This window comes from Mesorhizobium sp. M1E.F.Ca.ET.045.02.1.1 (assembly GCF_003952485.1).
Taxonomy (GTDB): Bacteria; Pseudomonadota; Alphaproteobacteria; order Rhizobiales; family Rhizobiaceae; genus Mesorhizobium.
Genome location: NZ_CP034447.1, coordinates 1,656,604 through 1,712,359, shown reverse-complemented (window position 1 = coordinate 1,712,359; position 55,756 = coordinate 1,656,604). Strand labels below are relative to the sequence as shown.

Here is a 55,756-nt window from a genome sequence, read left to right as displayed (position 1 = left end):
GGTTGAGGATGCGCCGGGCATAGACCGCATAGGGGTCGCGGCGCAGCGTCTCGATCTCGGTGACCGAGAAATGCTGCGGCCTGAGCCGCAGCGGCGGCTTTGGCTGCGGGCGGGCCGCGAACTCCTGTTTCTCGCCGGCGTCGAGCGTGCGGGCCCAGGTCAGCAGCACATCGCCGCGCCGGCCAAGCGCCGCCGCCTGATCCTCGCCGATGAAGGTAAGGATGCGCTGCAGCCAGCGCGACGGCACCGCCGGTGCGTCACCCGATCGCGCCGAGCGCGTCAGCACTACCGTTTCAGCACCCATCGCCATCTGGAAATCATGTGCCGCAAGGCCGATGCGCCGCTCCGGCGGCTCGAGGTCGATACCGGTTTTCATAAGCCGCGACATGAAGCGGTCGCTCTCCGGCTTGCGCGGCCACACGCCTTCGTTGAGCCCGCCGATGACGAGCGTGTCGACGCTCTGCAGGCGGGCCTCCAGCGCGCCCCAGATGGCGATGTTGCGGTCGGTGCCTTGCGCCGGCTTGACCGTTTCCGGCGCGATCAGCGCTTCCATCACGTCCGGCCATTCGCCCGCGGCGAAGGTGAAGGGCGAGGAGGCGGCGACCAGCCCGCGCAACAGTTCCGCAAGTTTCTCGCCGGCATCACCGGCATAGAGTTCGCTCACGCTGCCGTCGGCCGCGCGGCCCAGGCCTTCAAGCGCCACGACGCTCGCCCGTGTCAGTGTTGCGATGTCCGCATCCTTCCCGCCGCGCATTGCCGTGAGCGGGGAGAGCGCGTCGGTAAGACGGCTAAGCATACCCCGTGCCTGCTCGATGCCGCGCACGGTGAGGCGCGGAAACCAGAAAGGGTGACGACGTTCGCCGCCGAGCCCAGCGAGCCGCGCCTCGAAGAGTTCGTCGAGTGTGACGACGTCAGGTCGGCCTGTCCCCCCGCGCAGCGCCACCAGTTCGACGAGCTCGGCTGCCCTGCGCACGGCCTGGCGTTCGAGGCCGAGGCCGAGCAGCGGATGCTTGAGCAGCGACAACAGGCCCACCGGATCGCCCGGCCGGAACGCGGCTTGCAGCGCGAGCCTGAGCAAGCTTGCCGCCGGCGTGTTGGCTAGTGGCATGCCGCCGGAATCGTCGGCGACGACGCCGAAGCGCAGAAGCTCGGCCGAGACCCGCCGCGCCAGCGCGCGGTCGCCGGTGACAAGCGCCGCGCGCTTGCCCGGCACGTCCACGGCTCGCTTCAGCGCGATCGCGATCGCCGCCGCTTCGTCGCGCTCGTTTGCCGCTTCCACCAGCGTGACGCCGCCCAGCGCCTGCTCGACATCGTTTGCCGCAAAACGTGGCCGCGTTTCCGTCCAGCGCTCGGTGGTTTCGGCCGGCCGCAGCGCTTCGCCGACAAGCGCGGCACGCAGCGAAAGGGCCCTCGTCGCCGTGCCGATTTCCTCGGCGTCACGGCGTTGGACGCCAATGCCGCGGATCAGCTTGGCGAGACCATATTGCGGGTGGCCGAGCGTCGCCGGACGCGCGCCGGGGGCCGTTATCGCGGCGAAGGACGCGTCGTCCAACTCGCGGTCGAGACCTGGCAACACAACGGCGCCGTTGGGCAGCCCTGCGATCACGGCGAGCAGTTCGGCGGTGGCCGGAATGGAGCCGGTCGAGCCGGCGGCGACCACCGGCCCGGCCGGCGGATTGCGCTTCAGCCGCGCCGCCTCCAGCCGGATCAGCGCGCTGCGGTGCGCGGCGGGATTGGAGCGGTTGCGTTCCTTGAGGAACTCCGGCCAGTTGTCGGTGACGATGCCGAGGAAGTCGAGCGTCACCTGCCACCAGCCGGCGAGGTTGCCGGTGACCAGCGTCGCAAGCTTGGCCCAGTCCGTGCCCTCGGTTTCGATCTCGTCCATCAGCCGTGCGAGGTCGCGCGCCAGCCAGATGGCGTCGGCGGCCGAGGTCGGCACGACGAATTCCTCGTTGAACCGCTCCCTGACATGCCCCGGCAGGCTTTCCTTCCAGGCGCGCACCAGCGGTGCCAGCAAAAGCAACCGCTCCTGCGCGGCGATCGGCGGCGCGAGGTCTACTGCCGGCGCTGCCTCGGCCTCGAAGGCGGCCTCGTCCTCGTCGAATTCGCCGAGCGGACGGACGGTCGGCAAAATGGCCGAGCGCCTGCCGAGCACGTCGACAAAGGCGCCGCGCAACGCGCGCGCCGCGCGCCGCGTCGGCACATAGATGGTGGCGTCGGCCAGCGCCAGCGGGTCGCCGTCGAAACGGAAACCGGGGATCAGGCGGCCGTCGAGCAACGCCTCCGCGAGCGTCGGCAGGAACGGCGCTCCGGGCGGGATGGAGAGGACGCGGCGCGAGCCGCTCATACCGCTTTCGCTAGCGCGCCGGCGACGGCCGCCTCGGCGGCCGGAATGGCGTCGGGCGTGCCGACGGTGATCCAACGGCCTCTCATCGCCATTCCGAACAGCCGGCCGGCGGCGATCGCCTTGTCGAAATAGACATTGAGAGAATGTGAGCCCGTCGGGGCGTCCTTGAAAATGCGCGGATGGATGATCGCCGCGCCGGCATAGATCAGGCCGGCCGGATCGCCCTTCGAGCGCCGCAAGGCACCGTCGGGCGCCACCAGAAAATCGGTGCCGACACAGTGTCCTGTCGCTGAGTCGAGATCGGTGAGCATCAGCAGAATATCCATTCTGGCAGCGTCCCATGCAAGGGCTAGGCGCTCGAGGCTGGGCTCGCCGCTGTCGATCCAGAAGGTGTCGGCATTGATGATGTAGAAGGGCTCGCTGCCCAGCAACGGTAACGCCTTGACGATGCCGCCCGCCGATTCCAGCAGGGCTTCGCGCTCGTCGGAAATGACGATCTTCGGTGCGCGCCTATGGGCGACATGGGCGATGATCTGCTCGGGCAGATAATGCACGTTGACGACGGCCTTGCCGACGCCGGCGGCTTCCAGGCTGTCCAGCCCCCAGTCGAGCAAGGTCTTGCCGGCGATCGTCACCAGCGGCTTCGGCATCGTGTCGGTGATCGGCCGCATGCGCTTGCCGAGCCCGGCGGCAAGCACCATCGCGGTCTTCGGCTTCATGGCGAGCGTTCCTCCAGCAGGCCGTGGGTCCTATAGAATTCCTTCAGGCTGCCGAGCGCCGGATGCGCCAGCGCCCGCCTCAGATAGTCGCGGATGCGCGGCAGGTGTTTTAGATAGTAAGGCTTGCCGTCGCGCTTTTCGAGCCGCACGAAAATGCCGAGGATCTTCGAATTGCGCTGCGCCGCCATGATCGCATAGGCCTCGGCGAACCCGGCTTCGTCGAACGGACCCGAGGCGCGCCGCGCGGCAACATAGGCCTCGACGGTCCGCCGCTCGATCGCGGGCGAGACGGTGACGCGCGCGTCCATGGCTAAAGAGGCGACGTCATAGGCGGCCGGACCGATCAGCGCGTCCTGGACGTCGACGATGCCGAGCCGGTCGAGGCCAGAGCGCTCTGCGCGCCAGATGATGTTGGGCGAATGGAAGTCGCGCAGCATCAGCGTATATTCTTGGCCCTCGAGCCGGTCGAGCAAGACGTTCCATTCCTTGTGATAGCCGGCTCGCAAGGCGTCGCTTGCCGGCTTGCCGGTAATCCACGGCACATACCAGTCGACCAAGAGGTCCGCCTCGATCAGCATGGCGTCGCGGTCGAAGGGCGGCACGTCGTGGAACACGCCGGGCGCGGCCTCCATGCGGTCTGGCCAGGCCTTGCCGTGCATCATGGCGAGCAGCTTTCCCGCTGCTTCGTAGCGTTCGGCGATGGGCTGGCCGTCGCTGCCGAGAAAACCTTCCGAGCCGAGATGCTCGATCAGCAAAAAGCCCTGGTCGAGGTCCTGCGCGTGGATCACCGGCACGCTGACGCCGCCGGCAAGCAGCGCCCGGTCGATGGCGACGAAGGCGGTGACGGATTGCGCCGTGTGGGCGATCACCGCATAGGGCTTGCCGTCGCGCACCGGCGGGCCGAGCACCAGCCGCGGCGAATTCATCAGCACGCGGGGCGCCTGACCGGGAAGCGAGACGATCTCGTAGGAGCGGGCGGAAGCGTCGCCGACGAAATGGCGGCGGCTCGCCTCACCCCATCCGGCGGCGGCCAGAAAATCGCGCATCGCGAGCGATCTCGCCACGCGCTCGAATGCGGGTCCCTGCCCGGAGATCCTTGCCGAGCGGCCAGTGCCTTTCTCGGCAAGCTCGACCTGGAGCGCGTTTGCCGGCAGCCGGTCTTCGGCCCGCTCCGGCCATTCGACCAGTGCAGCGCCTTGCGCCAGCGCGTCATCGAGGCCGAGCTCATCGAGCTCGTCCGGCGAGGAGAGGCGGTAAAGGTCGAAATGGTGCACGGGTATCCGCGTCTCGTAGCTCTGCACCAGCGTGAAGGTCGGGCTCGGCACTTCGAGGGCGGCATCGTCGGCAAGCGCCCGGATCAGGGCACGGGCCAGCGTCGACTTGCCGGCGCCGAGATCGCCCTTCAGCGCGATCGCGTCACCGGCGCGCAGCGCCATGGCGAGGTCTTCGCCAAGCCTTGCCGTCGCCGCCTCGTCGGCGAGAAAACGTTCCAGCGCAGTCTCTGCCAAAGCTTGCTACTCGGCCGCTTCACGGATGCCGCCCGACGGCGTGTCGGGGAAGGTGCAGATGACCGTGGTGCCCTTGTCCATGCCGGTCTCGATGCGCACGGTTCCGCCATGCAATTCGACAAAGCTCTTGACGATCGACAGTCCGAGCCCGGCGCCGCGCCGGCGGCCGCCATTGGCGCGCGGCTCGAAGCGGCGGAAGACCGATTCCAGCACGTCCGGCGGCATTCCGGGCCCGTCATCATGCACGGAGAATTCCACGCCTTCGGCGAGCTGGCGGCAGGTCAGCGTGATCGTGCTCGCCTCCGGCGCATAGTTCGCCGCATTGCTCAAGAGATTATAGAGGATCTGGCGGACACGGATCTCGTCGCCATGGAAGCTCTTCGGCGCCGATGCCGCGTCGACCCTGAGCTTGATCGAGTGCTCTTCCAGCCGGTCGGCGACCAGCTCGGCGGCCGCCGCGATGGTCCTGTCGATGCTCATTTCGGAAATGTCGAGCTGCATGATGCCGGCATCGACCGTCGCCAGGTCCAGTATGTCGTTGACGATGGTGAGCAGCACCGAGGACGACGAGCCGACATGCTCGACATATTCGCGCTGCTTCGGCGTCAGCGGTCCGGTCGAAGGCAGCGACAAGAGCTCGGTGAAGCCGATGATGTTGGTCAGCGGCGAGCGCAACTCGTAGGAGACATGCTGCACGAACTCGTTCTTCAACTGGTCCGATCTCTCCAGCGCCTCGTTCCTGTCCTTCAGCGCTCGCTCGACATTGACGGTGTCGGTGACGTCGACGAAGGTCATCATCACCTGCCCGTTGGGCAGATGGATCACGGCGTAGCTCAACACCGTGCCGTCGACAAGTTCGGTCTGACCATGGCGATCGCGGCGCTCGTCGTCGAAGCCGGTGATGGCGGCCACGAAACCGCCCCACGGACTGTCGGCCGCCCGCTGGTCGCAAAGGTCGCGGATCGCCGAGACATGCACGTTCGGCTTGATCGCGTCCGGCGCCAGCCCCCACAACGCGATGAAGGCGGGGTTGGACAGGCGAAGCCGGCCGTCCGGTCCGAACACCGCCACGCCCTCGGCGAGATTATCCAGCGTCTCGCCCTGCACCCGCACGGCGGTCCGGTAGCGGCTTTCGAGATCGATCTTCTCTGTCAGGTTCTCGAACACCCAGGTCACGCCGCCCTTGGGCTGCGGGTTGGCCACCACGCGGATCGTCTTGCCGTCCGGCAGGTGCCACCAATGCTCCTGCGATTCGACGGCGCGGTAGGCGCCGAGCAGGTTCTCCTTCCAGCGCCGCCATTCCGGCTGCTCGGCGATCTTGCCTTCGCTGCGCAGCCGGTCGAGCAGCAGGGCGTTGTCGGGGGCGCTGTGCAGGAAACCGCTGTCCAGGTTCCAGAGTTTCTGGAACGCCTGGTTGAAGAAGCGCAGCTTCTCGTCCGTGTCGAAGATCGCCACGGCCGTGTTGAGCTGGTCGAGCGTGTCGGCATGGCTGCGCACGGTCCGCTCATATTCGGCGCGGATCGTCTCGATGGCGCTGATGTCGCAGGCAAGGCCCGCCGAGCCGTCGGCGTCGGCGAAGTCGGTCACCGCGAACATGCGGCGGTCGCCCTCGATCACCGTCGACAAAGTCTGCTCGAAGACGGGGCGCGACTTGTGCTGCTCGGCTATCTGCTCGCGCGCCTGGCCGCCGAGAAATTCCTTGGCTTCGCGGACGGCAGCCTCGACGCTTCCCGCCTCCACCGCTTCGGCGTAGGCGCGGTTCACCCATTTCAGCCGCCCGTCGGCCGCGCGCAGCCATGCCGGCATCTTGAGCGCATCGAGCAGGCCGAGCATGGTGTCGTAGTCGGTGCCGAGCCGCTGGTTCTCGATCTTCAGCCGGGCCTGGTTGCGCAGCGTTTCCGACAGCGAGATGAAGCGTACCAGCACATGCGCGGCGCTCTTGCGGCCGTGCACTTCGAGCGGCATGCCCGCCTGCGTCTCGATGACGAGGTCGAAGGCCTTCGATCCGTCGCGCAGGGCGGCTATGGCATTCTCCAGCGCCGCGGCCGAACGCGGCATCAGCCAGCGGCCGAAGGCGAGGAAGGCGGACCTCTCATCGGGTGCGCCGCTTTCCAGCGGCAGGCTGCCGATGAGCTCCGGCTTCTTGTTCTCCGAGGTCCAGACGACGACGCGCTGGTCGCGCAGATTGAGCAGCGCGTCCGAGCGCTGAAGAGCCGCGTTCACGTCGGCGATCCGGGCTCTGAGCTCGACGTTTTGCGCCGCGGTGCGCGCCCGTTCGCGGATCAGGAAGATGGCGGAGACAAGTGCCGCGCCCATGACGCCGACGAACATGGCAAGCTGCATCACCTCGACGGTGCTGACCGCCGGTGCCGTCTTCTGCGCGATGCCTGTCTCGGCATGCGCCGCAAGGCCAAGCAGCGGGCCGGCAAGCGTGGAGGCGGCAAGAAGCGTGCCCAGGCGCGCGCCGGCGCGCCATCGAAAGCCTCCGCCTGACGCGGCGGAGCCGGTCTTGATCGAATCCTCGTGGCCGCCGGAAACGGCCGTTCCCGCGCGTGGCGGGTATTCCCCCGGCATGTCTTGGTCCTCTTCGCCGCTTGAATGCAAGACCGCCCTGAATGCGTCCCCGGCCCATCTGTCCCCGGACCGCGAATCACAACAATAACGCCTGCCGGAATCGGCGTGAAGAATCATGGGCGCAAAAAATGAAGCCGGGCGGAAAGTCAACACCCGGCTTCAATATATTGTAGATATTTTCGCTTTGGTTAATAGCGGTAGTGTTCCGGCTTGTATGGCCCCTGCGGCGTCACGCCGATATAGGCGGCCTGTTCGCCCGACAGCTCCGTGAGCTTGGCGCCGAGCTTGTCGAGATGCAGCCGCGCCACCTTCTCGTCGAGGTGCTTGGGCAGCACATAGACCTGGTTCTGATACTGGCCGTGCTTGGTGAAGAGTTCGATCTGCGCCAGCACCTGGTTGGTGAACGAGGCCGACATGACGAAGCTCGGATGGCCGGTGGCGTTGCCGAGGTTGAGCAGGCGGCCTTCCGACAGAAGGATCATCCGCTTGCCGTCCGGGAAGGTGATCAGGTCCACCTGCGGCTTGACGTTGGTCCATTTCAGGTTGCGCAACGACGCCACCTGGATCTCGTTGTCGAAGTGGCCGATGTTGCCGACGATCACCATGTCCTTCATCGCCCGCATATGGTCGAGCGTGACGACGTCCTTGTTGCCGGTGGTGGTGATGACGATGTCGGCGGTGGGCGCCGCGTCTTCCAGCGTGACGACCTCGAAGCCATCCATCGCCGCCTGCAGCGCGCAGATCGGGTCGACCTCGGTCACCTTGACTCGGGCGCCGGCGCCGCGCAGCGAGGCCGACGAGCCCTTGCCGACGTCGCCATAGCCGCAGACCACGGCGACCTTGCCGGCCATCATCGTGTCGGTGCCGCGCCGGATGCCGTCGACCAGCGATTCCTTGCAGCCGTACTTGTTGTCGAACTTCGACTTGGTGACGGAATCGTTGACGTTGATCGCCGGAAAGGGCAGCAGACCCTTCTTCTGCAACTGATAGAGACGGTTGACGCCGGTGGTCGTCTCCTCGGTGACGCCGCGGATCGCTTCCCTTTGTTTGGCGAAGAAGCCCGGCGAGGCTTTCATGCGCTTCTTGATCTGGGCAAACAGGATCTCTTCCTCTTCGCTGCCCGGATTGGACAGCACGTCCTCGCCCGCTTCGGCGCGGGCGCCGAGCAGGATGTACATCGTGGCGTCGCCGCCATCGTCGAGGATCATGTTGGAGGTACCGCCGTCGGCCCACTGGAAGATCCGGTCGGTGTAGTTCCAATAGTCCTCGAGCGATTCGCCCTTGATGGCGAAGACCGGAATGCCGGCCTCGGCGATCGCCGCCGCGGCATGGTCCTGGGTCGAGAAGATGTTGCAGGAGGCCCAGCGGATATCGGCGCCCAGCGCCTTCAGCGTCTCGATCAGCACCGCCGTCTGGATCGTCATGTGCAGCGAGCCGGTGATGCGCGCGCCCTTCAGCGGCTTCTTGTCGCCGAACTCCTCGCGGCAGGCCATCAGGCCCGGCATTTCGGTTTCGGCGATCTCGATCTCCTTGCGGCCCCAGCCGGCAAGCGAGATATCGGCGACCACATAGTCCTTGCTACCCGTCATGGCAGTGCTCCGGTGTGATTGTCTTCAAAAGCGCGCCGGCGCCGGGACGGCGCATGGAGGGGCGCGGATTGCCGGCCTGACTAGCAGATCGGCCGCCAAACGACAATGGGATATAAAGAAATCTTTATTCGTGCATGTCTTCAGGAAGCGCGAGATGGGAGGCCAGGGAACTAGTTCCCCCGACCAGGGATTTTGAAAGGTTGCCGTTCCGTGAAATCGGCGCAAACGCCGGGGATTGGTTGAAGACGCCCCGACGGGGTGGGCGTTTCGGCCAATCTCCAAGGCATGCCACCTGCCAACGCAAACAGAGCCGACCGGTCAAAATCCCTGTGCTGAGGAACTAGATTTCCTCGCCGAAGCGCGAGGCGACCAACTGCTCCAGCGCGTCCAGGGCCGGGCCGGCTTGCGGGCCGATGGCGGTGACGCGGATGGAATAGCCAGGGCTTGCCGCCAGCATCATGAGGCCCATGATCGACGTTCCGCCGACTTTCACCCCATCCTTCTCGACATGGATGGTGGCATCGAAGCCGCTGGCGACCTGGACGAATTTGGCCGAAGCGCGGGCATGCAGGCCGCGCTGGTTGACGATCGGGAACTCCCGCACCACCTCGTCCCTTTCCGGCGCCTGGGCATTCATTTGCTGCTCAGAAGCTGGCTGGCGACGTTGATGTACTTGCGCCCCGCGGCCTGCGCCTCGTCGAGCGCGGCGGTCATGTTGTCGCCCTTGCGGACCGAGGACAGCTTGATCAGCATCGGCAGGTTCATGCCGGCGATCACCTCGGTGCGGCCGGATTCCATCACCGAGATCGCGAGGTTCGATGGTGTGCCGCCGAACATGTCGGTGAGCACGATGACGCCGGCCCCGGTATCGACGCGCGCGACCGCGTCGACGATGTCGGCCCGGCGCCTCTCCATGTCGTCATCGGCGCCGATCGCCACGGTCTCGAAATTGTCTTGTGGCCCCACCACATGTTCTACGGCATGCCGGAACTCGGTGGCGAGTTGACCGTGCGTCACGAGCACGAGTCCGATCATTCGTTGGTGGCTCCCGTCATCGCCGCTTCACAGGCGTATCTTATGTTCGCCAACCATTCCAGGCGGCGGGAGCGCTATCTTGTCGACGTGCGGCCGGTTGACAAGCCCAAAATTGCTCCGGCCTGGGCCATTTTGACGCATTGCAGCAAAAAACCCGGAACCGGATCACGAAAAAGGCAGGATCGACAGCCGCGCCATCACCGCCGGCAAAGCCGTGGCGGCGTTGCGCTCGGCAAGATCGACGCGCGGCACCGGACAGCCCGCGACCGGCTCGCTGATCTCTTCCTGGAAACGGGCCATCTCCGGCTTCGGCACCAGCCGGATATGGAGGTCGATCACGCCGCCCGGCTCAAAGGGCAGCGGGCTCGGAATGAAGCCCGGCACCTCGGCGAGGCCGGCGATGGCGGCGGGCGCCCGGCAGACCAGCCGCCCGTGGTGTGAGGCGGCAAGCAGCCTGTCGTCACTGATCAGCCGCGAAAACAGCCCGCGCGCCCGGCAATGGTCGATAAGCGTCAGCGCCAGCGTCGTCTTGCCGACGCCGGACGGCCCGGTGATGAGGACGCCGCGGTCGCCGATGAGGATCGCCGTTCCGTGGATGTTTTCAGGCTTCACCGCAGGGTCGGGCATGAGCGTGTCTCGAGCCGGTGATCAACCTTCGGCCGGCAGCGTCACCACGAAGCGCGCGCCCTTGATCTCGCCGGGCTTGGTGCCGGGGATGTTTTCCGCCGTCAGCGTGCCGCCATGCGCCTCGACGATCTGGCGGCTGATCGACAGGCCGAGGCCGGAATTCTGGCCGAAGGCCTCGCCGGCGGGCCGGTCGGTGTAGAAGCGCTCGAAAATGCGGTCGATCTTTTCGGCCCTGATGCCCGGACCGTTGTCGTCGACGGTGACGATGTTGAACTTGCCGGCGCGCGCCAGCGAGATGGTGATGTGGCCGTGTTCCTCGGGAACGAAGGAGCGGGCGTTCTCGATCAGGTTGGTGATGACCTGGCCGATCCTCAGATCGTGGCCGGCGACGACATAGCCTTTGACGCCCTGCGGCAGCTTGGCGACCTTGAGCTCGATCTCGACCGCCTTCTTGTTGCGCGTCGTCTCGCGCGAGACCGCGATGAGGTCGGTGACGAATTTCTTCAGATCGACGGTTCCCGCGTCTTCCCGCGCGAGTTCGGCATCGAGCCTTGATGCGTCGGAAATATCGGTGATCAGCCGGTCGAGCCGCCTCACATCGTGCTGGATTATCTCCATCAGCCGGGCGCGGGAGGTGTCGTTCTTGGCCAGCGGCAGTGTTTCGACCGCGCTGCGCAGCGAGGTCAGCGGGTTCTTGAGCTCGTGCGAGACGTCGGCGGCGAAGCTCTCGATGGCCTCGATGCGCGCGTAGAGCGCATTGGTCATGTCGCGCACCGCGATCGACAAATTGCCGATCTCGTCCTGCCGGTCGGAGAAGTCCGGGATTTCCTCGCGGCTCTTGACGCCGCGCCGCACCCTGACGGCGGCGGCGGAAAGCCGCCGCAGCGGATTGGCGATGGTGGAGGCCAAAAGCATCGAGAGGATGGCGGTGACGAGTGCCGCGATGCCGAACACGCGCAGGATCGCCTTGCGTTCGGCCGCGACGATCTTGTCGATATCGCCGCCTTCGGTGGACAGCATCAGCACGCCGAGCACGGCGCGGAAGCGCTGGATCGGCACCGCGACCGAGACGATCTGCTCGCCCTGCTCGCTCACCCGCACGATCGTCGAGGGGCCGCCGGTCAGCGCCTTCACCACTTCGGGGAAGGCCGCGCCATTGCCGCCGGGCTGCTCGTGATAGACGGGCAGGTCCTTGTTGCGGAAAAAGTCGAAGACGAATTTTTCGACGCGCTCCAGAAGGTCCGGCTGTTCGTCGTCGACCGGCGGCAGGTCGTAGCGCAGGATCTGGCCGCGCGAATAGAGATGGCGCGAATCGAGCAAAAGGTTCGCGTCGCGGTCATAGATGCGGGCGCGCGTGCGCGTCGGCGAGATCAGGCGTCTCAGCACCGGCGCCACGCGCTCGGGATTGATCGGGAAGTCGAGATTGTCGAGCTGGTCGGAACCCGGCCCAAGGCTTTCGCCGGCCTGCAGTTCGAGAAGCTTTTCCGGATCGATGCTGATCGAGTCGGTCTCGACCGTCGCCGAGGCCGCGATCGCGCCGGCGATGATCTCGCCTTGCGTCATCAGGCTTTCGACGCGGGCGTCGATCAGGCCGTCGCGGAAGGTGTTGAGGTAGAGGATGCCGGTGACCAGCACCGCAAGGCCGGCCAGGTTGAGGAACAGGATGCGCCGCGTCAGGCTGGAGAAGATGTGATGGCCGAGAAAACGGCGCATCGGCACCGTGATCTTCGACACGAATGCGGGCACGATCCGCGACGGGCGCCTCGCCGCGCCCGCCCGCCTGCCTCGCTCTACGTCCACTGCCATCAACTAGCAGTCCCTGCTCAAATTAGTGAGTAGTGAGTAGGCAGTAGGGAATAGAGAAATGGTTGGCTGACCGTGGCGATGCATGAGTGGCCGCTCGCACCATTCAAAACTGACTACCGACTATTCCCTACTGCCTACTACCTATTCATGCCTCGCGGAACCGGTATCCGACTCCGTACAGGGTTTCGATCATCTCGAAGTCGTCGTCGACGGCCTTGAACTTCTTGCGCAGCCGCTTGATGTGGCTGTCGATGGTGCGGTCGTCGACATAGACCTGCTCATCATAGGCCGAATCCATCAGCGCATCACGGCTTTTTACCACGCCCGGGCGCTGCGCCAGCGAATGCAGGATCAGGAATTCGGTCACCGTCAGCGTCACCGGCTCGCCCTTCCAGGTGCAGGTGTGCCGCTCCTGGTCCATCACCAACTGGCCGCGTTCGAGCGAGCGGGCCTGCTGGCTGGGCGCCTTGGCGGCCGCCTCGCGGGCGCTGGTGCGGCGCAGCACCGCGCGTACCCGCTCGACCAGCAGGCGCTGCGAGAACGGTTTGCGGATGAAGTCGTCGGCGCCCATCTTGAGTCCGAACAACTCGTCGATCTCGTCGTCCTTTGAGGTCAGGAAGATCACCGGCAGGTCTGATTTCTGCCGCATCCGGCGCAACAGCTCCATGCCGTCCATGCGCGGCATCTTGATGTCGAGGATGGCGAGGTTCGGCGGCCGCGCCGCCAGGCCTTCCAGCGCCGAGGCGCCATCGGTATAGGTTTCGACGCGGTAGCCCTCGGATTCGAGCGCGATCGACACCGAAGTCAGAATGTTGCGGTCGTCATCGACAAGCGCGATAGTTGCCATTTCAAGCGGCTCCCTCATGAGCTGTCCCTTCTGTCGTCGAGAAGGGGCTTTTGCAGGACAAATTGGGTACAAAATGTGGCATGGGCTCCGCTCGAAGTCACGGGCGGCCTGCCGCTACACACGATCGCACCCTTGACGGGATTGGACGAACGAAGCCTGCCAATCCTTTGGGCAACCTCTGTGACTTTTTGCACATTTAAACGATTTAAACAACTTTCAAATTTTTTAAATCGATTAATGATTTGATATCATTTGCCTTTTCTGGTTCTGAGCCTATCTGCCTTCAGCGCAGGCCCCGGAAATCCACCGGCCAGATGCGGCCAAATCCAGAGAGGAAATTTGATGTCGGAAGTCGGCAAACGCAATCCCGATTGCGCCATTGACGCCATTGGCCTGAAGACGACCGGCACGGTGCGTTACAATCTGGGTGCCGCCGAACTCTATGAGGAAGCGATCCGCCGCGGCGAGGCGAAACTGACGGCGCAGGGCGCGCTGGTTGCCGAGACCGGCCAGCACACCGGCCGCTCGCCCAAGGACAAGTTCGTCGTGCGCGACGAGAGCACCGGGCCGCACGTCTGGTGGGACAACAACAAGGCGATCTCGCAGGCTGAGTTCGAGGCGCTGCTTGCCGATTTCCGAGCCCATGCGATGGCCAAGGATCTCTATGTGCAGGACCTCGTCGGCGGCGCCGACGCCGAGCTCCAGTTGCCGGTTCGGGTCGTCACCGAATTCGCCTGGCATTCGCTGTTCATCCGCAATCTCTTGATCCGCCCGCAGGCGGCCGAGTTGGACCGTTTCGTGCCGGAGATGACGATCATCGACCTGCCGTCCTTCCGCGCCGACCCGGCGCGCCACGGCACCCGCACCGAAACGGTGATCGCGGTCGATCTGACCCGCAAGATCGTGCTGATCGGCGGCACCTCCTACGCCGGCGAGATGAAGAAGTCGGTGTTCACCGTGCTGAACTACCTGTTGCCGGAAAAGGGCGTCATGCCGATGCATTGCTCGGCCAATGAAGGGCCCGCCGGCGACGCGGCCGTCTTCTTCGGCCTGTCCGGCACCGGCAAGACGACGCTGTCGGCCGACCCGTCGCGCACGCTGATCGGCGACGACGAGCATGGCTGGGGGCCGCATGGCATCTTCAACTTCGAGGGCGGCTGCTATGCCAAGACGATCAGGCTGTCGGCCGAGGCCGAGCCGGAGATCTTCGCCACAACGCAGCGTTTCGGCACGGTGCTGGAGAATGTGGTTCTGGACGCCGGCCGCGTGCCCGATTTCGATGACGGCAGCCTCACTGAAAACACGCGCTGCGCCTATCCTCTGGATTACATCCCCAATGCCTCGAGGACCGGCCGCGCCGGCCACCCGAAGAACGTCATCATGCTGACCGCCGATGCCTTCGGCGTCATGCCGCCGATCGCCAGGCTGACGCCGGCCCAGGCCATGTACCACTTCCTCTCCGGCTACACCGCGAAGGTCGCCGGGACCGAGAAGGGCGTCATCGAGCCCGAGGCGACGTTCTCGACCTGCTTCGGCGCGCCCTTCATGCCGCGCCATCCGTCCGAATACGGCAATCTGCTGCGCGAGCTGATCGCCAGCCATGGCGTCGATTGCTGGCTGGTCAACACCGGTTGGACCGGCGGCGCTTACGGCACCGGCCGCCGCATGCCGATCAAGGTGACGCGCACGCTGCTCGGCGCCGCGCTCGACGGCTCGCTCAATGCCGCCGAATTCCGCACCGACGCCAATTTCGGCTTCGAGGTGCCGGTGGCGGTTCCGGGCGTCGACGGCGCCGTTCTCGATCCGCGCTCGACCTGGGCCGACAAGGCGGCCTATGACCGCCAGGCAGCGAAGCTGGTCAATATGTTCGCCGTCAACTTCGAGAAATTCGAGCAGCATGTCGATGCGGCCATCATCGGCGCCGCGCCGCGGCTGCAGGAAGCGGCGGAATAACCGCCAGAGGGATTGCTAAGGCCCGGCCCAGGCCGGGCCTTTTCTTTTCGCGCCTGTCGCGTCATGACTGCGGCATGAGTGCCGACGACAGGATCATCATCGCCAGTGACGCGGTCATCCACCCGGGTGACCTGCATGAGGATTTCATCCGCTCGTCCGGTCCGGGCGGGCAGAACGTCAACAAGGTGGCGACGGCCGTGCAGCTTCGCTTCGACGCTGCAAATGCATCCGGCCTGTCGGAGCGGGTGCGGGAACGCGCCATCAGGCTCGCCGGCCAGCGTGCCACCAAGGACGGCGTCATCGTCATCGAGGCCGGCCGCTTCCGCACCCAGGAGCAGAACCGCGCCGACGCGCGGGCCAGGCTGACTGCACTGGTCGCCAAGGCCGCCGAGCCGCCGCCGCCGCCGCGCAAGAAGACCAAGCCCTCGAAGGGCGCCGTGGAGCGGCGCCTCAAGACCAAAGCCGGGCGATCCACCGTGAAGAAGCTGCGCGGCCGGGTCGAGAGCGACTAGGCGATGCAACGCCCGCGCGCATAAAACGCTTTCCATTTGGCATGACAGGTGCAAGGTTCGGCCGTTGCTACAGCTAAGGAGGCCAGCAATGGGTATGTTCGATTTCGTCAAGAGTGTCGGCAAGAAACTGGGCATTGGCGGGGACGAGGCGGCGCCCTCCGCCGACACGCTCAAGAAGGAGCTCGATTCGCACAAACTGGGCACAGACGGTGTCGAAGTCGCCGTCCAGGGCGACACCGCCGTGCTGAAGGGCATGGTCAAGGATCAGTCGGTCTTCGAGAAGGCCGTCATTGCCGTCGGCAACACGCTTGGCGTTTCCAAGGTGCAGGCCGACGAATTGCAGGTCGCGCCTGAAGCCGGCAAGGCGGCAAGCCCGGCCAAGGAACCGACCTTCTACACCGTCCAGAAGGGCGATAACCTCTGGAAGATCGCCGAAAAGAACTACGGCAAGGGCGAGGGCGCCAAGAACAACATCATCTTCGAGGCAAACAAGCCGATGCTGGCCCATCCCGACAAGATCTATCCCGGCCATCCTCATCCCGATCGCCTGACCGGTGATCGATAGGCAATGACGGAACGGCGGCTTTCGGGTCGCCGTTTTCCTTTGTCGGTGGCATGCTGGGCCGCATCAACCGAAGAGGCGCATATCCCATGCTTGTTCTGCCCAAGGGCGTCCGTCACATGCCGGGGTATCTTTCGCGCCCCGCGCAGGAAGCGCTTGTCGAGGAGATCAGGCGCGTGGTGCAGGCGGCGCCGCTCTATGTGCCGGCCATGCCGCGCACCGGCAAGGAGATGAGCGTGCGCATGACCAATTGCGGCACGCTCGGCTGGGTCACCGACAAGGATCGAGGCTATCGCTACCAGCCGACGCATCCGGTGACGGGGGAGCCGTGGCCGCCGATCCCCGAAGCCTTGCTGCAATTGTGGCGCGAGGTCTCGGCCTATGCGCATCCGCCGGAAGCCTGCCTCGTCAATTTCTATTCGGGCGACGCCAGGATGGGTCTGCACCAGGACCGCGACGAGCAGGATTTCGCAGCGCCCGTCGTGTCGGTGTCGCTCGGCGACGACTGTCTGTTCCGCGTCGGCCAGACCACGCGCGAGGGCGGCACGAAATCGTTCAGGCTGAAGAGCGGCGATGTCGTCGTGCTCGGCGGCGAGGGCCGCCTCTGCTTTCACGGCGTCGACCGCATCTACTCCGCGACCTCGGCGCTCTTGAGGAATGGCGGCCGTATCAATTTGACGCTTCGGCGGGTGACCCTGCCTGGCTGATGCCGGCGTTGCGCAGCATCACTTGCACGCCATCATCCTCGGCGATCTGCCGGTAATCCCGCATGAAGCCGACATAGTCCTGCCGTCGGGAAAGCTCGGCGTTCAAGCCTCTGTCGGTCTTCTGAACGATGATCACCGCGGGCCGCTTCGCTTCGAGTTCAGCGAGCTTGCCGTCGATGTAGCGGTCGGCGACCTGCCGGTAGTGGTTCGCGGCCATCTGATTGCCGGTCTGCGTCTCGATTGCCGAGAGATAAAGGGCAAACCCGCCGAGCCAGTCGCTGCAATAGCTCGAGATCCACTTTCCACCGAGCATGCGCGCCAATGGATGACCGGCCGCGATGTCGGAGCCGACAAGCGCGATCGTCGGCTGTTGAACCGCAGCCTCGACCCTGGCGACCAACTCGGCGCCCGGCTTCTGCGTTTGCATGAATGGCATGGCGGCGGCAGCGATGACGGCGGCCAGCAGCACCTTGCGCCCCGGTTCCATCGCCGTGCGCGGCGACGAACGAGGCGTCGGGTCGATTTGCGCCGTCCTCAACAGCAGCGCTCCGAGCATCAGGCTGAATGCCGGAAAGGCGTGATAGGGCCAGCCCTTGGCCTGGTAGATCAGCGGCACCGTCGCCGCCAGCGAAGCGAGCGTGAAGATGGCAACCAACGGCGACATGGGCAATCCTGGTCGAAGAAAGCGCAGCATCAAGAGCGAGACCAGATAGATCGGCCCATAGCCTATCAGCGCCTGCACGTTGTGCACCCGCATGTAGGTGTCGGCCAGCATCGGGTAGATGACGTGGAGGAATTCCGGATAGAAATGCTGCACGGCAACGACATAGGCGACGCAGACCAGGCCGATCACCCAGTATTCAAACGCGAAAAGCGGCCGGATCGACCGGCGGCGCCAGGCCGCATAAAGAGCCGGAACGAGCACCACCAGCGCGTAGTAGGGCTTCACCAGCACCAGTATGCTGCCGCTGAGCCCTGCAATTGCCGCCATGGGCAGGCTGGGCCTTCGCCCCTCGATCGGCGCCGCACGCCAGGCTGTCAGCACCAGCAAGGGCAGAAGCAGCGCGATCCCCAGATGCTCACGCTGGGTGAAGGCATTACCGGGAAAGATGACCAGCAGGGCCAGGAACAGGGGCAGCAGCGAAAACAGTGTGCGGTTCTCGGCAAAGCCGGCCTGCCTGGCGATCAGCGCGGCGAGGCCCAATCCGGCCAGGCAGATCGCATAGGCGTAGACATGGACAGCGATCTCTGGCGACACGCCGAGTTGATGCGCGAGCGCCACGGCCGGCATGATCATCCATGGCGTGAACGGCGGATTGGTTTCGATCAGATCGACATACAGCCGGTCGCCGCCGAGCATCCGCTCGCACATGGTGATTATCCAGCTGGTGTCGGATATGACGCCCCACCGGGCTTGCCAGGGAACGGCAGCCGCCAGCACCAGTAGGCTGAACGCCACGGTCCACAGTTGCGCGGTCTGCGCGACAAAGCCGGGCGCATCCAATTCCGAGTCATGCTGGACGGCGCTCATCGCGCAAGTCCTTGAACATAGGTGGCGGCCTGCACCCATCGGATCGCCTTCGAGAACCGCAAATCGTGCATCTTTCTCGCCTTAGGCATCACGGAAGACCCAGCGACCAAGCATGATGTAGTTGACCAGCGGCACGGCGACGCATGTCAGCAGGACAGGAACCGCTGCCGGCATTCCAAGTCGTCCTGTAAGCAGTCCCGGCAACGCGGCGGCAATGGCCAGTCCCGTTGCGTTGAGCAGCAGAAAACGCGGCAACTCGAACCTGTGGGCTCCGGCCGAGACGAAGGTGAAATATTTGTGCCCCGCATAGGAAAACGCCCCGGCGATGGCATAAGCGATGATGGATGCCGATGTCGTCGACAGCGGCGCCCAGTCCGCGAGAAGCAGCGCGCAGAGAGCATAGATCAGCGTGGCTGCGCCGCCGATGGCGGCAAAGCGCGAGAGCCTGTATTGACGAATTAAGGTCAACATGCCGCTGTCAGGCAGCCAGCCTGGCTTCGCACACCATGTCCTTACCGAACACCGCAAGCAGCGAGACGCCGAATGGCAGCCCGGAATTCGGCAAAATCCAGCTTTCAGCCGAAAACAACGCTTTCATTGCGGCGTTGATCGGCCTTGGCGGCATCACCTGCCCGGAGGCGGTGTTCGAACGGCGCAACCGGTCGGCCAGCCGCGCGGCAGCCGCCACCGGGAACAGCGCCGCGTTGGTATAGCTAAGCTTCTCGATGCGATAGCCCGCCCGCTCGATGCGCGTTTTCAGCAAATTGCGCGAGTAGCGCCGCATATGATGCAATCCGACATCATGCGTGCTCCAGAGCCATTGATGCGCGGGCACGGTGAGAACGACCCTGCCGCCCGGCTTCAGCATCTGTCGGATCGCCGCCAGCGACGCCTCATCTTCCGCGACATGCTCGAGCACGTCGAACAGACAAACTAGGTCGAAGCTCGCGGGCTCCACCGGCATGTTGTCGGGGAGATGGCCGGCAAGGAAGTCGCGGCCGGTCTTCTCGCGCGCGATCTGCCGTGCGAGATCGCTCATTTCCACCGCAGTGACCGCGCCGAACTGTTCCAGCATGGCAATATTGCCGCCGGTGCCGGCGCCGATCTCGAGAATTTGCGCGCGGGCGGGCAGCGCAAGTCCGCGGATGACCGCCTCTGCGATTGCGCGGCGGCCGCAGAACCACCAGTGCCTGTCCTCGGTTGCCGCCATATTGCGATAGGCATCGAGTTCCATCAGTTCCCACCCCCGAACACACGGCGCACGATATAGATTGGGCGCTGCTTGATCTCCGCATAAACCCTGCCGAGATATTGCCCGATGATGCCGATGCCCAGCAGTTGGATCCCGCCGAGGAAAAGCACGCTGACCAGCAGCGAGGCATAACCGGGCACATCGATGCCGAAGAGCAGCGTCTTGGCGATGATCACCAGCCCGTAGAGAAACGAAAGGGCCGAAATCGCCGCGCCGACATAGGTCCAGATCTCGAGCGGAGCGGTGGAGAAGCTGGTGATGCCTTCGAGCGCAAAGTTCCACAGTCTCCATCCGGAGAATTTGGACTGACCAGCGATGCGCTGGTCGCGCACATATTCGACCGTCGCGGTGCGAAAGCCGACCCAGGCGAACAGCCCTTTCATGAAACGCCGGCGCTCCGGCAGAGAACGCAGCGCGTCGATCACTTGGCGGTCGATCAGTCGGAAGTCGCCGACATCGTCCGGAATCTTCTGCTGCGCGATCCAGTTATGCACGCGATAGAACAGCGAGGCGGAGCGCTGTTTGAGGAAACTGTCGCTCGACCGGTCCGCGCGCTTGGCAAGGACAACCTCATATCCTTCGCGCCACTTGTCGACCAGCAACGGGATGACGTCTGGCGGGTCTTGCAGATCGACGTCGATCGGAATCGCCGCATCCGCATCGCAGGCGTCGAGGCCGGCGGTCAGCGCCGCTTCCTTGCCGAAGTTACGCGAAAGGTCGATCACATTGATGCGTGGGTCGGCACGCTGTGCCTCGATCAGCCGGTCCAGTGTCGCGTCGTTGCTGCCGTCGTTGACGAAAATGAACTCGAAAGCGGCACGCTCGCGCAGCGGGTCGATGGCCTCGCGCACGGCCTTCAGGAATGGCGCGATCGCGGCTTCCTCATTGTGAACCGGTATGATCAACGTGATCGTCGCCAACCCGTTCTTCGGGCGGGCGAGGCGGTCCGGCGTCGTGCGATCGATGTGAAGAAATGGCGCGTTCATAGTCTGCCCAAGCCCGCCGATTGGGCACGACAATAGAAAGGCCGGGGTTAAGATGGCTTTAAGTTATGCGTTGAATTTCAAAGCTTCCGCAGTGCCACCTCTTCGACCAGGTGGTTGGCGCCCTTGCGCAGGATGAGGTCGGCCCGCGCCCGCGTCGGCAGGATGTTCTCGCGCAGGTTCTTCAGGTTGATGTTGGTCCACAGGCCCTCGGCGATGGCGCGAGCGGCGTCCTGCGAAAGCTGCGAATAGCGGTGGAAGAAGGAGTCCGGGTTGCGGAAGGCGGTCTCGCGCAGCCGCATGAAGCGCTGGATATACCACTGGTGGATCAGCTTCTCGTCGGCATCGATATAGATGGCGAAGTCGAAGAAGTCCGACAGGAACGGCACGATCTTGCCGTCCTTGGGCAGCTTCCCCGGCTGCAGCACGTTGATGCCTTCGAAGATCAATATGTCCGGCCTGTCGATTGTGACGAATTCGCCGGGAATGACGTCGTAGGTCAAGTGCGAATAGACGGGGGCGCGGACATTGCGCTGCGCCGACTTGATGCCCGAAAGGAACCTGAGCAGCGCGCCGACGTCGTAGCTGTCGGGGAAGCCCTTGCGCTCCATCAGATTGTCGCGGCGCAGGATCTCGTTGGGCAAAAGGAAGCCGTCGGTGGTGATGAGATCGACCTTCGGGCTCGACGGCCAGCGCGCCAGCAATTCCTTCAACACGCGGGCCGTGGTCGATTTGCCGACCGCGACCGAGCCGGCGATGCCGATGATGAACGGCGTCTTGACGATGTCCTGCGCGTTGAAAAAGGCCTGGCGCTGCCGAAACAGAAGCTGGCTCGCCTCGACATGCGCCGAAAGCAGGCGGGACAGCGACAGATAGATGCGCTTGACCTCTTCGAGGTCGACCGGGTCGTTGAGCGAGCGCAGCCGGTCGATCTCGTCCTCGGTAAGCGTGAGCGGCGTGTCGGCGCGGAATTGCGACCATTGCTCGGCCGAGAAGAAGCGATAGGGGGAATATTTCTCGGTAGGAGCAAGCTGGTCCATCGAGTCTCCTGCCCTCCTAGAGCATGATGCCGAAAAGTGCGAAGCGGTTTTCGGGCGACATCATGCTCTATCCGTCTCTTGCGATCAGTCCCGGGGCCGGGACGCCTTCTCGGCGATGCCCGAGCGGCCGGTTCGGCCCTCGAGCTCCTTCAGCACGTCGTCCAGCGGGACGCCCGCAATGCCAAGGACGACAAGCCAATGATATATAAGATCCGCGCTTTCCGAAACGAGGGCCTGCCTGTCGCCGCGAATGGCGGCGATCACGGTCTCGACCGCTTCCTCGCCGAGCTTCTGCGCCGCCTTGTCCATGCCCTTGGCGAAGAGTTTCGCCGTCCATGACTCGGTGTCGCCGGAATGGGCGCGCTGATGGATGATCGATTCCAGCTCGGCGAGCGAAAATTGAGCCATAGCAGTCATCTATCTGTTTGTTTAAGCATGATCTTTTCCGAAAACCGGTTCCCACTTTTCGGGATCATGCTTTAAGTCCGATGGACGGCCGAGTCCAGCCGCATAGGAATGCCGGCTTTAGCCATATGCGCCTTGGCTTCGGCGATGCTGTAGGTGCCGAAATGGAAGATCGAGGCGGCAAGCACGGCACCGGCATGGCCGTCGCGGATGCCTTCGACCAGGTGATCAAGCGTGCCGACACCGCCCGAAGCGATGACCGGCACGCGCACGGCGTCGGCGATGGCGCGGGTGAGCGCGATGTCGTAGCCGGCCTTGGTGCCGTCGCGGTCCATCGAGGTAAGCAGGATCTCGCCGGCGCCGCGATCGACCATTCGTCTGGCGAATTCGACCGCGTCGATGCCGGTCTTCTCGCGCCCGCCATGGGTGAAGATCTCCCAGCGGTCGGCCTCGCCGGCCGCCGACACCTTCTTGGCGTCGATGGCGACGACGATACACTGGTTGCCGAACTTGTCGGCGGCTTTCGCGACGAAGTCCGGGTTCTTCACAGCCGCCGTGTTGATCGACACCTTGTCGGCCCCGGCCAGAAGCAGCTTGCGGATGTCGGCCACCTGGCGCACGCCGCCGCCGACGGTGAGCGGCATGAAACATTGTTCGGCCGTGCGGGCGACGACATCGAAGATCGTCTCGCGATCGTCGGACGAGGCGGTGATGTCGAGGAAGCAGAGCTCGTCGGCGCCCGCCGCGTCATAGGCCTTGGCGGCCTCCACCGGATCGCCGGCGTCGATCAGGTCGACGAAGTTGACGCCCTTCACCACGCGGCCGTTCTTGACGTCGAGGCAGGGAATGACGCGGGCCTTCAGCATCAGCGGCCCTCCATGGTGGAAAGCAGATCGACCACCAGCTCGCCGACCAGCGGCGGCACCTCGCCCTTGGCGTCGAATGCCGGATCGTAAGCGGAGATGGTGAGGCCGGCGATGCTCAGAGGGCCGGCGAGGCCGCACATCGCGGTGCGAACCTCATCGGGCGCCGGACCGCCTGGCGTGGTGTAGCGATTGGCCTGCAGCTCCTCGGGGTCATGAACGTCGAGATCGATATGCATGTGGACCCGCTCGGCTCCGGTGGCCTTCAACTTCTGCGCGGCGCCTGACCAGTCCGGGCACTCGGTGCGGCTGATCGGCAGCGTCTCCAGCAATTCACTCTCCGCCGGGTCGAGGTCGCGGGCGTTGACCAGCACGCAGCGGACCGGATCGATCGGCTTGAACCCCGGAATCTGCGCCGCCATCCGCCGCCAGCACAGGCCGAGCACGGTCGCCAGCGCCATGCCGTCGAGAAAGCCGGAGGTGGACGTATCGGGCGTGTTGAGGTCGCCATGCTGGTCGGCCCAGATGATGGCGTCCGCGCCTTCACCGGCCACCGCACCCGCACTGGTCAGGCAATTGCCGGCGAGCACGATCGGAAACCGGCCCTTGTCCAGCGCTATGCGGACCTCGCCCGACACGGCGTTGCAGACGGCAAACCCCGTTGCGATCTCGCGCTCCTGCTCATCCTCGACCAACTGGCCGATCTCTTGAACTTCGACGTCGTGGCCGGCGAGCTTCAGCGCCTCGGCCAGCCCGCCGGAGATCAAGGCGTCGGGACCCTGGCCGCAGCCGCCGTGATAGTGGCCGCTGTCATAGGACGCCAGGATGATGGAGATGTTCACTATTCTGCCTCCGTCCCCTCGCCGCGCAGGATCGCCAGTGCCTCCGCCGGGTCGACGCGCCCGTCATAGAGCGCGCGGCCGGAGATCGCGCCTTCGAGCCTCTTGGCATCGGGCATGGTCATGCGCACGATGTCGGCGATCGAGGCCAGTCCGCCGGAGGCGATCACCGGGATCGACACCGCCTCGGCGAGGCTGATCGTCGAATCCCAGTTGATGCCGGAGAGCACGCCGTCGCGGTCGATGTCGGTGTAGATGATGGCGGCCACACCCGCGCCCTCGAATTTCTTCGCCAGTTCGATGACGCCAAGCTCAGAGGCTTCCGCCCAGCCCTCGACGGCGACCTTGCCGCCCTTGGCGTCGATGCCCACCGCTATTCTGCCGGGAAAGGCCTTGCAGGCCTCCTTCACTAGCTCGGGCTCGCGTACGGCCACCGTGCCCAGGATGACGCGCGCCAGGCCGCGGTCCAGCCAGTCCTCGATCTGCGCCAGCGTGCGGATGCCGCCGCCAAGCTGCACCGGGTTCTTCGTCGCCTTGAGGATGGCGCCGACCGCCGCGGAGTTGACGCTCTGGCCTTTGAAGGCGCCGTTGAGGTCGACGACGTGCAGCCACTCGAAACCCTGTTCCTCGAAGGCCCTCGCCTGGGCTGCCGGATCGTCGTTGTAGATCGTGGCGGTCGCCATGTCGCCGTGCTTCAGGCGCACGCATTTGCCGTCCTTGAGGTCTATTGCCGGAAACAGGATCACGGTCAGGCGCCCTCGACGATGACGAAATGGCCGGTCGACGCCGCCAGCCGGAATTTCAAGGCTTCCTGGTACTCCGGCGAGTGATAGCAGGCGAGCGCCGTCTCATAGGAGTCGAACTCCACCACCACATGGCGGTTCCCCGTTGGCCCCTCCGGATTTGTGTAGCGTCCGGCCCGGACCGGAAACTTGGCGCCATATTTGGCGAAGGCCTTTGCGTTGGCCTCGATGTAGTTCTTGTAGGCGCCCGGGTCGCGGACGTCGATCATGGCGATCCAATAGCCCTTCTTGCTCATCTCTAGGGCCTCCATTTCAGGAAATTGGTGATCAGCGCCAGGCCGAGCGCCTGGCTCTTTTCGGGATGGAACTGCGTGCCGGCGAGGTTGTCGCGCGCAACCGCCGCCGTCACCGGCCCGCCATAGTCGGCGACGGCCAGCACCTCGTCAGGGTTCTTCGCTTCAAGATGATAGGAATGGACGAAATAGGCATGCAGCCCTTTCGGGCCGGTCTCGATGCCCGAAAACAGCGGATGCTTGCGCGTGACCTCGATCGTGTTCCAGCCGATCTGCGGAATCTTCAGCGCCGGATCCCTGGGCGTGATTTCCTTGACGTCGCCCGCGATCCAGCCGAGCCCCTTGGTGATCGTCTTCTCCAGGCCGCGTTCCGACATCAATTGCATGCCGACGCAGATGCCGAGGAACGGCCGCGCCTTGGCTATCGCCACCTCCTCCACCGCTTCCCACATCCCGGCAACGGCATGCAGGCCGGCGGCGCAGTCGGCATAGGCGCCGACGCCCGGCAGCACGATGCGGTCGGCGCTGCGCACCCGCTCAGCATCGGCCGTCAGATCGATGGTCGCGGCAATGCCGGCCTCGTGCGCGGCGCGCTCGAAGGCCTTGGTGGCCGAGCGCAGATTGCCCGAGCCGTAGTCGATGATCGCTACCCGCATGTCAGGGCCTTCCCGGCGTATGGGTCAGCCCCAGCGCCATACCTGTCTGCGCCGGACGCGCCTGGTTCGTATCGGGAACGATGCGCGGCATGGGCGCCGGCTCTTCCTCTTGCCCTTCGGCTTCCAGCACGTAGCGCGCCTCGGCGCCGCCAAGATTGCCGGCCTCGACCACGCCCCATTCCAGCCAGCCCCGGCGGCGGAGCGCCGATATCCGCAGGCCCTGTCCTTCGAGCCCGATATAAAGCGACACCAGGAGCGACAGGGCCGAGCCAGCCCATTCGAGGCCGAGCTTTTCGCCGAGCACCGACAGGATCGCCGCGACCGCGAAGGTGAGCAAGGCCTCGATCCACAACCGATGCCAGGCGAGCCAGACCGGCGAGAACAGGAACCCGAGCCAGGTGAAGCCATCGCGCACCAAGATCGCATCCTCGGCCTTGTTGCTCCCGGCCGGCCGCTCCATCACGACATAGATGGCCATAGGGCTATCCTTTCAGGGATCCCTTGGTGGAGGGCACCGCATCAAGCTGACGCGGGTCGGGCTCCAGCGCCGCGCGCAGCACCCGCGCCACCGCCTTGAAGCAGGTTTCCGCGATGTGATGATTGTTGGCGCCGTAGTGATTGGTCACATGCAGCGTGATGCCGGCATTCTGCGCCAGCGCCTGGAAGAATTCGCGCACCAGCTCGGTGTCGAAGGTGCCGATCTTCGGCGACGAGAAGGCGACGTTCCAGACCAGAAACGGCCTGCCGGATACATCGATCGCCGCCCGCGTCAGCGTCTCGTCCATGGCAAGGTCGATCGAGGCATAGCGCATGATGCCGCGCCGCTCGCCCAAGGCCTTGCTCAGCGCCTGGCCGATCGCGATGCCGGTATCCTCGACGGTGTGGTGATCGTCGATGTGCAGGTCGCCCTTGGCCTTCACCGTCATGTCGATCAGTGAATGGCGCGACAGCTGGTCGAGCATATGGTCGAAGAAGCCGACGCCCGTCGCAATGTCGGATTTGCCCTTGCCGTCGACATGAAGCGACACCGAAATCTCGGTTTCCTTGGTCTTGCGGCTGATTTCTGCGGAACGGGGCGGCATAACTTAAGTCCTTGCGGTCCTAGTCCCGTGGCACGGGCTTGAAAACGAGAGCCTTCTATCAGCATGATCCGGCGATTGCCAGTTGCCTTTCCGGACGGTATCGGCCTTGCTGCGGGGCGGTTTGCATTCACTCGCCTCATGCATACATATGGCAATCAAAAGTCACTCGTACCGCGCCGATCGCCTTTCAAAGGGATAGCGCGAATCGGAGCTGGAAATGTCGAATGAACTGACCATGCACGCCACGACCATCATCAGCGTGCGCAAGGGCAACAAGGTTGTGATCGCCGGCGACGGCCAGGTCAGCCTTGGCCAGACCATCATGAAAGGCAATGCCAAGAAAGTGCGCCGCATCGGCAAGGGGGGCAGCGTCATCGCCGGTTTCGCCGGCGCCACCGCCGACGCCTTCACCCTGCTTGAACGCCTCGAAGCCAAGCTCGAGCAATATCCCGACCAGTTGACGCGCGCCTGCGTCGAGCTCGCCAAGGACTGGCGCACCGACCGCTATCTGCGCCGCCTGGAAGCGATGATGCTGGTCGCCGACAAGTCGGTCTCGCTGGCGCTGACCGGCACCGGCGACGTGCTCGAGCCCGAGCATGGCGTCATGGCCATCGGCTCCGGCGGCAATTATGCGCTGGCCGCCGCCCGCGCGTTGATGGATACCGACAAGGACGCCGAGGAGATCGCCCGCAAGGCGATGCAGATCGCGGCCGACATCTGCGTCTACACGAACAGCAACTTCGTCGTCGAAACGCTCGATGCCGCCTGAGCCAGCCAGCCATGATCCCAAAAGGTGGGAACCGGTTTTTTGGAAAAGATCATGGTCAAACAGACAATTAGCTATGATTTCCGGCCGGTCACCGAAGCGGACCTGCCGATGATCGCCGGCTGGCTCGCCGAGCCGCATGTCGCCGAATGGTGGGACAATCCGGAAAAGGAGATCGCCGAGATCCGCGCGCATCTCTCCTCGGTTTCGGTGGAGCCGCTGATCGTCGAGCTCGACGGCAGGCCGGTCGCCTATCTGCAGAGCTACGATCCGCATCTGGAAGATGATCATCCTTATGCCGACCAGCCCTTCGGCACGCTGGGCATCGATCTGTCGATCGGCCCGCCGGAGCTGGTCGGCATCGGCCACGGCCCGGCGATCGTTCGCCAGTTCGTGGAAGAGCTTTTCGAGGAAGGCGCGCCGCGCGTCATCATCGATCCGCATCCGGACAACGGCCGCGCCATCCGCGCCTATGAAAAGGCCGGCTTCAGGCCGATCGGCCGCAGGCAATCGGAATATGGGGACGTCGTGCTGATGGCCGTCGATGCGGCCGAGACCGACACGGAGGAGGGGGACTGACCGCATGACCGCATCGGGGCAAGACAAGACGCTTTCCGCCTATGAAGACTCGTGGCGCATGGGCCTTCTGCTCGTGCTCGCTCTGGTGATTTTCCAAGCCGGCGTTCTCTATGGCATGGGTCACCCGCCGATCTGCACCTGCGGCTATGTCAAGCTCTGGCACGGCGTGGTGAACAGCTCGGAGAATTCACAGCACATCACCGACTGGTATACCTTTTCGCACATAATCCACGGCTTCCTGTTCTACGCGCTGGCCTGGTTCCTGTTCCCGCGCTCGCCGGTCGGGCTCAGGCTGGCCTTTGCCGTCCTCATCGAAGGCGGCTGGGAGATTTTGGAAAATAGCCCCTTCATCATTGACCGCTACCGCTCCGGCACCATCTCGCTCAACTATTACGGCGACAGCGTCATCAACTCGGTGTCCGACACGCTGTTCATGGTGTTGGGATTTGTGATGGCGCGAAAGCTTCCTATATGGGTGATCGTGGCCCTGGCGCTCATTTTCGAGTTCGGCACGGGCTACATCATCCGGGACAATCTGACGCTCAACGTGATCATGCTGCTGCATCCGTTCGAGTCCATCAAGCAGTGGCAAAGTGGAATTTGAGTAGTATGAGCACCTTCTCTCCCCGCGAAATCGTTTCGGAACTCGACCGCTTCATCATCGGCCAGAAGGACGCCAAGCGCGCCGTGGCCATTGCCTTGCGTAACCGCTGGCGCCGCCAGCAGCTCGAAGGCCAGATGCGCGAAGAGGTGATGCCGAAGAACATCCTGATGATCGGCCCGACCGGCGTCGGCAAGACCGAGATCTCGCGCCGCCTGGCGCGCCTCGCCGGCGCGCCCTTCGTCAAGGTCGAGGCCACCAAGTTCACCGAGGTCGGCTATGTCGGCCGCGACGTCGAGCAGATCGTGCGCGACCTCGTCGAGGTCGCCATCGGCCTGACGCGCGAGAAGATGCGCGAGGACGTCAGCGCGCGCGCCCAGGTCAACGCCGAGGAGCGCGTGCTGGAGGCGCTTGTCGGCAAGACGGCGAGCCCGACCACGCGCGACAGCTTCCGCAAGAAACTGCGCGACGGCGAGCTCGACGACAAGGAGATCGAGATCGAGGTGGCCGACACCGGCACCGGCGGCATGCCGGGCTTCGAGATTCCCGGCATGCCGGGCGGCAATATCGGCGTGCTCAACATCAACGACATGCTGTCGAAGGCGATGGGCGGCCGCAGGACCAAGATGCGCAAGACGACGGTGCGCGACTCCTATTCGCTGCTGGTCAATGACGAGTCCGACAAGCTGCTCGACCAGGACGAGGTGGTGCGCCGGGCGCTGGAATCGGCCGAGAATGACGGCATAGTCTTCATCGACGAGATCGACAAGATCGCCTCGCGCGAGGGCGGCGTCGGCGCCGGCGTTTCACGTGAAGGCGTGCAGCGCGATCTGCTGCCGCTGGTCGAAGGCACGACGGTTGCGACCAAATACGGGCCGATCAAGACGGATCATATCCTGTTCATCGCCTCGGGCGCGTTCCATGTCTCCAAGCCCTCGGACCTGCTGCCGGAGCTGCAGGGTCGCCTGCCGATCCGCGTCGAGCTGCGCGCGCTGGAGAAGGAGGACTTCGTCCGCATCCTCACCGAGACTGAGGCCAGCCTCATCAAGCAGTACATCGCGCTGATGAAGACCGAAGGCGTCGATCTCGTCTTCACCGACGATGCCATCGATTCGCTGGCCGGCATTGCCGTCGAGCTCAACGCCAGTGTCGAGAACATCGGCGCCAGACGCCTGCAGACGGTGATGGAGCGCGTCCTGGACGAGATTTCCTACGATGCGCCGGACCGCCACGGCACGGCGGTCACCATCGACGCCGGCTATGTGCAGAAACATGTCGGCGACCTGTCGCGCAACACCGATCTGTCGCGGTTCATCCTCTAACCGCGAAGCTTGGCGATGTGTGGCCAGATGGTACCATCTGGCCACCTTTCGTTCCGGCGGCAGCTTGCCTTGTCTCGACTCTCCCGGCCGCTTTACCTAGGTTGCCGCCGATTCCGAAAGCAATTTCAGGAAAAGTGCGCAGCGGTTTTCCATCCGAAATTGCATAAAAACAAATAGTTGGGGTGGACCGGCGGTAGCTGGGCCGCTCCAGGGCGGCGGCGCATGAAGAAACGCGTACTTATCTTCCTCGGCCTGGCATTGGCGGCGGCGGTGGCAACCGCCAACGCGGCGACCATGGTGCCGCCGGGCAACCGCAACGGCGTGCAGCCTGATATTCCCGGCGCCTCCAGCCGGCGCACCCAGGCCACCAGCACCACCTTCCAGGCCAAGTACCGCAAGGTCTATGCGCTGTTGCAGAACGATGCCGAGCTGCGCGCCAAGATCAGGAAGGCGGCGGCGGCCTACGGCATCGATCCGATGCATATCGTCGGCGCCATCGTCGGCGAGCACACCTACAATGTCGATGCCTACGACCGGCTGCAGACGTACTACGTCAAGGCGATGTCTTATCTGTCGAGCAAGCTCACCTTCGCCTATGAAGGCGAGGACGTCAGCGATTTCGTCCAGCGGCCGGAGTTCAAGAAATGCGCCGGCATCAGCGACAGCTATGACCTTTGGGAATGTCGCGAGCAGGTCTGGAACCATTCCTTCCGCGGCAAGACGGTCGACGGGACAAGCTTCCCCAACGACCGCTTCGGCGCCACCTTCTTCCAGCCCTACTATGCCGGCCAGACCTTCGGCCTCGGCCAGCTCAACCCGCTGACGGCCCTGCAGATGAGCGACCTCGTGCACAAGGTCTCCGGCCTGCCCGAGCTCGACGTCAACGATCCGAACACCGTCTACAAGACCATCATGGATCCGGACCTCACGCTGCCTTACGTCGCTGCGACCATCAGGAAGTCGATCGACGCCTACAGAACCATCGCCGGCTTCGACATCTCGCACAATCCGGGCCTGACCGCCACGCTCTACAATGTCGGCAATCCCGAGCAGCGCGCCTATGCGCTGAAGGAGGAGAACGAGAAGCGCCGCGCCGCGGGCGAGCCGGAAAAGCTGCCCGAGGAGAACTATTACGGCTGGCTGGTCAACGACAAGCTGGACGAGCTGAAGGCGCTGTTCTAGCGCTGAATTCAGGAGGGTTCAGTTACCTTCCGAGGCCAAAAACGCCTCGAACTTGCGCAATTCCTCCGGGTCAGCCTCGACCGTGTGGCGCGGCTCCGGATAGGCGCCGGACTGGATGTCTTCGGCATATTCGCGGAAGGCGGCGATGCGCTCGTTCTGCAGGCGATCGAATTCCGCCGCGAAGTCGCGGTAGCGCTTGGCGTGGCGCGGATAGCGGCCGCGATTGCTCCCGAGCACGTCTTCCGAGAACAGATATTGCGCGTCGCAGCCGGCGCCCGCGCCCATCGAGATCATGATCAGCGGCGTGCGCCGCGAGATGGCGCTTGCGACGCCGGCCGGCACCACCTCGATCTCGGCGGCGAAGGCGCCGGCCGCTTCGAGGTCCTTGACCTGCTTCCACACGAAGGCAGCGCTTTCGGCCGTCTTGCCGACCGCCTTGAAGCCGCCCGTCCAGGTCGCATGCGCGGGGATCAGGCCGACATGGCCGCAGACCGGAATGTACTCGTCGCGCAGGCGGCGGATGGTCTGCAGGCTGGCCGAGCAATACATGGCGTCGGCGCTGGCCGCGCGCAGCTTCACCGCCATGCGCAGGATCTCGTTTGTGGTGGCGCCCAGCTTTATGCGTTCGTCGCCGGGAATGGCGAAGCAGGTGGGCGCTGCGTCGCGAAATCGCGGATCGAGCATCACATCATAGGGAACCGAGATGAGGTCGATGCCGGCGCGCTCGGCGGCCTCGGCCTCCTCCAGCGAAAAGACGCGCAGCTTCGAAAGCTGGCGCTTGCCCTTCATCGACTGCAAATCGGCGACGGTCGGTCTGCTGCGTGCCATATCGCTAGATCCCTCAATGCCGGTTGGAGAGGTGGACTACGCCGCCAGCAGCGACTTCAGCTTGACCGTTTGCGAGCCGAGCGCCTCCGGCGCCGGGCTTGCCCCCTTCGCGATCAACATCTCCGCCAGGCGGATATCGCGCGCCACGGCATTGCCGGGACCGATGCCGCTGGCGGCGACCAGCCTGCCGTCTTCCGCCAGGTGGAACAGGATGAAGGCGCCGTCATCGAGGTCGCGTCGGACGGTGCTTTTGCCTTCGTCCGAAAGCCCGGCGATCTGCAGCGTGAGCCCGTACTGATCCGACCAGAACCATGGCACCGCGGCATGCGCCTCGTTGGCGCCCAGCATGTTCTTCGCGGCTAAAGCGCCCTGTTCCTGCGCATTGCGCCAGGCTTCCAGCCGCACGCGCCGCCCGCCATAGACGGCGAGCGGAAATGAGCAGCAGTCGCCTGCGGCGAAGATATCCGGATCCTCGCTGCGCAGCGTGTCGTCGACCGCGATGCCGTTGTCGATCGCCAGTCCCGCTTCGGCGGCGAGCGCCGTCACCGGCACGGCGCCGATGCCGATCACCGCGAGATCGGCGACAACCTCCTGCCCGTCTGCAAGCGCGATGCGAACCTCGGCGCCATTATCGGCAATGGCCGTGATGCCTTGACCGGTGAGGACCTTCACACCCTCGGCCTCGTGCGTCTTGTGGATGATTTCGGCGATCTCGCTAGGTACGCCGCGCATCAGGATGCGCGGCTGCGCTTCGAGCACCGTGACGGTGGCGCCGAGCTTGCGCGCCGAGGCGGCAAGCTCGAGGCCGATGAAGCCGCCACCGATGATGGCGACGCGATTTCCCGCGCTGAGATGGGCGCGGATCGCGAGCGCGTCGTTGAAGGTCCTTAGATAGACGCAGCGTCCGCCCAGGCCCGGCATCGGCAGCTTGCGCGGCACGGACCCGGTGGCGAGCAGCAGCTTGTCGTAGGGAAGCGAAGAGCCGTCCGAGAGCAGCACGACAAGCGCGGCGCGGTCGATTGCCACGGCCCGGACGGAATGGATGTGACGGATCGAGCGCTCGGCCAGAAGCTCGTCGCTGGCGATCGCCTTGATGACCGGCGCCTCGCCGGTCATCGCCTCCTTCGACAGCGGCGGCCGCTCATAGGGCAGATGCGGCTCGTCGCCGACCAGCGTCACCGGCCCTTCGAAACCGAGGTCGCGCAGGGCGAGCGCGGCGCGCCCGCCGCATTCGCCGGCGCCGATGATGACCATTCCTCCCGCCATCGCCGTCACCCGACCTGAATGAGGACTTTGCCCCCGTCGACCTTGACCGGATAGGTCTTGAGGTTGACGCACACCGGCGCGCCGCGCGCGTCGCCGGTCTTGTAGTTGAAGCGGCCATTGTGCTTCGGGCATTCGATGATGTCGTCCATCACCAGCCCGTCGGCGAGATGCACCTTCTCGTGCGAACAGAGGCCGTCGGTCGCGAAATACTCGTCGTCCGGGCTGCGATAGACCGCGTAGGTACGGCCGGCATGATCGAACCGCATCACATCCTCTTCGTCGATGTCTCCGGCCGCGCAGGCCTCGACCCAGTCGCTCATGTCGTCCTCCAGCGAAGATTTGATAGCCGGCTTGCGTCGGCACCGGTCATTCGGCCGCGGTCGCCGCCGGATTGTCGTTGTGCAGCTCTTCCCGATAGGGCTTCGCCGTCGGCGGCAGCTCGCGCTTGATGAAATAATCCTCGTTGCGCAACTGGCGCAGGAAGGCGGGGATCATCTCGCGATAACCGGCCAGGATCGACGGCGTCGGCGCCGGCAGGTCGTGCTTGATCAGCTCGTGCAGCTTGGGCAGCGCGTGATAGGGCACCATCGGGAACATGTGGTGCTCCACATGGTAGTTCATGTTCCAGTAGATGAACCGGCTGACCGGGTTCATGTAGACGGTGCGGCTGTTCAGGCGGTGGTCGATGACATTCTCGGCGAGACCGCCATGCTGCAGCAGTCCCGTCATCACATGGTGCCAGGCGCCATAGAGGCGGGGCAGGCCGACGAGCATCAGCGGCAGCCATGAATGAAGATAGAGCGCCAGCGCGATGGTGGCGACATAGATGGCGAGCCAAATGCGGGCGGCGCGGATGGCCTTCGGCTGTTCTTGTTCCGGAATGAAGGTCTTTTCCGAGGCGCTGATGACGCCGGCGGCGTTGCGCACCATGTCGGTCATCGCGTGCCAGACGTCGAGAATGCCGAAGAAGTTCAGGACCAGGCGCAAAAGGTCCGGCGGCCGCATGACGGCGATCTCCGGGTCGCGGCCGACGATGATGGTGTCGGTGTGGTGGCGCGTATGGCTCCAGCGCCAGGTCACCGGATTGCGCATGATCATGAAGCAGGCGATCTGGTAGACGGCGTCGTTCATCCACTGGGTGCGGAAGGCGGTGCCGTGGCCGCATTCGTGCCAGCGGGAATCCGTCGAGGAACCGTAGAGCGTGCCATAGACGAAGAAGAACGGCACGCACCACCACGTGCCCCAGAACCAGGCCCCGCCCGCGCCGCTGAGGATCAGCACGCCGAGCCAGATGACGGTGTCGTGGATCGCCGGCTGGTCGGAGCGCTGCATCAGCTCCTTCATCTGCTTGCGCGGGATCTCGGTGTGGTACCACTCGGCCGCCGAAAGCCCCTTCTCGACCGCGCGCTTGGCATCGCGGCCGGTCAGGCTGTAGTCGCGTCCGGACAGCGCCGGAGACGTGATTGCCGTCATTTCGGGTTCCTCCATCAGCACGTGGCGAATGGCTCTCTGCGGTGCCGGGTTCGCGCATGGCTGGCTTCGACTTCACCATAGCGCCAAGGCATGATAGTCTCAACATCACAAAGATAGTTTCTATCATTTCCTATCAAGATGAGTTATTCTGAATCGGTCAGAGAAGGAGCGATCATGGCAAGGCGGCCGACCATCACCGATCTCGCGCGCGTTTCCGGCGTCAGCGTCGCCACCGTCGACAGAGTGCTGAACAATCGCTTGCCGGTGCGCGAGGAAACCGCCCGCCGCGTCTACGAGGCCGCGACCGATATCGGCTATCACGCCGCCGGCTTGATCAAGCGGCGCATGCGCCAGGAAATGCCGGAATACCGCCTCGGCTTCCTGCTCCTGAGGGGCAACGATGTCTTCTACGGCGATTTCGCGCGGGAGCTCGAACTGGCGGTCTCGCAGTCGCAACGCTTCCGTGGTGTCGCGACCATCGATTTCGCCGGCTCGCTGGCGCCCGACGAGATTGCCGGCCAGATGCGCAGGCTGGCGGCGAAATCGAGAGCCATCGCCGTCGTCGGTCCGGACCATCCGACGCTGACGGCGGTGGTCGAGGCGTTGAAGGCGAGGGGGCAGCCGGTCTTCTCGCTGCTGTCCGACTTCGCCGCCGGCATCCGCGAGGGCTATGTCGGGCTCGACAACCGCAAGGTCGGGCGCACGGCGGCCTGGATGATCGCCAAGGCGGCGAAGAAGCCCGGCAAGGTCGCGCTCTTCGTCGGCAGCCACCGTTTCCACGGCCATGAATTGCGCGAGATCGGCTTCCGCTCCTATTTCCGCGAACACGCGCCGGACTTCACGGTGCTGGAGACGCTGGTCAATCTGGAAGCCAACCAGGTGACGCATGACGCGATGCTCGACCTTCTGGCCCGGCATCCGGATCTTGCCGGCTGCTACGTCGCCGGCGGCGGCATGGAAGGCGCGGTCTCGGCACTGAGGACGGCGAAGCCGGCAAGCATGCCGGTGGTCATCTGCAACGAGATCAATGCCGAATCGCGCGCAGCCCTTGCCGACAACATCCTCACCATGGTGATCTCGACGCCTCTGGCGGCGCTGTGCCGCGAGCTTGTCGGACTGATGGCGCATGCCATCGAGAGCGGCGCCGCCAATGCGCCGGGGCAGACTTTCCTGCCCTTCGACATCTATCTGCCCGAGAACATCTGAGCCGCGTCCTCCGGGTTGGTGATGTAATCCATCAGGCTGATAAGATTTTGTCACGGTTCTAACAGGCGGCAAAATCCGGTCCAAGGCCGGCGATCCTCGGGCCGAGCCTCCGCCTGGCGCCGTGCGGGAATGAAAATCCGGAGCCTTCATTCCGAATCGCCCTTGACGACTCCAGGCGAAATGGAATAAATATTTCACCAACTAGGCATTTTGGTTCTTTCGTTCCGGAACATCTGTTTCAAACAGAGGATCAGGCGTTCCACTGCGCAGTGAAAACGCCGTCGGAATGGACGCAGGGAGAGATTCCCCGGAGAGATCGGGGATTCCGGTTCAATCGGTGCAGCCGGACACCAAGTGGAGGAGAAATAAAATGAAGAAACTGCTTTTGGGCGTCGCGCTATCGGCGCTGATGAGTTCGTCCGCCTTCGCCGCCAAGATCGGCGTTTCGATGGCTCTTTTCGACGACAACTTCCTGACCGTGCTGCGCAACGGCATGATCGCGCAGGCCAAGGGCATGGATGGCGTCCAGCTGCAGGTCGAGGACGCGCAGAACGACGTCGCCAAGCAGCTCGACCAGATCAAGAACTTCGCCGCTTCGGGCGTCGACGCCATCATCGTCAACCCGGTCGACACTTCGGCCACGCAGGCGATGTCGGACGCGGCCGCCGCGGCCAAGATCCCGCTGGTCTATGTCAACCGCGAACCGGTCAATGTCGATGCGCTGCCCGACAACCAGGCCTTCGTCGCTTCGAACGAGGCTGAATCCGGCACGCTCGAGACCAAGGAAGCCTGCCGCCTGTTCAAGGAAGCCGGCAAGAAGGAAGCCAATGTCTATGTCATTATGGGCGAGCTTTCCAACCAGGCCGCGGTGCAGCGCACCAAGGATATCGATGAAGTGATCGCCACGCCGGACTGCAACTTCATCAAGATCATCGACAAGCAGACCTCGAACTGGAAGCGTGACGAGGCGCAGAACCTGATGACCAACTGGCTGTCGTCCGGTAAGCCGTTCGACGGCGTCATCGCCAACAACGACGAGAGCGCCATCGGCGCCATCCAGGCGATGAAGGCCGCCAACATCGACATGAAGTCGGTCGTGGTCGGCGGCGTCGACGCCACGCAGGACGCGCTGGCCGCGATGCAGGCGGGCGATCTCGACGTATCGGTCTTCCAGGACGCGGCCGGCCAGGGTGCCGGCGCCCTCGACGCGGCGCTGAAGCTCGCCAAGGGCGAGAAGGTGGAACACAAGGTCTATATCCCGTTCCAGCTCGTCACGCCGGCGAACATCGACAAGTTCCTGAAGAAGAACTGAGGCTGCGCCAGCGCAATTCCAGGAAAAGGTTTCCGTACGGAATTGCGTGAAGACAAACCCAGGAGCGGCGCTCCGACGCATCGGACTGGCTGAAATCGGCTGCTGACAAGCGGCGCCGCTCCCTTCCTTCTCCCACCCACCGGGCGGGAGAACGGGCGCGGTCATTCGGAGGAAGAAGACGTGTCACAGACATCGCATGGCATTGGCGGGTTGAGCTATGACGCCAAGAAGCGCCCCTGGCCTGCCGAGTTCAACGTGTTCCTGGCGCTGGTCATTCTGGTCGGCGCGTTCGAGCTTATCGGCCGCGTCTTCCTCGGCGACAGTTTCCTGTTCAACACCCGCGAGAACGTCGACGCGATCTTCAACGAGCAGCGCCTGCAGATCATCATCCTGCAGGTGTCGATCGTCGGCATCATCGCCATCGGCGTCACGCAGGTCATCATCTGCGGCGGCATCGACCTGTCATCGGGCTCGATCGTCGGCGCCACCGCCATGATCGCCATGAGTTTCGCGCAGGTTGCGACCGTCAACGGCAATCCCAACCCCAAGGCCATGTTCATCGCCTATGGCTGGACCGACTTGCCGGTCATCGTGCCGCTGCTGGTCGCGGTCGGCTGCGGCCTGATTGCCGGCCTGATCAACGGATCCCTGATCGCCTTCACCCGCATTCCGCCCTTCATCGCCACGCTCGGCATGATGGTCACGGCGCGCGGCATCGCCAAATGGTGGTCGAAGGGCCAGCCGATCTCGTTCCCGACCGACAGCTTCGCCGCCATCGGCAAGGGGCTGATGCCGGTCATCATCTTCATTTCGCTGGCGATCCTGTTCCAGCTTATCCTGAGCTATACCAGATACGGCAAGCACTGCTATGCCATCGGCTCCAACGAGGACGCCGCGCGCATGTCCGGCATCAAGATCGCCAACCACAAGGTGCTGGTCTATGTGATTGCGGGCATCCTCGCCTCGATCGCCGCGGTGGTGCTCTCCTCCAAGAACCTCACCGCCCAGGCCGGTATGGGCGTGATGTACGAACTCGACGCGATCGCCATGGCGGTCATCGGCGGCGTCTCGCTGTCGGGCGGCCGCGGGTCCATCATCGGCACCGTGATCGGCTCGCTGATCTTCGGCGTCATCATCTCCGGCTTCACCTTCCTGCGCCTCGACGCCTACTACCAGGAGATGGTCAAGGGCGTGATCATCGTCGGCGCAGTCGTTCTCGATCAATGGCGCCAGCGCCGCCGGGCGATAGGAGCTTGACCATGTCCGACATCGTTCTGAAGACCGAAAACCTCACCAAGCACTATGGCGGCGTGCACGCGCTGCAGGAGGCGAATTTCGAGCTGCGCAAGGGCGAGCATGTCGCCATCATGGGCGACAACGGCGCCGGCAAGTCGACCTTCGTGCGCCAGATCACCGGCGTCGAGCAGCGCACCGACGGCAAGATCTGGTTCGACGGCAAGGAAGTGAACTTCGCCGGCCCGATCGAGGCGCGCGAGGCCGGCATCGAGACGGTGTTCCAGAACCTCGCTTTGGCCGACGACCTCGACGTGCCGTCGAACCTGTTCCTCGGCCGCGAGAAGGTGCTGTTCAACCTCGGCCCCTTCTCGATCCTCGACCGCAAGGCGATGCGCAAGGCGACCGAGGCGGCGCTGGTGCGCACGGCGGTGAAGATCCCGAACCTCTCCAGCACCATCCGACACATGTCGGGCGGCCAGCGTCAGTGCGTGGCGATCGCCCGCACCGCGACCTTCGCCTCCAAGCTGATCATCATGGACGAGCCGACGGCGGCGCTTGGCGTGCAGGAGACCGCGCAGGTCGAAAATATCATCCGCACGCTGAAGGCCAATGGCGAGCCGCTGATCCTGATCAGCCACAACATGCGCCAGGTGTTCGACCTGGTCGACCGCATCGTCGTCTTCCGCCGCGGCCGCATCGTCGCCAATTTGCGCAAGCAGGACACCGACGGCAACGACATCGTCGCCTATATCACCGGCGCCAAGACCGGACAGGCGGAGCTTCAGGCCGCCTGACAGGGGCGCCACGACGGGATCACCAAATCGTCCGTGCCAAGAGGCGCGGACATGCCTTTAAAAACCACCCTCGAAGGACATTCCATGACTCTCCGCTTCGCTCTCCTCGGCGCCGGCCGCATCGGCAAGGTGCATGCCCGCGCCGTTGCCTCCAACCCGCAGGCCAAACTGGTGGCCGTAGCCGACGCCTTCGAGAAAGCGGCGACGGAGCTCGCCTCCGCTTACGGCGCCGAGGTGCGCACGATCGACGCCATCGAGAAGGCCAAGGACATCGACGCCGTCATCATCTGCACGCCGACCGACACTCATGCGGACCTGATCGAGCGCTTCGCCAAGGCAGGCAAGGCGATCTTTTGCGAGAAACCGATCGATCTCGACGCCAAGCGCGTCGAGCAGTGCCTGGCCGTGGTCGAGAAGGCCGGCGCCACGCTGATGGTCGGCTTCAACCGCCGCTTCGATCCGCATTTCGCCGCCGTCCGCAAGGCGATCGACGACGGCGCCATCGGCGATGTCGAGATGGTCACCATCACGTCGCGCGATCCGGGCGCCCCGCCGCTCGATTACATCGCCCGCTCGGGCGGCATTTTCCGCGACATGACCATCCACGACTTCGACATGGCGCGCTTCCTGCTCGGCGAGGAGCCGGTCGCCGTCAGCGCCCACGCCTCGGTGCTGGTCGACAAGAAGATCGGCGACGCGGGCGATTTCGACTCGGTCAGCGTCATCCTGGAAACCGCGTCCGGCAAGCAGGCGGTCATCTCCAACTCGCGCCGCGCCACCTATGGCTACGACCAGCGCATCGAGGTGCACGGCTCGAAAGGCATGGTCGCAGCCGAGAACCAGCGGCCGGTGTCGATCGAGCTCGCCAACGACAAGGGCTACACCCGCCCGCCGCTGCATGACTTCTTCATGACCCGCTACATCGACGCCTATGCCAACGAGATCGCGGCGTTCATTGCCGCGGCAACCGCGGGCAAGAAGGCGGCGCCGAGCGGCAAGGACGGGCTGATCGCGCTGAAGCTGGCCGACGCCGCCTTGCAGTCGGCCAAGACGGGCAAGACCGTCCGCGTCGATTGAACTGTTTGGATACTATTACAGGAGCAGAGCGATGAACGGTTTGGCCGGCCGCAATTCGGAAACGCGCGCTATCGTCACCGGCGGAGCGCAGGGCATCGGCTTCGCGGTTGCTGAAGCCTTGGTTGACGAGGGCTGCCGCGCGCTGGCGCTGGTCGGCCGCTCGCAGGAGAAGGGCGACAAAGCGGTCGCCGCCCTAAAGAAGAGCGGCGTCGACGCCATCTTCATCAGTGCCGACGTCGCCAACGTCGGCGATTGCAAGCGCGCAGTGGCTACCGCGCTCAGCCATTTCGGCACGCTCAACGCGCTGGTCAACGCCGCCGCCACCTCGGCGCGAGGATCGTTGATCGAAACCACCGAAGAGGTCTTCGACCAGATCTTCGACACCAATGTACGCGGCCCCTTCTTCCTGATGCAGGGTCTCGTCGCGCATCTTCTGGAGCGCAAGGCGCCGGGCTCGATCGTCAACGTGCTGTCGATGTCGGCGCATGCCGGCCAGTCCTTCCTGACGCCCTATTCGACCAGCAAGGGCGCGCTGATGACGCTGACCAAGAATGTCGCCAGTTCCTACCGGCAGAACCGCATCCGCTGCAACGCCGTCCTGCCCGGCTGGATGGACACCGAAGGCGAGGCGATCGTGCAGAAGAAGTGGCACGACGCGCCGGACGACTGGCTGGAAAAGGCCGAGGCCGCGCAGCCAATGGGCCAGTTGGTCAAGCCGGCGCAGCTCGCCCGGCTGATCACCTATATGCTGAGCCCGCAGGCCGGCGTCATGACGGGTTCGCTGGTCGACTACGACCAGAACATTGCAGGCGTGATCGGCGAGTAGGGCCTAGCCAATAGCCCTGGGCGGATCGTTCCCCATCCATTCGGACGTTGGCGCCGCCCCTCATCCCCCTGCCGGGACCTTCTCCCCGTATAGCGACGGGGAGAAGGGGCTGGCCGCGACGTTGGCGATTGCCGAAATCGCCGGCGAGAGCGTCCCTCTCCCCGTTGCAACGGGGAGAGGATGCCGGCAGGCAGGTGAGGGGCGGCGCCGACACCGGTAATTGGCGATGCCGAGCGAGGCCGTCGTCGTTTCAGGCGAGCAGCTTCATGAGACAGGTGACAATCGCCCCAGCTTCGACTATATGAGCCGCATGATCCACCTGACCGCCTCGTTTTGGTACTTTTACTACGACAGCTCGCTGGCGGCGGGAGGATTGCGCTCGATCTGAAGATTGCAGCATCTAAATCCGAAAAGCCGCCAGACCTGGCGGCTTTTTCGTTTCAGCCGGCAGGTCTCCTAACCAGGAGCAGAAAGCCGTGTTGACCACCACAGACGACCTTCGGGTCAAGGAACTCAAAGTCCTGAGCACGCCGGACGACGTGATGCGCGAGATACCGCGCTCGCTGACGGCGACGCGCACCGTTGCCGCCTCACGCAACGCCATCCATTCCATCCTGACGGGGGCCGACGATCGACTGGTAGTCATTGTCGGCCCTTGTTCCATCCACGATCCGGTCGCCGCCGTGGACTACGCCAGCCGTCTGGCGGCGCTGCGCGAGGCCCTGGCGGACCGGCTCGAGATCGTCATGCGCGTCTATTTTGAGAAACCGCGCACCACGGTCGGCTGGAAGGGCCTGATCAACGATCCCGACCTCGACGGCAGCTTCAACATCGACAAGGGTTTGCGCATGGCGCGCAACGTGCTGTCGGCCGTCAACAATCTCGGCCTGCCGGCGGCGACCGAGTTCCTCGACATGACGACGCCGCAATACATCGCCGACCTCGTTGCCTGGGGCGCCATCGGCGCGCGCACGACCGAAAGCCAGATCCACCGCGAGCTCGCGTCCGGTCTCTCCTGCCCGGTCGGCTTCAAGAACGGCACCGACGGCAATTTGCGCATCGCCGGCGAAGCGGTGAAGTCGGCCGCCCAGCCGCATCATTTCATGGCGGTGACCAAGGGCGGCCGCAGCGCGATCGCCGCGACCACCGGCAACGAGGATTGCCACGTCATCCTGCGCGGCGGCGTCGTGCCGAACTATGATGCGGCAAGCGTCGATGCCGCTGCGGCGGAGCTCGCCCGCATCGGCGTCGCGCCGCGGCTGATGATCGACGTCAGCCACGCCAACAGCGGCAAGAAGCCGGAGAACCAGCCCAAGGTCACGCATGACGTGGCGGGGCAGGTAGCGGCGGGCGACGAGCGTATCATCGGCGTCATGATCGAGAGCAATCTCGTCGCCGGCCGGCAGGATGTCGTGCCCGGCAAGCCGCTCACCTACGGCCAGAGCATCACCGACGGCTGTATCGACTGGGCGACCACCGAGACGGTGCTGCACGGCCTCGCCGGCGCCGTCGAATGGCGCCGGTCGGTGAAGCGCGAGATGCTCGCCAGCCGCCAGGGCGCCGCCTGATGCCTCGCCCTTCTCCCTTGTGGGAGAAGGTGGATCAGCGCGCAGCGCCGAGACGGATGAGGGGTGCTGGAAGGAACGCGGCGTGCGCCTTTTTAGGCTCACGCCGCCCTCAGCCCTTCCCATGCGGTGAACACCGAAACCGCAAACAAAAGCAGCCCGGCCGCGCGCCCGGCAAAGGCGGTTGCTCCCGGGTTGTCGACCAGCAGCGCCCGGCTGCGGCCGGCGGTGATGGCGAGCCCGCCATAGATCGCCGCCTGCGTGGCGACCGTCAGCAACCCCATGATTGTCGCCTGCACCCAGATCGGACCGTAAGCCGGCTTCAGGAATTGCGGATAGACGGCAAGGATGAAGAGATAGGCCTTCGGATTGATCAGGCACGTCACAAGCCCCTGGCGAAAGGCTTTCCAGGCCGAACGGCTCCCCGTGGGCCCGTCATTGCCGACGGTGATCGAGCTGCGCATCAGCGAAATGCCGATATAGGCCATATAAGCGGCGCCGACGACCAGAAGCGGTTTGAACAGGACCGGCACGAAATGCATGAGCAGGCCGACGCCGATCGCGCCGTTCAGTGTATGCACCGCGCCGCCGAGCATGATGCCGCCGGTCGCCGCCAGACCCCGATCACGGCCGCCGGTCAGCGCATTGGCCAGCACGAACAGCATGTCCATGCCCGGAACGGCGATGATGCCGAACAGCAGGATGAAGAAAAGCCAGAGGTTTTCCGTGTAGCTCATGTCAGTTGCTTGTCGCTCCGTCGGCCAAGGAGTTCAGGAATCTGTTGATTTTCAAGCGTATAGGCGGCCCTATAGGCCACCCCAACTGACGGGGGTGTGTCAGTTGCCTTCATGGTGGGTGAGGAAATGCGCAAGGCCTCGCGCCTGTTCGAGATCATCCAGATCCTGCGGCTGGCCCGAAAGCCGGTAACGGCGGCGGCGATCGCCGAGCGGCTGGAAGTGACGGTGCGCTCGGTCTATCGCGACATCGCGGCATTGCAGGCGATGCGCGTGCCGATCGAGGGCGGGCGCGGTATCGGCTACATCCTGCGCCCTGGCTTCGACCTGCCGCCGCTGATGTTTTCGATCGAGGAGATGGAGGCGATCGTGTTGTCGCTGGCGCTGCTCGAACGCACCGGCGACGACGAGCTCAAGCAGGCCGCAAAACGGGTCGGCGCCAAGATCGCCGGCGCGGTGCCGCCGCCCTTGCGGCAGACGCTCGACGCCAACGCTCTGCATGCCTGGGGTTTTGCCGCGCCCTCGGCTGCTGCGGTCGATCTGGCGCTCGTGCGGCGCGCCATCCGCGACGAGGAAAAGCTCGACCTTGCCTATCGAGACGAGGCGGGCCGTGACACACAGCGCACCGTCCGGCCGATCGCGCTGATCTACTATGCCGAGACCGCCAACATCGTCGCTTGGTGCGAGCTGCGCCAGGCCATCCGCAATTTCCGCAGCGACCGCATCGAAGACTGCCAGCCGACCGGCCTATGGTTCAAGGGCGAAGGCGATCGGCTGCGGCAGGTCTGGGTGGATGGCTGGGAGATCAATGCAGCGGCCGCCGGCAACTGACGCATCGCCGGGCGGTCCGGCAGATTACCTCACATCCATCCAGCGCTGTTCCTGGAACGAGCGCGCCATCGCATGCACGGTGCGCTCGATCTCCAGCCCTTCGTCGAAATCGATGATCCGCGCCGGCCTGCCGGCGATCCGCATCAAGAGTTCGCGGCATTCGATCATCTTGAGGTCGTTGAAGCCGAGGCCATGGCCGGGCGCCGGCAGGAAGGAATCGTAGGGCTTGTGATGCGGCGCCACCAGGATGGTGCGGTAGCCTTGCTCGGTTGGCCGGTCGGCGGTGAGATAAAGCTGGAATTCGTTCATCCGCTCCTGGTCGTAGAGGATCGAGCCCTTCGAGCCGAAGATCTGGATGGCGATGCGGCCCTTGCGTCCCCAGGCCGAGCGGTTGACCAGCAGCGTGCCGGCGACGCCGTTTTCGAGATGCATCAGCACGCTGGCAATGTCGTAGGTTTCGACCGCGCGGCGGCCGCCGGAAGCGACTTTCCGGTCGGCATAAGGCTTGACCATATCGCACATGACGCGGGCGACGCGGCCGAACAGCACCTTGATCAGCGACAGCGGATGGACGGCGAAATCGTCGAGCACACCATAGCCCGAGGCCGCCTCATGCTTCCAGAAGAACGGCGCGTCGGGATCGGCCATGAAATCCTCGTCCATCTCGATGCGCACGAGATTGACGTCGCCGATGATCTTTTCCTGAAGCAGCGCGCCGATATGGCGGATGGCCGGGTTCTGGATGTAGTTGTAGCCGAGCGCCGCCACCTTGCCCGATGTCTTCGCCGCCTTTGCCATCGCCTCGGCCTCGGCGAAACCCGGCGCCATCGGCTTCTCGCACCACAGATGCTTGCCGGCCTCCAGGATGGCGATCGCCATTTCGGGATGGAACTGGTTGGGCGTGGTCAGCGACACGACATCGACCTCCGGATCGTTGACCACGGCGCGCCAGTCGCCGGAACCCTTGGCGAAGCCGAACTCGCCCGCCTTGCGTTTTGCGAGCTCGTCATTGACTTCACCCAGATGCACCAGCTTCGGCTTCTCGACATCGGGAAAGACGGCGCCGACCGCGTTCCAGGCGATGGCGTGGCACTTGCCCATGAAGCCCGTGCCGATGAGGCCCACTCCGACCATGTCGATTGTCTCCATTGAAGAGAAAGAGAAGCATGGATGAATTAATCCATTTCACTTGAGAATGGAACGTCCAAATCATTTTTTATGGTGTTCTTGCGCGAACTCGCTATGATGAGGCAGGAGAGAGAGCTTTCAATATGGCCGTGGGCGGAGCGACGATGGACGAACGGGTGCCTCGCGATTTCGAGACGTTGCGCACGACGATCCTGGAGCGTCGGCACAGCCTGCCCAAGCGCATCGCCCAGATCGCCGCCTATGCGCTCGACAATCCCGATGACATCGCCTTCGGCACCGCCGCAAGCATCGCCGCCTCGGCCGGCGTCCAGCCCTCGACGCTGATCCGCTTCGCCCAGCAACTCGGCTTCGACGGCTTTACCAGCCTGCAGCAGGTCTTTCGCGAGCGCCTGCGCGAGCGCAATTCCTCCTATGACGAGAGGCTCGCGGCACTGCGCGCCAAGGCCGAGGAAGGTGCCGGGCACCGGGCGATCTTCGACGGCTTCGTCGCTGCCGCCAGCACCTCGCTCAGCGACATTTCGCGCGCGTTGAACGATGTGCATTTCGAAGAGGCCGTCAACTTGCTGGCGAAAGCCGAGACCATCTATGTGCTGGCCAAGCGCCGCTCCTATCCGGTCGCGTCCTACATCGCCTATGCGCTGGGCAAGCTCAAGATCCGCAACCAGTTGATCGAATCGGCTGCCGGACTGAACGCCGAGATGATCGGCTTCGCCACGCCGCGTGACGCCGTCATCGCCATCAGCTTCTCGCCTTACGCGCCGGCGACCATCGAAGAGACGCGCTCGATCGCCGAGCAAGGCGTGCCGATCGTCGCCATCACCGACTCATCGTTTTCGCCGCTCGCCCAGTTCGCCAAGATCTGGTTCGAGGTGGCCGAAGCCGATTTCGGCGGCTTCCGCTCGATCTCGGCGACGATGGCGCTCGCCATGGCGCTGACCGTCGCGGTCGGCGAGAAGCGGCGCGACGCCGGCCGCAAGCGCAAGTCCTGACCGCCTCGCGTCAGCGTTTTTCCATCCGGGAATGCTCATTCCATATTGACTATGGATTGGAATTATTATTTCATATTGACGGCGCCACGCTGCCGTCCTCGCGTGCTGCCCACAACGACGCTGCTCTGCACAACAAGGCCGATGGGAGGTTCGAATGGGCGAAGCCGTGGAAGCGAAATATCCGCCGCTCGACGTCATCACGATCGGCCGCGCCTCGGTCGATCTCTATGGACAGCAGATCGGCTCGCGCCTGGAGGACATCACCTCCTTCGCCAAGTCGGTCGGCGGCTGCCCGGCCAATATTTCCGTCGGCACGGCAAGGCTCGGCCTGCGCTCGGCGCTGCTCACCCGCGTCGGCGACGAGCAGATGGGCCGCTTCATCCGCGAGCAGCTTCGGCGTGAGGGCGTCTCGGTCGACGGACTGAAGACCGACAAGGAGCGGCTGACCGCGCTCGTCCTGCTTTCCGTCGAGGACGAAGGCGTCTCGCCGATGATTTTTTATCGCTCCGACTGCGCCGACATGGCGTTGGCGGAAGAGGACATCGATGAAGCCTTCATCGCCTCGGCCCGCGCCGTCGTCGTCACCGGCACGCATTTCTCTCGCCCCAACTCGGACGCCGCGCAGCGCAAGGCGATCCGCCTCATGAAGGCCAAAGGCGGCAAGGTGGTCTTCGACATCGACTACCGTCCGAACCTCTGGGGCCTCGCCGGCCATGCCGAAGGCTTCGAGCGTTACGTCAAATCCGATCGCGTCTCGGCGCAGCTGAAGACCGTGCTGCCCGATTGCGATCTCATCGTCGGCACCGAGGAGGAGATCATGATTGCGTCGGGCGCCGACGATTGCCTGAGCGCGCTGAAGACGATCCGCTCCTTGTCCGCGGCCACCATCGTGCTCAAGCGCGGCGCCAAGGGCTGCATCGTCTATGACGGGCCGATCAGCGACGACCTCGAGGACGGCATCGTCGGCAAGGGTTTCCCGATCGAGGTCTACAACGTGCTCGGCGCCGGCGACGCCTTCATGTCCGGCTTCCTGCGCGGCTGGCTGGGCGGCGAAAGCTTTGCCACGGCCGCCACCTGGGCCAACGCCTGCGGCGCCTTCGCGGTGTCGCGCCTGCTCTGCGCCCCGGAATATCCGACCTTCGAGGAACTGCAGTTCTTCCTGAAGCACGGCAGCAAGCATCTGGCGCTGCGCAAGGACGAGGCGATCAACCACATCCATTGGGCGACGACGCGGCGGCGCGACATTCCCTCGCTGATGGCGCTCGCCTGCGATCATCGCATCCAGCTGGAGGACGTCGCGGCTAGAGTCGGCGCCGATGCTGCGCGCATCCCCGACTTCAAGGTGCTCACGGTCAAGGCGGCGGCCAAGGTCGCCGCCGGCCGCGACGGCTACGGCATGCTGATCGACGAGAAATATGGCCGCGACGCGATGTTCGAATTCGCCCGCCATCCCTTCGCCTGGCTCGGCCGCCCGGTCGAGTTGCCTGGCTCGCGGCCGCTACGCTTCGAATTCTCGCAGGATATCGGCTCGCAACTGGTCGAATGGCCGGTCGACCACTGCATCAAATGCCTGTGCTTCTATCGCCCGGACGATCCGGAAGCGCTGAAGACCGAGCAGCAGCAGAAGCTGCGGGCCCTGTTCGAGGCGGCGCGGAAAGTCGGCAGGGAACTTCTCGTCGAGATCATCGCCGGCAAGCACGGCAAGCTCGACGACACCACCATTCCGCGCGCGCTTGAAGAGCTCTATGCGCTGGGCATCAAGCCCGACTGGTGGAAGCTCGAGCCGCAGGCGTCCGCCAACGCCTGGGCGAAGATCGAGCAGGTGATCGTCAAGAACGACCCATGGTGCCGCGGCGTCGTGCTGCTCGGTCTCGAGGCGCCGCAGGACGAGTTGGTCGCGGCCTTTGCCGCAACGAGCAATGCGCCCATCGTCAAGGGATTTGCCGTCGGTCGCACCATCTTCATCAACGCCGCCGAACAATGGCTGGCCGGAAAAATGTCGGACGACGAGGCCGTCGCCGACATGGCCTCGCGCTTCGAGCAACTGACCGAGGCATGGCTTGCCGCGCGCGGCCGTAAAGCAGCATAAGAAGGCGGCCGCATAACAAGACGGCACAAGGAAAGCCGGAGGAAAACGACAATGACCAAGACCGTTCGCCTGACGATGGCGCAGGCGCTGACCCGCTTTCTGTCCCGCCAGATGACGGAGATCGACGGCAGACGAGTGCCGATCTTCGGCGGCGTCTGGGCGATCTTCGGCCATGGCAACGTCGCCGGCATCGGCGAGGCGCTCTACCAGGTGCGCGACGAGCTGCCGACCTTCCGCGCCCATAACGAGCAAGCGATGGCGCATGCGGCGATAGGCTACGCCAAGGCGAATTTCCGCCGCCGCTTCATGGCCGCCACCACTTCGATCGGCCCCGGCGCGCTGAACATGGTGACGGCGGCAGCCCTCGCCCATGTCAACCGGCTGCCGGTGCTTCTGCTCCCCGGCGATGTCTTCGCCAACCGCCTGCCCGACCCGGTGCTGCAGCAGGCCGAGGATTTCTCCGACGGCACGGCGAGCGTCAACGACTGCTTCCGCGCCGTCTCACGCTATTTCGACCGCATCACGCGGCCCGAGCAGATCATCCCGGCGCTGAACCGCGCCATGCAGGTCCTGACCGATCCGGCCGAATGTGGCCCGGTCACGCTCTCGCTCTGCCAGGACGTGCAGGCCGAGGCCTATGATTATCCCGAAAGCCTGTTCGCTGAGCGCGTCTGGACGCCGCGCAGGGTTCGCCCGGATCGCCACGAGCTGGCGAACGCCGTCGCGGCGCTGAAGGGCGCCAAGAAGCCGCTGGTGATCGCCGGCGGCGGCGTCCTTTATTCGCAGGCTTCGGGAGAACTGGCCAAGCTGGTGCAGGGCGCCGGCATTCCGGTCTGCGAGACGCAAGGCGGCAAGTCTTCGCTCTCCGACGATCATCCGCTCAACATGGCGGCGGTCGGCGTCACCGGCACCTCAGCCGCCAACCGGCTGGCCGAGGAAGCCGATGTCGTGCTCGCCGTCGGCACCCGGCTGCAGGATTTCACCACCGGCTCCTGGGCGTTGTTCAAGAATGCCGGCCGCACCATCATTGGGCTAAATACCCAGGTCTTCGACGCCGGCAAGCACTGGGCGCTGCCGCTGGTCGCCGACGCGGCCGAAGGCCTGGCCGAACTCAGTGCCGCGCTGAAAGGCTGGAAGGCGCCAACCGCCTGGACCGACAATGCGCTGAAGGGCAAGAAGGACTGGCAGGCCGCCGCCGCCAAGGTCACGGCCTCGACCAATGCCGCCTATCCCTCGGACGCGCAGGTGATTGGCGCCGTGCAGCGCGCCATGGGCTCCGGCGTCACCTTGCTGCATGCCGCCGGCGGTCTGCCGGGCGAATTGCACAAGCTCTGGCAGGCGGGCGCGCCCGGCTCCTACCACGCCGAATACGGCTTCTCGACCATGGGCTATGAGATCGCCGGTGGCCTCGGCGTCAAGATGGCCAAGCCCGATCAGGAGGTCGTCGTCATGGTCGGCGACGGCTCCTATTTGATGCTCAATTCCGAGATCGCGACTTCGGTGATGCTCGGCCTGAAACTCACCATCGTGCTGCTCGACAACCGCGGCTATGGCTGCATCAACCGGCTGCAGATGGCGACCGGCGGCGCCAACTTCAACAATCTGCTCAAGGACGCGCGCCACGAGGTGATGCCCGACGTCGACTTCGCCGCCCACGCGGCAAGCCTCGGCGCCGTCGCCGAGAAGGTGGCGTCGATAGCCGAGCTGGAGACGGCGCTGGCCAAGGCGAAGCAAAACAGCAAGACCACCGTGCTGGTCATCGACACCGATCCGCTGGTGTCGACCGAGGCCGGCGGCCATTGGTGGGATGTCGCCGTGCCGGAAGTCTCATCGCGGGCACAGGTAAACGCCGCGCGCAAGGCGTATGAGGGCAAAAAGCAGATGCAGAGCATCGGTGACTAAAGCCGGCGCCGCCAACTCCCTACCTCCCCCTTGTGGGGAGGTCGGACCCGAAAGTCCGGGTGGGGGTCGGCGCCGCATCCCACCCCGCTGCTGCGCAGCGACCCTCCCCACAAGGGGGAGGGTAGGCACGAACCTGATACTGGAGTGACGACTTGAAAGCCAAACTGGGCATGTCCCCCATCGCGTGGTGGAATGACGATCTCGTGGAATTGAGCGATGACGTGTCGCTGGAGGAGTGTCTGCGCCAGTCGCGCTCGGCGGGCTTCACCGGCATGGAGATGGGCCGCCGCTTCCCCAACGATCCGAAAGTGATGCTGCCGATCCTGAAGGAAGCCGACGTCACGCTCTGCGGCGGCTGGTTCTCCGGCACGCTGGTCAACGAGGACCTGGCCAGGAACAAGGATCGTATCCAGCCGATGATCGACCTGTTCAAGGCGGTCGACGCGCCCTGCATCGTCTATGGCGAGGTCGGTCGTTCCATCCAGGGCGACCGCTCCAAGCCTCTGGCCACCAAGCCGAAGCTCACCGGTGACGAGATGAAGGCCTATGGCCGTCGCGTCACCGAATTCGGCGAATGGTGCGCCGATCAAGGCATGCCGCTCTCCTATCACCACCACATGGCGGCTGTGGTCGAGACCGAGCCGGAGCTCGATTCCTTCATGCGCCATTCCGGCGAAGGCATCCCGCTGTTGCTCGATGCCGGCCATCTCGCCTTTGCCGGCGGCGACGTGCTGCGCGCCATCGACAACCATCACAAGCGCATCAACCACGTCCATGTGAAGGATGTGCGCATGGGCGTCATCGACAGCCTCGACCGCACGAAACAGTCCTTCCTCGATGCCGTGGCGCTCGGCGCCTTCACCGTGCCGGGCGACGGCTCGCTCGATTTCGGCGCCATCGTGCAGAAGTTCGCCGACCACGGCTATGAAGGCTGGTTCGTGGTCGAGGCCGAGCAGGACCCGAAGAAGAACCCGCCGCTCAAGATGGCGCAGGTCGGGCACAAGGAACTGATGCGGGTGATGACGGCCGCCGGCTATACGGTGGAGACGCAAGGCTTCCCGGCGTAAACGGTGGATTTGCCATGGCGCGCGGTTTATCCGTTGCGCTTTGGGCAGATCCTGGATTGGCGCGATGAAAGACTATGAGCACCCCTTCTTCCGGCCATTGTGGCGACGCATCGCCGTCGTGGCCGTCTGTTTGATCTGGTCGGTGATCGAATTCGCCTCCGGCACGCCCTTCTGGGGCGTCATCGCGCTCGGCTTCGCCGGCTACGCGGTGTGGCAGTTCTTCTACCTCTACAAGCCGGCCGAGGAGAACAAGGCCGGCCCCGAACCGAAGGAGTGACCGCAATGTCGAAACTGCTCGTCAAGGCCGACAAGGGCCACGGCCACGTCGCCCACGTCACCCCGCAAAGCGCCGGCTGGACTTATGTCGGTTTCGATCTCCACCGCTTGCGGCCGGGCGAGACCGCAGCCGGCAAGACGGGCGATCGCGAGGTCTGCCTGGTCTTCGTTACCGGCAAGGGCAAGACATCCGCCGGCGGCAAGGATCTCGGCCTGCTCGGCGAGCGCATGTCGCCCTTCGAGGGCAAGCCCTGGTCGGTCTATGTGCCGCAAGGCTCCGACTGGTCGGTGACCGCCGACACCGAGCTGGAGCTCGCCGTCTGCTCGGCGCCGGGCCTTGCCGGTGGTCTTCCCGTCCGCGTCATCGGGCCTGACGATCTCGGCCAGGAAGTGCGCGGCAAGGGCACCAATACCCGCTACGTTACCAACATCCTGCCCGAGGGTAAGCCGGCCGACTCGCTGCTGGTGGTCGAGGTCATAACTCCCGGTGGCCACACCTCCAGCTATCCGCCGCACAAGCACGACCAGGACAATCTCCCCGCGGAGTCCTATCTCGAGGAGACCTATTACCACCGCCTCAATCCGCCGCAGGGCTTCGCCTTCCAGCGCGTCTACACCGATGCCGACAGGAACGGCGTGCGCGATCTGGACGAGGCGATGGCGATCGAGGACGGCGATGTCGTGCTGGTGCCGAAGGGCTATCACCCGTGCGCGGCCTGCCACGGCTACGATCTCTACTACCTCAACGTCATGGCCGGCCCGAAGCGGACGTGGAAATTCCACAACGCGGCCGAGCACGAATGGCTGATGAAGGCCTGAGCTCTTTATGACGCTCAACTTGTTGGTCCAGCTCGGGAAAATCGTCGGCTAAGGACCGCCAGGGGTTGTTTGCCTTCGAAAACCCATGAAAGCTTCGTCAATCCGTCATGGAAATCACCTATGGCAGCGGTCTGACGAGGACTTTCCATGCGCTACGCCATCTATTTCACCCCACGGCAGGACGAGCCGCTGGCGCGCATCGCCGCCAATTGGCTTGGCCGCGATCCCTTCGGCGCGGCGACGCGCCCGGTCGAGGCCGTAGGTGAGCTGTCGGCGGCGGAAGTCGCTTTCCACACGGCTTCGGCCAGGCGCTACGGCTTCCATGCGACGCTTAAGGCGCCGTTCGGGCTGGCTTCGAATGAGACGGAAGCCTCGCTGCGCGCCGCCCTCGATAGTTTCGCCGAGGCGACGCCGCCGGTCGTCATCCCGCGCCTCGTTGTCGGCCAGATCGACGGCTTCTTCGCCCTGGTGCCTGAAACTCCGTTCGAGCCGCTCAACAGCTTCGCCGGCGAGGTCGTGCGCGCCTTCGACCGCTTCCGCGCGCCGCTGACCGAAGCGGAGATCGAGCGGCGCAGCCCCGATTCCCTGAAGCCGCAGGAATTCCGCAACCTGTGCCAGTGGGGCTACCCTTACGTCTTCGAGACGTTCCGCTTCCACATGACGTTGTCGGGACGCGTCGGGCCACAGGAAAGCCCACGTCTTCGTGCAGCAATCGACAGCCTGTTCGCGGATGTGCTGCAGCGTCCGGTACCGGTGGATGCGCTGACATTGTTCGTCGAAACCGAGCCCGGCGCGCCGTTTATGGCGCTTTCCCACCATGCGCTTGGGCGCCGCCCGGCCAGAAAGACCGCCTGATTTGACCGCCTGATATGATCGCCCAAAATGATCGCTTGAAATAGGACTGCTGAAATGACCGCCGAGACCGTTTTGAACAACGCCCGCATCGTGCTGCCCGACGAGATCGTCGAGGGCTCGCTGCTGCTGCGCGATGGCCAGATTGCCGCGATCGAGCCGGGCGCCGCCCGCGCCGGCGAGGACATGGGCGGCGACTACATCATCCCGGGTCTGGTCGAGCTGCACACCGACCACCTCGAAGGCCACTACGCGCCGCGCCCGAAAGTGCGCTGGAACCCGATCGCCGCCGTGCTTGCTCACGACGCCCAGGTGGCGACCGCCGGCATCACCACGGTGCTCGATGCCTTGCGCGTCGGCATGGACGAGGACGCCGACCTGAAGTCCGACGACGTGCGCAAGCTCGCCGACGCGATCGAGGACAGCGTGCGCCAGGATCGGCTTAGGGCCGACCATTTCATCCATCTGCGCTGCGAGGTATCGGCGCCGGACTGCCTGGAAGCCTTCGCCAACTTCGAGACCGACGACAGGGTGAAGCTCGCCTCGCTGATGGACCATGCGCCGGGCCAGCGCCAGTTCGTCAACCTCGAGACCTATGCCTACTACTACCAGCGCAAGCTGAAGCTGACCGACCGCGACTTCCAGAAATTCTGCGAGAAGCGGATGGCCGAATCGGCCATGAACTCCGGTCCGAACCGCATCTTCATTTCCGCCGCCTGCCACGAGCGCGGCATCGTGCTCGCCAGCCATGACGATGCGACGGCCGGCCATGTCGACGAAGCGGTGGAGCAGGGTGTGCGCGTCGCCGAGTTCCCGACCACCGAGGAGGCGGCAAAGGCCTCGAAGGCGGCAGGCCTCGGCGTGCTGATGGGCGCGCCCAACGTCATGCGCGGCGCCTCGCATTCGGGCAATGTCTCGGCCAGGGCGCTGGCCGGCGACGGCCTGCTCGACATCCTGTCGTCCGACTACATCCCCTTCAGCCTGATCCAGTCGGCTTTCTTCCTCGGCGATGTCGTCGAGGGCATCTCGCTGCCGCGGGCGGTCGCCATGGTCTCGAAGAACCCGGCGGAAGCGGTCGGCCTTAGCGATCGCGGCGTCATCGAGCCCGGCCGGCGCGCCGATCTCGTGCGCGTGCGTGTCGACGAGCACGTGCCGGTTGTTCGCACCGTCTGGCGCGAAGGACGCCGGGTCGCATGATGGTTTCGGCGTTGATCGAGCGCGAACTGGCCGACACGCTTCCCATCCGCAACGGCGTCTTCGTCGCCGTTGTCGGCCCGAGCGGCGCCGGCAAGGACACGGTGATCGGCTTCGCCAAGGCGCGCTTTGCCGGCGAGACGCGGCTGGAATTCGTGCGTCGCGTCATCACCCGGCCGAGCGATTCCGCGAGCGAGGACCACGACACGCTGGCCGACGCCGCCTTCGCCGAGGCGGAGGCCGATGGCGCCTTTGCCATCTGCTGGGACGCGCATGGCCTGCGCTATGGCTTGCCGGCCGATGTCGACTGGGCCGTCGCCAACGGCCATGTGGCCGTGGCCAATGTATCGCGCGCGATCATCCCGGCGCTGCGCGAGCGCTACGCCAATCTGGCGGTGGTCGAGATCACCGCCACGCCCGAAATCCTCGCCGAGCGGCTGGCGGCGCGCGGCCGCGAATCGCGCGGCGAGGTGCTGGCCCGCCTGGCGCGCAGCACGAGCGTGACGCTGTCCGGTCCGGACGTCACCTCGATCGACAACAGCGGCGCCAGGGAAATTGCCGGCGAGCGCTTCGCCGAGGTGCTGCGCAAGGCGATGGCGTTCTCGGACCTGTCGGATCAGATCTAGCGCCTTTTCCTTCTCCCCTTGTGGGAGAAGGTGGCCGCGAAGCGGCCGGGTGAGGGGTGCTGGACGGAGTGAGGCGTGGAAGATCAAAGGGTTTGAAACGCCCCCGAGGCAGCGATCCTTCCAACACCCCTCATCCGTCTCGGCGCTTCGCGCCGATCCACCTTCTCCCACAAGGGGAGAAGGGGGAGGCAGTGCTACTCCGCCGGCGCGCCGGCGACGTTCCTGCGCGTCGCCTCCAGCATCCGGCGCCGGGCGCGGAACACGCCCCATTGCTGATCGACCAGCACGCCGATCAGGATGACGCCGCCCATCACCGCGAAGTTCAGCGAGGAGGGGATGCCGAGCAGGTTGACCAGATTCTGCAGTTCCTGCAGCAGCACGGTGCCGAGGATGACGCCCACCAGCGAGCCCTCGCCGCCGCGCAGCGAGAAGCCGCCGAGCACCGCCGCGGCGATCGCGTAAAGCTCGTAGAACTGGCCATGGCTGGCCGGCGAGATCGAGCGCGTATACATGGCGAAATAGATCGCCGACAGCGCCGTCAGCACGCCGCAGATGACATAGGCGGCGATGACGACGCGCCCGGTGCGGATACCCGAATATTTCGCCGCTTCCTCGTTCTTGCCGATGGCGTAGAGGTAGCGCCCGAACACCGAGCGGTGCAGCACCACCCACATGACGATGGCGATGACGATCAGCGCCGTGAAGCTGTTCGGCACGCCGTA

At 64.8% G+C, this 55,756-nt stretch carries 57 protein-coding genes (2 of these 57 running past the window's edge); 27 read left to right on the top strand and 30 right to left on the bottom strand.

The genetic code is table 11. From position 1 onward, the window contains the following. From addB to EJ070_RS07975, 10 genes are all read right to left on the bottom strand, one after another. Window positions 1-2,347, bottom strand: partial view of a double-strand break repair protein AddB gene (addB, locus tag EJ070_RS08025; protein ID WP_126090861.1) — the 5' portion only. It extends 773 nt beyond the left edge of the window; 2,347 of the gene's 3,120 nt are visible here — the first part of the coding sequence; its start codon is at window positions 2,345-2,347; the stop codon falls past the left edge of the window. Beyond that, window positions 2,344-3,066 carry a nucleotidyltransferase family protein gene (locus EJ070_RS08020; RefSeq protein WP_126090860.1) on the bottom strand — a complete coding sequence of 241 codons (723 nt, stop codon included), beginning with the start codon at window positions 3,064-3,066 and terminating at the stop codon, window positions 2,344-2,346. The genes addB and EJ070_RS08020 overlap by 4 nt, the downstream gene beginning before the upstream one ends. Beyond that, window positions 3,063-4,574, bottom strand: a complete 1,512-nt coding sequence (gene tsaE, locus EJ070_RS08015) for a tRNA (adenosine(37)-N6)-threonylcarbamoyltransferase complex ATPase subunit type 1 TsaE (RefSeq protein ID WP_126090859.1) — start codon at window positions 4,572-4,574, stop codon at window positions 3,063-3,065. Before tsaE ends, EJ070_RS08020 begins: the two co-directional genes overlap by 4 nt. Window positions 4,575-4,580: 6 nt before the next feature. Continuing rightward, the gene (locus EJ070_RS08010) at window positions 4,581-7,148 is read right to left on the bottom strand and encodes a PAS domain-containing sensor histidine kinase (protein ID WP_126090858.1); all 2,568 of its coding nucleotides are present in this window, start codon (window positions 7,146-7,148) and stop codon (window positions 4,581-4,583) included. 188 nt (window positions 7,149-7,336) lie between these two features. Beyond that, the gene (gene ahcY, locus EJ070_RS08005) at window positions 7,337-8,737 is read right to left on the bottom strand and encodes an adenosylhomocysteinase (protein ID WP_126090857.1); all 1,401 of its coding nucleotides are present in this window, start codon (window positions 8,735-8,737) and stop codon (window positions 7,337-7,339) included. Between the two features lie 340 nt (window positions 8,738-9,077). Then, entirely contained in the window at window positions 9,078-9,374 is a 297-nt protein-coding gene (locus tag EJ070_RS08000; protein WP_126090856.1) for an HPr family phosphocarrier protein, read from the bottom strand. Next, the gene (locus tag EJ070_RS07995) at window positions 9,371-9,772 is read right to left on the bottom strand and encodes a PTS sugar transporter subunit IIA (protein WP_126090855.1); all 402 of its coding nucleotides are present in this window, start codon (window positions 9,770-9,772) and stop codon (window positions 9,371-9,373) included. Before EJ070_RS07995 ends, EJ070_RS08000 begins: the two co-directional genes overlap by 4 nt. Before the next feature lie 165 nt (window positions 9,773-9,937). Beyond that, the gene (locus EJ070_RS07985) at window positions 9,938-10,399 is read right to left on the bottom strand and encodes an HPr kinase/phosphorylase (RefSeq protein WP_126090853.1); all 462 of its coding nucleotides are present in this window, start codon (window positions 10,397-10,399) and stop codon (window positions 9,938-9,940) included. A gap of 21 nt (window positions 10,400-10,420) precedes the next feature. Further along, window positions 10,421-12,205 carry a sensor histidine kinase gene (locus EJ070_RS07980; protein ID WP_126090852.1) on the bottom strand — a complete coding sequence of 595 codons (1,785 nt, stop codon included), beginning with the start codon at window positions 12,203-12,205 and terminating at the stop codon, window positions 10,421-10,423. Between the two features lie 145 nt (window positions 12,206-12,350). Further along, window positions 12,351-13,052 carry a response regulator transcription factor gene (locus EJ070_RS07975; RefSeq protein WP_006201274.1) on the bottom strand — a complete coding sequence of 234 codons (702 nt, stop codon included), beginning with the start codon at window positions 13,050-13,052 and terminating at the stop codon, window positions 12,351-12,353. A 342-nt stretch (window positions 13,053-13,394) separates the two neighbouring features. Between EJ070_RS07975 and EJ070_RS07970 the strand changes: the two genes are divergently transcribed. The 4 genes from EJ070_RS07970 to EJ070_RS07955 all read left to right on the top strand — a co-directional run bounded on the left by EJ070_RS07970 (window position 13,395) and on the right by EJ070_RS07955 (window position 16,786). Further along, window positions 13,395-15,005 (top strand): phosphoenolpyruvate carboxykinase, encoded by a 1,611-nt coding sequence (locus EJ070_RS07970; protein WP_126090851.1) that lies wholly within the window; start codon window positions 13,395-13,397, stop codon window positions 15,003-15,005. Window positions 15,006-15,079: 74 nt separating this feature from the next. Then, the gene (gene arfB, locus EJ070_RS07965; RefSeq protein ID WP_126090850.1) at window positions 15,080-15,517 is read left to right on the top strand and encodes an alternative ribosome rescue aminoacyl-tRNA hydrolase ArfB; all 438 of its coding nucleotides are present in this window, start codon (window positions 15,080-15,082) and stop codon (window positions 15,515-15,517) included. A gap of 88 nt (window positions 15,518-15,605) precedes the next feature. Beyond that, window positions 15,606-16,082, top strand: coding sequence for a peptidoglycan-binding protein LysM (gene lysM / locus EJ070_RS07960; protein ID WP_126090849.1), 477 nt, complete (start codon window positions 15,606-15,608; stop codon window positions 16,080-16,082). 86 nt (window positions 16,083-16,168) lie between these two features. Then, on the top strand, window positions 16,169-16,786 hold the full coding sequence (locus EJ070_RS07955) for an alpha-ketoglutarate-dependent dioxygenase AlkB (protein ID WP_126090848.1): 618 nt from the start codon (window positions 16,169-16,171) through the stop codon (window positions 16,784-16,786). On the opposite strand, the gene EJ070_RS07950 is transcribed toward EJ070_RS07955, so the two are convergent. The 13 genes from EJ070_RS07950 to hisB all read right to left on the bottom strand — a co-directional run bounded on the left by EJ070_RS07950 (window position 16,749) and on the right by hisB (window position 26,473). Next, on the bottom strand, window positions 16,749-18,317 hold the full coding sequence (locus EJ070_RS07950; RefSeq protein ID WP_126090847.1) for a hypothetical protein: 1,569 nt from the start codon (window positions 18,315-18,317) through the stop codon (window positions 16,749-16,751). The two genes, EJ070_RS07955 and EJ070_RS07950, sit on opposite strands and share 38 nt — an antisense overlap. 81 nt (window positions 18,318-18,398) lie before the next feature. Beyond that, the gene (locus EJ070_RS07945) at window positions 18,399-18,788 is read right to left on the bottom strand and encodes a GtrA family protein (RefSeq protein ID WP_126090846.1); all 390 of its coding nucleotides are present in this window, start codon (window positions 18,786-18,788) and stop codon (window positions 18,399-18,401) included. Between the two features lie 7 nt (window positions 18,789-18,795). Continuing rightward, window positions 18,796-19,551: a class I SAM-dependent methyltransferase gene (locus tag EJ070_RS07940; RefSeq protein WP_126090845.1), complete on the bottom strand. Its 756-nt coding sequence runs from the start codon at window positions 19,549-19,551 to the stop codon at window positions 18,796-18,798. Further along, window positions 19,551-20,555 (bottom strand): glycosyltransferase family 2 protein, encoded by a 1,005-nt coding sequence (locus tag EJ070_RS07935; RefSeq protein ID WP_126090844.1) that lies wholly within the window; start codon window positions 20,553-20,555, stop codon window positions 19,551-19,553. Before EJ070_RS07935 ends, EJ070_RS07940 begins: the two co-directional genes overlap by 1 nt. 77 nt (window positions 20,556-20,632) lie before the next feature. Next, window positions 20,633-21,592, bottom strand: coding sequence for a type I pantothenate kinase (coaA, locus tag EJ070_RS07930; RefSeq protein ID WP_126090843.1), 960 nt, complete (start codon window positions 21,590-21,592; stop codon window positions 20,633-20,635). Window positions 21,593-21,676: 84 nt separating this feature from the next. Continuing rightward, complete coding sequence (locus tag EJ070_RS07925) at window positions 21,677-22,000, bottom strand: phosphoribosyl-ATP diphosphatase (RefSeq protein ID WP_126090842.1); 324 nt, start codon at window positions 21,998-22,000, stop codon at window positions 21,677-21,679. Window positions 22,001-22,071: 71 nt separating this feature from the next. Continuing rightward, the gene (hisF, locus tag EJ070_RS07920; RefSeq protein WP_189350616.1) at window positions 22,072-22,866 is read right to left on the bottom strand and encodes an imidazole glycerol phosphate synthase subunit HisF; all 795 of its coding nucleotides are present in this window, start codon (window positions 22,864-22,866) and stop codon (window positions 22,072-22,074) included. After that, window positions 22,863-23,702 (bottom strand): arginase family protein, encoded by an 840-nt coding sequence (locus tag EJ070_RS07915; protein ID WP_126090840.1) that lies wholly within the window; start codon window positions 23,700-23,702, stop codon window positions 22,863-22,865. Before EJ070_RS07915 ends, hisF begins: the two co-directional genes overlap by 4 nt. Next, window positions 23,702-24,445, bottom strand: a complete 744-nt coding sequence (gene hisA / locus EJ070_RS07910; protein WP_126090839.1) for a 1-(5-phosphoribosyl)-5-[(5-phosphoribosylamino)methylideneamino]imidazole-4-carboxamide isomerase — start codon at window positions 24,443-24,445, stop codon at window positions 23,702-23,704. Before hisA ends, EJ070_RS07915 begins: the two co-directional genes overlap by 1 nt. A 2-nt stretch (window positions 24,446-24,447) precedes the next feature. After that, window positions 24,448-24,738, bottom strand: a complete 291-nt coding sequence (locus EJ070_RS07905) for a DUF1330 domain-containing protein (RefSeq protein ID WP_126090838.1) — start codon at window positions 24,736-24,738, stop codon at window positions 24,448-24,450. Window positions 24,739-24,740: 2 nt separating this feature from the next. Beyond that, complete coding sequence (gene hisH / locus EJ070_RS07900) at window positions 24,741-25,391, bottom strand: imidazole glycerol phosphate synthase subunit HisH (RefSeq protein ID WP_126090837.1); 651 nt, start codon at window positions 25,389-25,391, stop codon at window positions 24,741-24,743. Between the two features lies 1 nt (window position 25,392). Further along, a complete protein-coding gene (locus EJ070_RS07895) occupies window positions 25,393-25,869 on the bottom strand; it encodes a DUF2628 domain-containing protein (RefSeq protein WP_126090836.1) in 477 nt (158 codons plus the stop codon). A gap of 4 nt (window positions 25,870-25,873) precedes the next feature. Further along, complete coding sequence (hisB, locus tag EJ070_RS07890; RefSeq protein ID WP_126090835.1) at window positions 25,874-26,473, bottom strand: imidazoleglycerol-phosphate dehydratase HisB; 600 nt, start codon at window positions 26,471-26,473, stop codon at window positions 25,874-25,876. Between the two features lie 217 nt (window positions 26,474-26,690). Here hisB and hslV point away from each other — a divergent pair, with 217 nt between their 5' ends. The 5 genes from hslV to EJ070_RS07865 all read left to right on the top strand — a co-directional run bounded on the left by hslV (window position 26,691) and on the right by EJ070_RS07865 (window position 30,923). Then, on the top strand, window positions 26,691-27,242 hold the full coding sequence (gene hslV, locus EJ070_RS07885) for an ATP-dependent protease subunit HslV (protein WP_126090834.1): 552 nt from the start codon (window positions 26,691-26,693) through the stop codon (window positions 27,240-27,242). Window positions 27,243-27,293: 51 nt separating this feature from the next. Further along, window positions 27,294-27,818 carry a GNAT family N-acetyltransferase gene (locus tag EJ070_RS07880; protein WP_189350436.1) on the top strand — a complete coding sequence of 175 codons (525 nt, stop codon included), beginning with the start codon at window positions 27,294-27,296 and terminating at the stop codon, window positions 27,816-27,818. A gap of 4 nt (window positions 27,819-27,822) precedes the next feature. Beyond that, window positions 27,823-28,422, top strand: coding sequence for a DUF2585 domain-containing protein (locus tag EJ070_RS07875; protein WP_126090833.1), 600 nt, complete (start codon window positions 27,823-27,825; stop codon window positions 28,420-28,422). A 5-nt stretch (window positions 28,423-28,427) separates the two neighbouring features. Further along, a complete protein-coding gene (hslU, locus tag EJ070_RS07870) occupies window positions 28,428-29,741 on the top strand; it encodes an ATP-dependent protease ATPase subunit HslU (RefSeq protein WP_126090832.1) in 1,314 nt (437 codons plus the stop codon). 222 nt (window positions 29,742-29,963) lie between these two features. Next, entirely contained in the window at window positions 29,964-30,923 is a 960-nt protein-coding gene (locus tag EJ070_RS07865; RefSeq protein ID WP_126090831.1) for a DUF1402 family protein, read from the top strand. An 18-nt stretch (window positions 30,924-30,941) separates the two neighbouring features. Here EJ070_RS07865 and EJ070_RS07860 read toward each other — a convergent pair whose 3' ends face one another. From EJ070_RS07860 to EJ070_RS07845, 4 genes are read right to left on the bottom strand one after another with little or no spacing between them, the layout of a single operon-like run. After that, on the bottom strand, window positions 30,942-31,751 hold the full coding sequence (locus EJ070_RS07860; protein ID WP_126090830.1) for a 3-methyl-2-oxobutanoate hydroxymethyltransferase: 810 nt from the start codon (window positions 31,749-31,751) through the stop codon (window positions 30,942-30,944). Window positions 31,752-31,787: 36 nt separating this feature from the next. Further along, entirely contained in the window at window positions 31,788-33,017 is a 1,230-nt protein-coding gene (locus tag EJ070_RS07855) for an FAD-dependent oxidoreductase (RefSeq protein WP_126090829.1), read from the bottom strand. 5 nt (window positions 33,018-33,022) lie between these two features. Further along, a complete protein-coding gene (locus EJ070_RS07850; protein WP_126090828.1) occupies window positions 33,023-33,337 on the bottom strand; it encodes a MocE family 2Fe-2S type ferredoxin in 315 nt (104 codons plus the stop codon). Between the two features lie 46 nt (window positions 33,338-33,383). Further along, window positions 33,384-34,490, bottom strand: coding sequence for a fatty acid desaturase family protein (locus EJ070_RS07845; RefSeq protein WP_126090827.1), 1,107 nt, complete (start codon window positions 34,488-34,490; stop codon window positions 33,384-33,386). Between the two features lie 174 nt (window positions 34,491-34,664). On the opposite strand from EJ070_RS07845, the gene EJ070_RS07840 reads away from it, so the two are divergent. The 8 genes from EJ070_RS07840 (at window position 34,665) to EJ070_RS07810 (ending at window position 42,509) form a co-directional block, all read left to right on the top strand. Beyond that, complete coding sequence (locus EJ070_RS07840; RefSeq protein ID WP_126090826.1) at window positions 34,665-35,696, top strand: LacI family DNA-binding transcriptional regulator; 1,032 nt, start codon at window positions 34,665-34,667, stop codon at window positions 35,694-35,696. A gap of 370 nt (window positions 35,697-36,066) precedes the next feature. Beyond that, window positions 36,067-37,008: a sugar ABC transporter substrate-binding protein gene (locus tag EJ070_RS07835; RefSeq protein WP_126090825.1), complete on the top strand. Its 942-nt coding sequence runs from the start codon at window positions 36,067-36,069 to the stop codon at window positions 37,006-37,008. A gap of 180 nt (window positions 37,009-37,188) precedes the next feature. Next, the gene (locus tag EJ070_RS07830) at window positions 37,189-38,265 is read left to right on the top strand and encodes an ABC transporter permease (protein ID WP_126090824.1); all 1,077 of its coding nucleotides are present in this window, start codon (window positions 37,189-37,191) and stop codon (window positions 38,263-38,265) included. Between the two features lie 2 nt (window positions 38,266-38,267). Continuing rightward, the gene (locus EJ070_RS07825) at window positions 38,268-39,038 is read left to right on the top strand and encodes an ATP-binding cassette domain-containing protein (protein ID WP_126090823.1); all 771 of its coding nucleotides are present in this window, start codon (window positions 38,268-38,270) and stop codon (window positions 39,036-39,038) included. An 84-nt stretch (window positions 39,039-39,122) separates the two neighbouring features. Then, window positions 39,123-40,115 (top strand): inositol 2-dehydrogenase, encoded by a 993-nt coding sequence (gene iolG / locus EJ070_RS07820; protein WP_126090822.1) that lies wholly within the window; start codon window positions 39,123-39,125, stop codon window positions 40,113-40,115. Between the two features lie 31 nt (window positions 40,116-40,146). Then, on the top strand, window positions 40,147-40,941 hold the full coding sequence (locus tag EJ070_RS07815) for an SDR family oxidoreductase (RefSeq protein WP_126090821.1): 795 nt from the start codon (window positions 40,147-40,149) through the stop codon (window positions 40,939-40,941). A gap of 226 nt (window positions 40,942-41,167) precedes the next feature. Continuing rightward, on the top strand, window positions 41,168-41,329 hold the full coding sequence (locus tag EJ070_RS36195; RefSeq protein ID WP_189350434.1) for a hypothetical protein: 162 nt from the start codon (window positions 41,168-41,170) through the stop codon (window positions 41,327-41,329). Between the two features lie 88 nt (window positions 41,330-41,417). After that, entirely contained in the window at window positions 41,418-42,509 is a 1,092-nt protein-coding gene (locus EJ070_RS07810) for a 3-deoxy-7-phosphoheptulonate synthase (RefSeq protein ID WP_126090820.1), read from the top strand. A gap of 98 nt (window positions 42,510-42,607) precedes the next feature. Here EJ070_RS07810 and EJ070_RS07805 read toward each other — a convergent pair whose 3' ends face one another. Continuing rightward, entirely contained in the window at window positions 42,608-43,243 is a 636-nt protein-coding gene (locus EJ070_RS07805) for a LysE family translocator (protein ID WP_126090819.1), read from the bottom strand. A gap of 126 nt (window positions 43,244-43,369) precedes the next feature. Here EJ070_RS07805 and EJ070_RS07800 point away from each other — a divergent pair, with 126 nt between their 5' ends. Next, entirely contained in the window at window positions 43,370-44,071 is a 702-nt protein-coding gene (locus tag EJ070_RS07800; protein WP_126090818.1) for a YafY family protein, read from the top strand. A 24-nt stretch (window positions 44,072-44,095) separates the two neighbouring features. Here EJ070_RS07800 and EJ070_RS07795 read toward each other — a convergent pair whose 3' ends face one another. After that, window positions 44,096-45,205 carry a Gfo/Idh/MocA family oxidoreductase gene (locus tag EJ070_RS07795; protein WP_126090817.1) on the bottom strand — a complete coding sequence of 370 codons (1,110 nt, stop codon included), beginning with the start codon at window positions 45,203-45,205 and terminating at the stop codon, window positions 44,096-44,098. 158 nt (window positions 45,206-45,363) lie between these two features. Here EJ070_RS07795 and EJ070_RS07790 point away from each other — a divergent pair, with 158 nt between their 5' ends. From EJ070_RS07790 to phnN, 9 genes are all read left to right on the top strand, one after another. Beyond that, window positions 45,364-46,209, top strand: a complete 846-nt coding sequence (locus tag EJ070_RS07790; RefSeq protein WP_189350432.1) for a MurR/RpiR family transcriptional regulator — start codon at window positions 45,364-45,366, stop codon at window positions 46,207-46,209. 154 nt (window positions 46,210-46,363) lie between these two features. Beyond that, window positions 46,364-48,298 carry a 5-dehydro-2-deoxygluconokinase gene (gene iolC / locus EJ070_RS07785; RefSeq protein WP_126090815.1) on the top strand — a complete coding sequence of 645 codons (1,935 nt, stop codon included), beginning with the start codon at window positions 46,364-46,366 and terminating at the stop codon, window positions 48,296-48,298. A gap of 51 nt (window positions 48,299-48,349) precedes the next feature. Then, the gene (iolD, locus tag EJ070_RS07780) at window positions 48,350-50,200 is read left to right on the top strand and encodes a 3D-(3,5/4)-trihydroxycyclohexane-1,2-dione acylhydrolase (decyclizing) (RefSeq protein WP_126090814.1); all 1,851 of its coding nucleotides are present in this window, start codon (window positions 48,350-48,352) and stop codon (window positions 50,198-50,200) included. A 152-nt stretch (window positions 50,201-50,352) separates the two neighbouring features. Then, window positions 50,353-51,267, top strand: coding sequence for a myo-inosose-2 dehydratase (gene iolE, locus EJ070_RS07775; RefSeq protein ID WP_126090813.1), 915 nt, complete (start codon window positions 50,353-50,355; stop codon window positions 51,265-51,267). Between the two features lie 64 nt (window positions 51,268-51,331). Next, window positions 51,332-51,544: a DUF3329 domain-containing protein gene (locus EJ070_RS07770; protein WP_126090812.1), complete on the top strand. Its 213-nt coding sequence runs from the start codon at window positions 51,332-51,334 to the stop codon at window positions 51,542-51,544. A gap of 5 nt (window positions 51,545-51,549) precedes the next feature. Continuing rightward, window positions 51,550-52,362: a 5-deoxy-glucuronate isomerase gene (gene iolB, locus EJ070_RS07765; protein WP_126090811.1), complete on the top strand. Its 813-nt coding sequence runs from the start codon at window positions 51,550-51,552 to the stop codon at window positions 52,360-52,362. A 147-nt stretch (window positions 52,363-52,509) separates the two neighbouring features. Beyond that, window positions 52,510-53,217, top strand: coding sequence for a DUF1045 domain-containing protein (locus tag EJ070_RS07760; RefSeq protein ID WP_126090810.1), 708 nt, complete (start codon window positions 52,510-52,512; stop codon window positions 53,215-53,217). Window positions 53,218-53,271: 54 nt separating this feature from the next. Further along, window positions 53,272-54,411 carry an alpha-D-ribose 1-methylphosphonate 5-triphosphate diphosphatase gene (locus tag EJ070_RS07755; protein WP_126090809.1) on the top strand — a complete coding sequence of 380 codons (1,140 nt, stop codon included), beginning with the start codon at window positions 53,272-53,274 and terminating at the stop codon, window positions 54,409-54,411. Beyond that, the gene (gene phnN, locus EJ070_RS07750) at window positions 54,408-55,034 is read left to right on the top strand and encodes a phosphonate metabolism protein/1,5-bisphosphokinase (PRPP-forming) PhnN (protein WP_189350430.1); all 627 of its coding nucleotides are present in this window, start codon (window positions 54,408-54,410) and stop codon (window positions 55,032-55,034) included. The genes EJ070_RS07755 and phnN overlap by 4 nt, the downstream gene beginning before the upstream one ends. A 194-nt stretch (window positions 55,035-55,228) precedes the next feature. On the opposite strand, the gene EJ070_RS07745 is transcribed toward phnN, so the two are convergent. Further along, window positions 55,229-55,756, bottom strand: the 3' portion of a protein-coding gene (locus EJ070_RS07745) for an ABC transporter permease (RefSeq protein ID WP_126090808.1). 468 nt of this gene lie beyond the right edge of the window; the window shows 528 of its 996 coding nt (coding positions 469-996); the start codon falls outside the window, past its right edge; it ends in the stop codon at window positions 55,229-55,231.

Coding starts and splice junctions, on each gene's coding strand:
- hisB (WP_126090835.1), bottom strand. CDS start 26,473: ATGCCGCCCCGTTCCGCAGAAATCAGCCGCAAGACCAAGGAAACCGAG.
- EJ070_RS07970 (WP_126090851.1), top strand. CDS start 13,395: ATGTCGGAAGTCGGCAAACGCAATCCCGATTGCGCCATTGACGCCATT.
- EJ070_RS07865 (WP_126090831.1), top strand. CDS start 29,964: ATGAAGAAACGCGTACTTATCTTCCTCGGCCTGGCATTGGCGGCGGCG.
- EJ070_RS08010 (WP_126090858.1), bottom strand. CDS start 7,148: ATGCCGGGGGAATACCCGCCACGCGCGGGAACGGCCGTTTCCGGCGGC.
- hslU (WP_126090832.1), top strand. CDS start 28,428: ATGAGCACCTTCTCTCCCCGCGAAATCGTTTCGGAACTCGACCGCTTC.
- EJ070_RS07800 (WP_126090818.1), top strand. CDS start 43,370: ATGCGCAAGGCCTCGCGCCTGTTCGAGATCATCCAGATCCTGCGGCTG.
- EJ070_RS07815 (WP_126090821.1), top strand. CDS start 40,147: ATGAACGGTTTGGCCGGCCGCAATTCGGAAACGCGCGCTATCGTCACC.
- EJ070_RS07980 (WP_126090852.1), bottom strand. CDS start 12,205: ATGGCAGTGGACGTAGAGCGAGGCAGGCGGGCGGGCGCGGCGAGGCGC.
- EJ070_RS07925 (WP_126090842.1), bottom strand. CDS start 22,000: ATGGCTCAATTTTCGCTCGCCGAGCTGGAATCGATCATCCATCAGCGC.
- iolG (WP_126090822.1), top strand. CDS start 39,123: ATGACTCTCCGCTTCGCTCTCCTCGGCGCCGGCCGCATCGGCAAGGTG.
- EJ070_RS07940 (WP_126090845.1), bottom strand. CDS start 19,551: ATGGAACTCGATGCCTATCGCAATATGGCGGCAACCGAGGACAGGCAC.
- EJ070_RS08000 (WP_126090856.1), bottom strand. CDS start 9,374: ATGAATGCCCAGGCGCCGGAAAGGGACGAGGTGGTGCGGGAGTTCCCG.
- EJ070_RS07850 (WP_126090828.1), bottom strand. CDS start 33,337: ATGAGCGACTGGGTCGAGGCCTGCGCGGCCGGAGACATCGACGAAGAG.
- EJ070_RS07755 (WP_126090809.1), top strand. CDS start 53,272: ATGACCGCCGAGACCGTTTTGAACAACGCCCGCATCGTGCTGCCCGAC.
- phnN (WP_189350430.1), top strand. CDS start 54,408: ATGATGGTTTCGGCGTTGATCGAGCGCGAACTGGCCGACACGCTTCCC.
- iolD (WP_126090814.1), top strand. CDS start 48,350: ATGACCAAGACCGTTCGCCTGACGATGGCGCAGGCGCTGACCCGCTTT.
- EJ070_RS08020 (WP_126090860.1), bottom strand. CDS start 3,066: ATGAAGCCGAAGACCGCGATGGTGCTTGCCGCCGGGCTCGGCAAGCGC.
- EJ070_RS07880 (WP_189350436.1), top strand. CDS start 27,294: ATGGTCAAACAGACAATTAGCTATGATTTCCGGCCGGTCACCGAAGCG.
- EJ070_RS07875 (WP_126090833.1), top strand. CDS start 27,823: ATGACCGCATCGGGGCAAGACAAGACGCTTTCCGCCTATGAAGACTCG.
- EJ070_RS07855 (WP_126090829.1), bottom strand. CDS start 33,017: ATGGCGGGAGGAATGGTCATCATCGGCGCCGGCGAATGCGGCGGGCGC.
- EJ070_RS07975 (WP_006201274.1), bottom strand. CDS start 13,052: ATGGCAACTATCGCGCTTGTCGATGACGACCGCAACATTCTGACTTCG.
- EJ070_RS07795 (WP_126090817.1), bottom strand. CDS start 45,205: ATGGTCGGAGTGGGCCTCATCGGCACGGGCTTCATGGGCAAGTGCCAC.
- EJ070_RS07790 (WP_189350432.1), top strand. CDS start 45,364: ATGGACGAACGGGTGCCTCGCGATTTCGAGACGTTGCGCACGACGATC.
- arfB (WP_126090850.1), top strand. CDS start 15,080: ATGAGTGCCGACGACAGGATCATCATCGCCAGTGACGCGGTCATCCAC.
- EJ070_RS07905 (WP_126090838.1), bottom strand. CDS start 24,738: ATGAGCAAGAAGGGCTATTGGATCGCCATGATCGACGTCCGCGACCCG.
- EJ070_RS07945 (WP_126090846.1), bottom strand. CDS start 18,788: ATGTTGACCTTAATTCGTCAATACAGGCTCTCGCGCTTTGCCGCCATC.
- EJ070_RS07860 (WP_126090830.1), bottom strand. CDS start 31,751: ATGGCACGCAGCAGACCGACCGTCGCCGATTTGCAGTCGATGAAGGGC.
- EJ070_RS07760 (WP_126090810.1), top strand. CDS start 52,510: ATGCGCTACGCCATCTATTTCACCCCACGGCAGGACGAGCCGCTGGCG.
- ahcY (WP_126090857.1), bottom strand. CDS start 8,737: ATGACGGGTAGCAAGGACTATGTGGTCGCCGATATCTCGCTTGCCGGC.
- EJ070_RS07840 (WP_126090826.1), top strand. CDS start 34,665: ATGGCAAGGCGGCCGACCATCACCGATCTCGCGCGCGTTTCCGGCGTC.
- coaA (WP_126090843.1), bottom strand. CDS start 21,592: ATGGACCAGCTTGCTCCTACCGAGAAATATTCCCCCTATCGCTTCTTC.
- lysM (WP_126090849.1), top strand. CDS start 15,606: ATGGGTATGTTCGATTTCGTCAAGAGTGTCGGCAAGAAACTGGGCATT.
- EJ070_RS07825 (WP_126090823.1), top strand. CDS start 38,268: ATGTCCGACATCGTTCTGAAGACCGAAAACCTCACCAAGCACTATGGC.
- hslV (WP_126090834.1), top strand. CDS start 26,691: ATGTCGAATGAACTGACCATGCACGCCACGACCATCATCAGCGTGCGC.
- EJ070_RS07985 (WP_126090853.1), bottom strand. CDS start 10,399: ATGCCCGACCCTGCGGTGAAGCCTGAAAACATCCACGGAACGGCGATC.
- EJ070_RS07770 (WP_126090812.1), top strand. CDS start 51,332: ATGAAAGACTATGAGCACCCCTTCTTCCGGCCATTGTGGCGACGCATC.
- EJ070_RS07895 (WP_126090836.1), bottom strand. CDS start 25,869: ATGGCCATCTATGTCGTGATGGAGCGGCCGGCCGGGAGCAACAAGGCC.
- EJ070_RS07805 (WP_126090819.1), bottom strand. CDS start 43,243: ATGAGCTACACGGAAAACCTCTGGCTTTTCTTCATCCTGCTGTTCGGC.
- EJ070_RS07835 (WP_126090825.1), top strand. CDS start 36,067: ATGAAGAAACTGCTTTTGGGCGTCGCGCTATCGGCGCTGATGAGTTCG.
- EJ070_RS07950 (WP_126090847.1), bottom strand. CDS start 18,317: ATGAGCGCCGTCCAGCATGACTCGGAATTGGATGCGCCCGGCTTTGTC.
- EJ070_RS07955 (WP_126090848.1), top strand. CDS start 16,169: ATGCTTGTTCTGCCCAAGGGCGTCCGTCACATGCCGGGGTATCTTTCG.
- EJ070_RS07845 (WP_126090827.1), bottom strand. CDS start 34,490: ATGACGGCAATCACGTCTCCGGCGCTGTCCGGACGCGACTACAGCCTG.
- EJ070_RS07995 (WP_126090855.1), bottom strand. CDS start 9,772: ATGATCGGACTCGTGCTCGTGACGCACGGTCAACTCGCCACCGAGTTC.
- EJ070_RS07935 (WP_126090844.1), bottom strand. CDS start 20,555: ATGAACGCGCCATTTCTTCACATCGATCGCACGACGCCGGACCGCCTC.
- EJ070_RS36195 (WP_189350434.1), top strand. CDS start 41,168: ATGCCGAGCGAGGCCGTCGTCGTTTCAGGCGAGCAGCTTCATGAGACA.
- hisH (WP_126090837.1), bottom strand. CDS start 25,391: ATGCGGGTAGCGATCATCGACTACGGCTCGGGCAATCTGCGCTCGGCC.
- iolB (WP_126090811.1), top strand. CDS start 51,550: ATGTCGAAACTGCTCGTCAAGGCCGACAAGGGCCACGGCCACGTCGCC.
- iolC (WP_126090815.1), top strand. CDS start 46,364: ATGGGCGAAGCCGTGGAAGCGAAATATCCGCCGCTCGACGTCATCACG.